This is a genomic window from Streptomyces sp. NPDC127092 (assembly GCF_042722475.1).
Classification (GTDB): Bacteria; Actinomycetota; Actinomycetes; order Streptomycetales; family Streptomycetaceae; genus Streptomyces.
The window spans coordinates 1-55,116 of record NZ_JBHXFE010000023.1; the positions used below are offsets into that span (position 1 = coordinate 1).

Annotated in this window: 52 protein-coding genes and 2 pseudogenes (1 of these 54 only partly in view); 31 read left to right on the forward strand and 23 right to left on the reverse strand. The window is 74.1% G+C overall.

The features are described 5' to 3' along the window. The 3 genes and pseudogenes from ACFWJO_RS20040 to ACFWJO_RS20050 all read left to right on the forward strand — a co-directional run. A pseudogene (locus ACFWJO_RS20040) lies at positions 1 to 497 on the forward strand (hypothetical protein); the annotation flags it as partial. Then, entirely contained in the window at positions 494 to 1,579 is a 1,086-nt protein-coding gene (locus tag ACFWJO_RS20045) for a serine/threonine-protein kinase (protein ID WP_386866869.1), read from the forward strand. The pseudogene ACFWJO_RS20040 and the gene ACFWJO_RS20045, both read left to right, overlap by 4 nt. A 91-nt stretch (positions 1,580 to 1,670) precedes the next feature. Continuing rightward, on the forward strand, positions 1,671 to 2,369 hold the full coding sequence (locus ACFWJO_RS20050; protein WP_386866870.1) for a hypothetical protein: 699 nt from the start codon (positions 1,671 to 1,673) through the stop codon (positions 2,367 to 2,369). On the opposite strand, the gene ACFWJO_RS20055 is transcribed toward ACFWJO_RS20050, so the two are convergent. Next, positions 2,366 to 3,706: a streptophobe family protein gene (locus ACFWJO_RS20055; protein ID WP_386866872.1), complete on the reverse strand. Its 1,341-nt coding sequence runs from the start codon at positions 3,704 to 3,706 to the stop codon at positions 2,366 to 2,368. The two genes, ACFWJO_RS20050 and ACFWJO_RS20055, sit on opposite strands and share 4 nt — an antisense overlap. A gap of 124 nt (positions 3,707 to 3,830) precedes the next feature. Here ACFWJO_RS20055 and ACFWJO_RS20060 point away from each other — a divergent pair, with 124 nt between their 5' ends. Beyond that, positions 3,831 to 5,198, forward strand: a complete 1,368-nt coding sequence (locus ACFWJO_RS20060; protein WP_386866873.1) for a DUF6777 domain-containing protein — start codon at positions 3,831 to 3,833, stop codon at positions 5,196 to 5,198. Here the strand turns inward: ACFWJO_RS20060 and ACFWJO_RS20065 are convergent. Continuing rightward, entirely contained in the window at positions 5,183 to 5,362 is a 180-nt protein-coding gene (locus ACFWJO_RS20065) for a hypothetical protein (protein WP_386866875.1), read from the reverse strand. The two genes, ACFWJO_RS20060 and ACFWJO_RS20065, sit on opposite strands and share 16 nt — an antisense overlap. Positions 5,363 to 5,454: 92 nt before the next feature. On the opposite strand from ACFWJO_RS20065, the gene ACFWJO_RS20070 reads away from it, so the two are divergent. After that, positions 5,455 to 6,936 (forward strand): PLP-dependent aminotransferase family protein, encoded by a 1,482-nt coding sequence (locus ACFWJO_RS20070; RefSeq protein ID WP_386866877.1) that lies wholly within the window; start codon positions 5,455 to 5,457, stop codon positions 6,934 to 6,936. 62 nt (positions 6,937 to 6,998) lie between these two features. Then, on the forward strand, positions 6,999 to 7,502 hold the full coding sequence (locus tag ACFWJO_RS20075) for an FBP domain-containing protein (RefSeq protein ID WP_386866879.1): 504 nt from the start codon (positions 6,999 to 7,001) through the stop codon (positions 7,500 to 7,502). A 64-nt stretch (positions 7,503 to 7,566) separates the two neighbouring features. Here the strand turns inward: ACFWJO_RS20075 and ACFWJO_RS20080 are convergent, their stop codons facing one another. Further along, positions 7,567 to 8,760 (reverse strand): acyl-CoA dehydrogenase family protein, encoded by a 1,194-nt coding sequence (locus ACFWJO_RS20080; protein ID WP_386866881.1) that lies wholly within the window; start codon positions 8,758 to 8,760, stop codon positions 7,567 to 7,569. A gap of 257 nt (positions 8,761 to 9,017) precedes the next feature. On the opposite strand from ACFWJO_RS20080, the gene ACFWJO_RS20085 reads away from it, so the two are divergent. The 3 genes from ACFWJO_RS20085 to ACFWJO_RS20095 all read left to right on the forward strand — a co-directional run bounded on the left by ACFWJO_RS20085 (position 9,018) and on the right by ACFWJO_RS20095 (position 11,758). Continuing rightward, positions 9,018 to 10,388 (forward strand): CaiB/BaiF CoA transferase family protein, encoded by a 1,371-nt coding sequence (locus ACFWJO_RS20085; RefSeq protein WP_386866883.1) that lies wholly within the window; start codon positions 9,018 to 9,020, stop codon positions 10,386 to 10,388. Next, positions 10,385 to 11,050 carry a GntR family transcriptional regulator gene (locus ACFWJO_RS20090; protein ID WP_386866885.1) on the forward strand — a complete coding sequence of 222 codons (666 nt, stop codon included), beginning with the start codon at positions 10,385 to 10,387 and terminating at the stop codon, positions 11,048 to 11,050. Before ACFWJO_RS20085 ends, ACFWJO_RS20090 begins: the two co-directional genes overlap by 4 nt. Before the next feature lie 99 nt (positions 11,051 to 11,149). Continuing rightward, on the forward strand, positions 11,150 to 11,758 hold the full coding sequence (locus ACFWJO_RS20095; protein WP_386866886.1) for a CBS domain-containing protein: 609 nt from the start codon (positions 11,150 to 11,152) through the stop codon (positions 11,756 to 11,758). A 132-nt stretch (positions 11,759 to 11,890) separates the two neighbouring features. Here the strand turns inward: ACFWJO_RS20095 and ACFWJO_RS20100 are convergent, their stop codons facing one another. Continuing rightward, complete coding sequence (locus ACFWJO_RS20100; RefSeq protein ID WP_384423622.1) at positions 11,891 to 12,190, reverse strand: DUF1876 domain-containing protein; 300 nt, start codon at positions 12,188 to 12,190, stop codon at positions 11,891 to 11,893. A 191-nt stretch (positions 12,191 to 12,381) separates the two neighbouring features. Then, positions 12,382 to 13,164 (reverse strand): SAM-dependent methyltransferase, encoded by a 783-nt coding sequence (locus tag ACFWJO_RS20105; RefSeq protein WP_386866888.1) that lies wholly within the window; start codon positions 13,162 to 13,164, stop codon positions 12,382 to 12,384. A gap of 252 nt (positions 13,165 to 13,416) precedes the next feature. On the opposite strand from ACFWJO_RS20105, the gene ACFWJO_RS20110 reads away from it, so the two are divergent. Continuing rightward, the gene (locus ACFWJO_RS20110) at positions 13,417 to 13,764 is read left to right on the forward strand and encodes a hypothetical protein (protein WP_386866890.1); all 348 of its coding nucleotides are present in this window, start codon (positions 13,417 to 13,419) and stop codon (positions 13,762 to 13,764) included. Positions 13,765 to 13,828: 64 nt separating this feature from the next. Here ACFWJO_RS20110 and ACFWJO_RS20115 read toward each other — a convergent pair whose 3' ends face one another. The 4 genes from ACFWJO_RS20115 to ACFWJO_RS20130 all read right to left on the reverse strand — a co-directional run bounded on the left by ACFWJO_RS20115 (position 13,829) and on the right by ACFWJO_RS20130 (position 17,198). Beyond that, complete coding sequence (locus ACFWJO_RS20115; RefSeq protein ID WP_386866892.1) at positions 13,829 to 14,620, reverse strand: ABC transporter permease; 792 nt, start codon at positions 14,618 to 14,620, stop codon at positions 13,829 to 13,831. Further along, positions 14,617 to 15,609 (reverse strand): ATP-binding cassette domain-containing protein, encoded by a 993-nt coding sequence (locus ACFWJO_RS20120; RefSeq protein WP_386867066.1) that lies wholly within the window; start codon positions 15,607 to 15,609, stop codon positions 14,617 to 14,619. Before ACFWJO_RS20120 ends, ACFWJO_RS20115 begins: the two co-directional genes overlap by 4 nt. 129 nt (positions 15,610 to 15,738) lie before the next feature. Next, a complete protein-coding gene (locus ACFWJO_RS20125; protein ID WP_386866894.1) occupies positions 15,739 to 16,584 on the reverse strand; it encodes a DUF4097 domain-containing protein in 846 nt (281 codons plus the stop codon). 95 nt (positions 16,585 to 16,679) lie between these two features. Next, a complete protein-coding gene (locus tag ACFWJO_RS20130) occupies positions 16,680 to 17,198 on the reverse strand; it encodes a toxin-antitoxin system HicB family antitoxin (RefSeq protein ID WP_386866896.1) in 519 nt (172 codons plus the stop codon). Positions 17,199 to 17,622: 424 nt separating this feature from the next. On the opposite strand from ACFWJO_RS20130, the pseudogene ACFWJO_RS20135 reads away from it, so the two are divergent. From ACFWJO_RS20135 to ACFWJO_RS20145, 3 genes and pseudogenes are all read left to right on the forward strand, one after another. Continuing rightward, a pseudogene (locus ACFWJO_RS20135) lies at positions 17,623 to 18,105 on the forward strand (hypothetical protein); the annotation flags it as partial. 140 nt (positions 18,106 to 18,245) lie between these two features. Then, positions 18,246 to 19,511 carry a cytochrome P450 gene (locus ACFWJO_RS20140; RefSeq protein ID WP_386866898.1) on the forward strand — a complete coding sequence of 422 codons (1,266 nt, stop codon included), beginning with the start codon at positions 18,246 to 18,248 and terminating at the stop codon, positions 19,509 to 19,511. Positions 19,512 to 19,638: 127 nt separating this feature from the next. Beyond that, on the forward strand, positions 19,639 to 21,879 hold the full coding sequence (locus tag ACFWJO_RS20145) for an MMPL family transporter (RefSeq protein ID WP_386866900.1): 2,241 nt from the start codon (positions 19,639 to 19,641) through the stop codon (positions 21,877 to 21,879). 47 nt (positions 21,880 to 21,926) lie between these two features. Here ACFWJO_RS20145 and ACFWJO_RS20150 read toward each other — a convergent pair whose 3' ends face one another. Together ACFWJO_RS20150 and ACFWJO_RS20155 are read right to left on the reverse strand one after the other, a co-directional pair. Next, the gene (locus ACFWJO_RS20150) at positions 21,927 to 24,011 is read right to left on the reverse strand and encodes a SpoIIE family protein phosphatase (protein ID WP_386866902.1); all 2,085 of its coding nucleotides are present in this window, start codon (positions 24,009 to 24,011) and stop codon (positions 21,927 to 21,929) included. 158 nt (positions 24,012 to 24,169) lie between these two features. After that, on the reverse strand, positions 24,170 to 25,015 hold the full coding sequence (locus tag ACFWJO_RS20155; protein ID WP_386866904.1) for a class I SAM-dependent methyltransferase: 846 nt from the start codon (positions 25,013 to 25,015) through the stop codon (positions 24,170 to 24,172). A 137-nt stretch (positions 25,016 to 25,152) separates the two neighbouring features. Here ACFWJO_RS20155 and ACFWJO_RS20160 point away from each other — a divergent pair, with 137 nt between their 5' ends. Beyond that, complete coding sequence (locus ACFWJO_RS20160; protein WP_386866906.1) at positions 25,153 to 25,737, forward strand: TetR/AcrR family transcriptional regulator; 585 nt, start codon at positions 25,153 to 25,155, stop codon at positions 25,735 to 25,737. Between the two features lie 133 nt (positions 25,738 to 25,870). Here ACFWJO_RS20160 and ACFWJO_RS20165 read toward each other — a convergent pair whose 3' ends face one another. Beyond that, a complete protein-coding gene (locus ACFWJO_RS20165) occupies positions 25,871 to 26,350 on the reverse strand; it encodes a hypothetical protein (protein ID WP_386866908.1) in 480 nt (159 codons plus the stop codon). A gap of 265 nt (positions 26,351 to 26,615) precedes the next feature. Here ACFWJO_RS20165 and ACFWJO_RS20170 point away from each other — a divergent pair, with 265 nt between their 5' ends. After that, on the forward strand, positions 26,616 to 26,885 hold the full coding sequence (locus ACFWJO_RS20170) for a hypothetical protein (protein ID WP_386866910.1): 270 nt from the start codon (positions 26,616 to 26,618) through the stop codon (positions 26,883 to 26,885). Here ACFWJO_RS20170 and ACFWJO_RS20175 read toward each other — a convergent pair. Further along, entirely contained in the window at positions 26,875 to 27,903 is a 1,029-nt protein-coding gene (locus ACFWJO_RS20175; RefSeq protein ID WP_386866912.1) for a hypothetical protein, read from the reverse strand. The genes ACFWJO_RS20170 and ACFWJO_RS20175 overlap by 11 nt on opposite strands. Before the next feature lie 266 nt (positions 27,904 to 28,169). On the opposite strand from ACFWJO_RS20175, the gene dhaK reads away from it, so the two are divergent. From dhaK to ACFWJO_RS20205, 6 genes are all read left to right on the forward strand, one after another. Further along, positions 28,170 to 29,162, forward strand: coding sequence for a dihydroxyacetone kinase subunit DhaK (gene dhaK / locus ACFWJO_RS20180; protein WP_386866914.1), 993 nt, complete (start codon positions 28,170 to 28,172; stop codon positions 29,160 to 29,162). Positions 29,163 to 29,169: 7 nt separating this feature from the next. Then, positions 29,170 to 29,859, forward strand: a complete 690-nt coding sequence (gene dhaL / locus ACFWJO_RS20185; protein WP_386866916.1) for a dihydroxyacetone kinase subunit DhaL — start codon at positions 29,170 to 29,172, stop codon at positions 29,857 to 29,859. After that, entirely contained in the window at positions 29,856 to 30,281 is a 426-nt protein-coding gene (locus tag ACFWJO_RS20190) for a PTS-dependent dihydroxyacetone kinase phosphotransferase subunit DhaM (RefSeq protein ID WP_386866918.1), read from the forward strand. The genes dhaL and ACFWJO_RS20190 overlap by 4 nt, the downstream gene beginning before the upstream one ends. A 274-nt stretch (positions 30,282 to 30,555) precedes the next feature. Beyond that, a complete protein-coding gene (locus tag ACFWJO_RS20195) occupies positions 30,556 to 32,580 on the forward strand; it encodes an FAD-dependent oxidoreductase (protein ID WP_386866919.1) in 2,025 nt (674 codons plus the stop codon). Positions 32,581 to 32,641: 61 nt separating this feature from the next. Next, on the forward strand, positions 32,642 to 33,307 hold the full coding sequence (locus ACFWJO_RS20200) for a PadR family transcriptional regulator (protein ID WP_386866921.1): 666 nt from the start codon (positions 32,642 to 32,644) through the stop codon (positions 33,305 to 33,307). After that, on the forward strand, positions 33,304 to 33,429 hold the full coding sequence (locus ACFWJO_RS20205) for a hypothetical protein (protein ID WP_386866922.1): 126 nt from the start codon (positions 33,304 to 33,306) through the stop codon (positions 33,427 to 33,429). Before ACFWJO_RS20200 ends, ACFWJO_RS20205 begins: the two co-directional genes overlap by 4 nt. A gap of 23 nt (positions 33,430 to 33,452) precedes the next feature. Here the strand turns inward: ACFWJO_RS20205 and ACFWJO_RS20210 are convergent, their stop codons facing one another. After that, positions 33,453 to 35,360 carry a heavy metal translocating P-type ATPase gene (locus ACFWJO_RS20210; RefSeq protein ID WP_386866924.1) on the reverse strand — a complete coding sequence of 636 codons (1,908 nt, stop codon included), beginning with the start codon at positions 35,358 to 35,360 and terminating at the stop codon, positions 33,453 to 33,455. A 128-nt stretch (positions 35,361 to 35,488) separates the two neighbouring features. Between ACFWJO_RS20210 and ACFWJO_RS20215 the strand changes: the two genes are divergently transcribed. Continuing rightward, the gene (locus ACFWJO_RS20215; RefSeq protein WP_386866926.1) at positions 35,489 to 35,866 is read left to right on the forward strand and encodes an ArsR/SmtB family transcription factor; all 378 of its coding nucleotides are present in this window, start codon (positions 35,489 to 35,491) and stop codon (positions 35,864 to 35,866) included. 58 nt (positions 35,867 to 35,924) lie between these two features. After that, a complete protein-coding gene (locus tag ACFWJO_RS20220; RefSeq protein ID WP_386866928.1) occupies positions 35,925 to 37,319 on the forward strand; it encodes an NAD(P)/FAD-dependent oxidoreductase in 1,395 nt (464 codons plus the stop codon). Between the two features lie 43 nt (positions 37,320 to 37,362). Here the strand turns inward: ACFWJO_RS20220 and ACFWJO_RS20225 are convergent, their stop codons facing one another. After that, on the reverse strand, positions 37,363 to 38,703 hold the full coding sequence (locus ACFWJO_RS20225; RefSeq protein ID WP_386866929.1) for a DUF2252 domain-containing protein: 1,341 nt from the start codon (positions 38,701 to 38,703) through the stop codon (positions 37,363 to 37,365). Between the two features lie 237 nt (positions 38,704 to 38,940). On the opposite strand from ACFWJO_RS20225, the gene ACFWJO_RS20230 reads away from it, so the two are divergent. Beyond that, complete coding sequence (locus ACFWJO_RS20230; protein ID WP_386866931.1) at positions 38,941 to 39,735, forward strand: GntR family transcriptional regulator; 795 nt, start codon at positions 38,941 to 38,943, stop codon at positions 39,733 to 39,735. Positions 39,736 to 39,805: 70 nt separating this feature from the next. On the opposite strand, the gene ACFWJO_RS20235 is transcribed toward ACFWJO_RS20230, so the two are convergent. Continuing rightward, positions 39,806 to 41,338, reverse strand: coding sequence for an amino acid permease (locus ACFWJO_RS20235; RefSeq protein WP_386866932.1), 1,533 nt, complete (start codon positions 41,336 to 41,338; stop codon positions 39,806 to 39,808). Between the two features lie 139 nt (positions 41,339 to 41,477). Next, the gene (locus ACFWJO_RS20240) at positions 41,478 to 42,473 is read right to left on the reverse strand and encodes a hypothetical protein (RefSeq protein WP_386866934.1); all 996 of its coding nucleotides are present in this window, start codon (positions 42,471 to 42,473) and stop codon (positions 41,478 to 41,480) included. 327 nt (positions 42,474 to 42,800) lie between these two features. Here ACFWJO_RS20240 and ACFWJO_RS20245 point away from each other — a divergent pair, with 327 nt between their 5' ends. The 3 genes from ACFWJO_RS20245 (at position 42,801) to ACFWJO_RS20255 (ending at position 47,088) form a co-directional block, all read left to right on the forward strand. Next, entirely contained in the window at positions 42,801 to 44,246 is a 1,446-nt protein-coding gene (locus tag ACFWJO_RS20245; protein WP_386866936.1) for an FGGY family carbohydrate kinase, read from the forward strand. Further along, on the forward strand, positions 44,243 to 45,664 hold the full coding sequence (locus ACFWJO_RS20250; RefSeq protein WP_386866938.1) for an FAD-dependent oxidoreductase: 1,422 nt from the start codon (positions 44,243 to 44,245) through the stop codon (positions 45,662 to 45,664). The genes ACFWJO_RS20245 and ACFWJO_RS20250 overlap by 4 nt, the downstream gene beginning before the upstream one ends. Positions 45,665 to 45,894: 230 nt before the next feature. Further along, the gene (locus ACFWJO_RS20255; protein ID WP_386866940.1) at positions 45,895 to 47,088 is read left to right on the forward strand and encodes an NAD(P)/FAD-dependent oxidoreductase; all 1,194 of its coding nucleotides are present in this window, start codon (positions 45,895 to 45,897) and stop codon (positions 47,086 to 47,088) included. 118 nt (positions 47,089 to 47,206) lie between these two features. Here ACFWJO_RS20255 and ACFWJO_RS20260 read toward each other — a convergent pair whose 3' ends face one another. Further along, positions 47,207 to 47,635, reverse strand: coding sequence for an SRPBCC domain-containing protein (locus tag ACFWJO_RS20260; RefSeq protein ID WP_386866942.1), 429 nt, complete (start codon positions 47,633 to 47,635; stop codon positions 47,207 to 47,209). Beyond that, positions 47,632 to 47,946 carry an ArsR/SmtB family transcription factor gene (locus tag ACFWJO_RS20265; RefSeq protein ID WP_386866943.1) on the reverse strand — a complete coding sequence of 105 codons (315 nt, stop codon included), beginning with the start codon at positions 47,944 to 47,946 and terminating at the stop codon, positions 47,632 to 47,634. The genes ACFWJO_RS20260 and ACFWJO_RS20265 overlap by 4 nt, the downstream gene beginning before the upstream one ends. A 119-nt stretch (positions 47,947 to 48,065) precedes the next feature. Between ACFWJO_RS20265 and ACFWJO_RS20270 the strand changes: the two genes are divergently transcribed. Continuing rightward, complete coding sequence (locus tag ACFWJO_RS20270) at positions 48,066 to 48,542, forward strand: NUDIX domain-containing protein (protein WP_386866945.1); 477 nt, start codon at positions 48,066 to 48,068, stop codon at positions 48,540 to 48,542. Between the two features lie 165 nt (positions 48,543 to 48,707). Continuing rightward, positions 48,708 to 48,953: a hypothetical protein gene (locus tag ACFWJO_RS20275; RefSeq protein ID WP_386866947.1), complete on the forward strand. Its 246-nt coding sequence runs from the start codon at positions 48,708 to 48,710 to the stop codon at positions 48,951 to 48,953. An 18-nt stretch (positions 48,954 to 48,971) separates the two neighbouring features. Here ACFWJO_RS20275 and ACFWJO_RS20280 read toward each other — a convergent pair whose 3' ends face one another. Further along, positions 48,972 to 50,219, reverse strand: a complete 1,248-nt coding sequence (locus ACFWJO_RS20280; protein WP_386866949.1) for a cytochrome P450 — start codon at positions 50,217 to 50,219, stop codon at positions 48,972 to 48,974. Between the two features lie 129 nt (positions 50,220 to 50,348). Further along, positions 50,349 to 52,343 carry an NAD-binding protein gene (locus ACFWJO_RS20285; protein WP_386867068.1) on the reverse strand — a complete coding sequence of 665 codons (1,995 nt, stop codon included), beginning with the start codon at positions 52,341 to 52,343 and terminating at the stop codon, positions 50,349 to 50,351. Between the two features lie 231 nt (positions 52,344 to 52,574). On the opposite strand from ACFWJO_RS20285, the gene ACFWJO_RS20290 reads away from it, so the two are divergent. After that, on the forward strand, positions 52,575 to 53,930 hold the full coding sequence (locus tag ACFWJO_RS20290; RefSeq protein ID WP_386866951.1) for a D-alanyl-D-alanine carboxypeptidase family protein: 1,356 nt from the start codon (positions 52,575 to 52,577) through the stop codon (positions 53,928 to 53,930). Between the two features lie 47 nt (positions 53,931 to 53,977). Here ACFWJO_RS20290 and ACFWJO_RS20295 read toward each other — a convergent pair whose 3' ends face one another. Both ACFWJO_RS20295 and ACFWJO_RS20300 read right to left on the reverse strand, forming a co-directional pair. After that, positions 53,978 to 54,337, reverse strand: coding sequence for a DUF3040 domain-containing protein (locus ACFWJO_RS20295; protein ID WP_386866953.1), 360 nt, complete (start codon positions 54,335 to 54,337; stop codon positions 53,978 to 53,980). An 88-nt stretch (positions 54,338 to 54,425) separates the two neighbouring features. Further along, on the reverse strand, positions 54,426 to 54,647 hold the full coding sequence (locus tag ACFWJO_RS20300) for a DUF5133 domain-containing protein (protein WP_384408104.1): 222 nt from the start codon (positions 54,645 to 54,647) through the stop codon (positions 54,426 to 54,428). Positions 54,648 to 54,829: 182 nt separating this feature from the next. Between ACFWJO_RS20300 and ACFWJO_RS20305 the strand changes: the two genes are divergently transcribed. Then, positions 54,830 to 55,116: the beginning of an NAD-dependent epimerase/dehydratase family protein gene (locus ACFWJO_RS20305; protein ID WP_386866955.1), read on the forward strand. Its footprint extends 751 nt past the window's final position; the window shows 287 of its 1,038 coding nt (coding positions 1-287); the start codon lies at positions 54,830 to 54,832; its stop codon lies off the right edge, out of view.

Below are 55,116 nucleotides of genomic sequence, written 5' to 3' on the forward strand. Positions count from 1 at the left end.
GATCCGCGCCCACGTCGGTGGCGACGCCCACGCCGGCGCCCACGCCGGCGCCCGGGTACTCGCCCACGTCTGTGGCGACGCCACCACCGGCGTCCGCGCCCACTCCCGCTGCCTCTGCCGGGCGGCCCGCTGCCGCGTCCGCTCCGGAACCGGCCTCGGAGCTCCTGCCCGAGGCCGAGCCCCGGTTCAGGACCGAGGCGCAGGCGCAGGCCCTGCCCGAGGCCCCGGCCCAGGCGGAGCCCGAGTTCGTTCCCGCCGTGAACGTCGGGCACGAGCCGACCCAGGTGGTGCCCCGGCTCGTCCAGGACGCTCTCCGGGGACCGGAAGAGGGCCCCTGGGCGGGCCCCGCAGAGGGGCCGGACGCCACCAGGGTCGTGACGGAGCCGCCGGCACAGGAGCGGGCCGGCACGCGGGCAGAGGCAGGTGCCGAGGCGGAGGCGGAAGCGCGGGCGGAGGCGGAAGCGCCGGAGCCGGACGGGCCGGGTGAGGGCCGATGACGCCGGTGACGCCCGCGACCGGGGCGGACGGGGCCGGCAGGGCGGACGGGCGCGGCGATCCGGGTACGGACCCGGCGCCGCACCCGACGACGCGTCCCGGGCTCCCCGCCGCCGGCCGTGACTCGGGGCTGCTCGGCAAGCGGATCGCGGGCTACCTGGTGGAGGAGGAGATCGGGCGCGGCGGCATGGCGGTGGTCTACCGGGCCTTCGACGTCAAGCTGGAGCGGACGGTGGCGCTGAAGCTCCTCGCTCCGGAACTGGCCCGCAACGACACCTTCCGCAAGCGCTTCGCGCATGAGTCGCGGGTGGCCGCCGCCATCGACCATCCGCACATCGTGCCGGTCTTCGAGGCGGGCGAGACGGAGGGCGTGCTGTATATCGCGATGCGTTACGTGCCGGGGCAGGACCTGCGGGCGCTCCTCGACCGGGAGGGGCCGCTGGCCCCGGTGCCGGCGGGCCGGATCGCGGCGCAGGTGGCCTCCGCCCTGGACGCGGCGCACGCGCACGACCTGGTGCACCGGGACGTGAAGCCGGGCAACATCCTGGTGGCCGAGGGCACGGACCGGGACCACCCCGAGCACGTCTATCTGACCGACTTCGGGCTGACGAAGAAGTCGCTGTCGCTGACCGGGTTCACCACGGTCGGGCAGTTCGTGGGCACCCTGGACTACGTGGCGCCCGAGCAGATCTCCGGCAAGCCGGTGGACGGGCGTTGTGACGTGTACAGCCTGGCCTGCGTGGTCTTCGAGACGCTGACGGGCGTGCCGCCGTTCCGCAGGGACGACGACATGGCGCTGCTGTGGGCCCACCAGTACGATCCGCCGCCGCCCCTGTCGGAGGAGAGGCCGGGCCTGCCGGAGGCGGCGGACGAGGTGTTCGCCGTCGCGCTGGCGAAGTCTCCCGACGAGCGCTACGGCACGTGTCTGGAGTTCGTGACGGAGCTCCGCGCGGCCCTGGCGCGGGAGGCGGGCAGCGGCGGCACCGGCCGGACGGGCCGTGCGCGGAGCGACGAGTGGCGGCCCACGCCCCCGCCGGAGCCCCCGGCATGGGCACGTCCGGTGTTCCGGTCCCTTGGGCCGTGACGGCGGGCGTACGGATCATGATTGCGCGCCGGCCGGACCGCTGCGATCATCCGGTGACGCCGAGGGGATGATCGGCGACCAGGGGGGAATCATGCGTGAGGGATCTCGTGGCGCCGTACTGCACGGTGCCGCTGCTCGTGTGGCCGTCGGCGGCGCGGTTCTGGCCATGGCCCTGACGGGCTGTTCCGGCGGGTCCGGGAAGGACGGGTCGGCCGGCACCGGGACGCCCGCGGCCTCGTCGTCCGCGCCCGCGCCCACGCCGTCGCGGCCGTCCCGCGCGGAGGTCGCCCAGCGGACCGGCGCGCTGCTGACCACGACGCTCGGGTCCGGGGAAGCGGAGGACGCCGCGGGCCCGGGCGGGCTGATGCTGGTCGACGCGTGGTCGAGCGGCCAGGCCGAGTACGTGTGGGAGACGGCGGACGGGCGGCTGTGCCACGCCACGGTCGGCCCCGAGGTCGTCGGCGTGCGGGCGTGCCTGACGGAGCCGCACCAGCCGCCCCTCGGGAAGTCGGGCGGGACCAGCGGCCTCTTCACCTCGTTCGCCGAGGGCTGGGGGCGGATCTTCGCCGTCGACCACGCGAAGGTGACGGCCGCGAGCTGTGGCGGCGAGCCCGTCAAGGTCATCCCGATCGGCACGATCGCGGACGACGCCCGCACGCTGTACGCGGTGTGGTTCCCCGACTACACGAAGGGCGAGATCCTGCTGACGCTGCGGCACGGCGACAGGACGTCCCAGGCGCCCTTCACGCTCGGCGACGTCGGCGACGGCTCCTGCGCGGCGGCTCCCTAGGGGGTGTCCGCCGGGACCTCGCCGTGCCGCTGGACGCGGCTCGCGAGTAGCGCGCCCAGGAAGCCGGTCACCAGGCCCCAGAGCAGAGCCAGGCCGACGATCTTCCAGATGTGCGGCCGGAGCACGACGTCGGCGCCGAGCGCCCCGAGGTCGCCGATCCCGAGGATCGAGAGGCCGAAGCTCGCCTCGACGTTCGTGAGCGGGGCGACCACGAGCATGGTGACGGCGAAGGCGGCGCCGACGTGGACGGCGTGGCGCCACAGCGGGACGCCGGCGGGCGAGCGGACGGCGGCGAGGAAGGCGGCGGCGAGGACGAGGACCGCCGCGATCGGCAGCAGCCACCAGGCGCGCCCGTCGTAGGCGGCGAGAGCGGACAGGTCGACGGTCGACAGGTCCTTGCCGCCGTCGCCGCCGCGTAGCACCGAATCGAGGATCTGGGGCATCGGCAGGCCGAACGGGCCCTCGGCCCGGCCCTCCCAGGAGCCGCCGATGCCGATGCCGAGCGCGAGCCACGCCACGTTGGGCAGGCCGAGCAGCAGCACGGCGAAGGTCTCGGCGGCGTGCCCCTTCGTTGCGGCGACCACCAGTCCGATGACCAGGGCGACGAACACGTACGCGAGGAGCAGGAGCAGCATCGCGGAGGCCGCGGGCCGTACGGCCTGGTGGTGGCGGACGAGCCGGGGCGGCAGCGGCGTGCGGCGGGAGACGAGCAGGGCGACGACGAGGACGCCGAGGATCCACAGCAGGCCGTAGAAGAGCGTGGGTCCGACGTCCGTGGTGAAGCCGACTGAGGGATCGGTCGCGTCCAGGAGGTCCTTGAAGAGGTCGCCGAGGTCCCCGCTGTCCTCGGCGGTGCCGCCGCCGAGGCTGATCGGGAAGTCGTGCCGGGCCAGCGCGGACAGCCCGCCGAGCCCGGCGAGCCAGAGCAGGACGGTGGGCACGGCGAGGGCGAGGAGTGCGCGGGCGGGCGCGACGGCGTGGTGGCGCAGCGGGCGCAGGAAGACGCTTCCGGTGACGAGTGCGCCCACCAGGGTGACGGTGAGCGGCATGGCGTTGAGTTCGGCCTGGGTACCGGCGAGGGAGCCGGCCTCGCCGGAGAGCGAGACCTGGCCGCCCGTGGCCATGACGACGACCGCGGCGAGGACGGCGACGAACGCGCCGCTGCCGCCGGGCAGGTCGGCCGCGCCGGCGGCCCAGAGTCCCAGGCCGGCGGTGAGGCACATCGCCGCGTAGCCGGCGACGACGGCGGCGAAGGCCCAGGCGACGGCGTGCGTCGCCTGGGCGGTGGCGGCGCCGGACGCGGCCGTGCCGGGTGGGGTGGGGAGCCGGGTGCTCACCCTGCCCACGCTAATACCGGCGGCTTCCGACCGCTTGCGGACCGTCCTTCCGGCGGCCCGTCCGCCGGCGAGCCGTCGCTGGTCGGGCCGTCCGCTTGCGGGTGACCCCGGATCGGCGCACACAATGGGCGCGGAACGGAAGAAAGGGAAAAACGTGACTTCCCACCCGCCGTCCGGTCGGCCCTCAGTCCCTCCCAGCGGCCCGCCCTCGGGGCCCCTCTCGGGCCCCGGCACGCGCCCGGGCCAGACCCCTCCGCCACCGCCTCCCGGCCCTCCGCACGACGGCTCGGGCGGCGGCGGAGGCGGCCGTGGCGGTGGTCCGGGCGGCCCCGGCGGCGGTACGGGAGGAGGCGCGGCGCCCGGCGGTGGCGGCGGAGGCCCGTGGTGGCGCTCCGTGCCCAAGGTCGCCTCCCTGACGGCGATCGTGGTGGCCGCGGTCGCCCTGGTCGTCGTGCTGACCACGCGGAACGGCGGTGACGGCGGCAACCAGGCCGGTTCGGGCGGCGGCGAGGTGTTCCTGCAGAACACCTCCGCGAGCGGCCCGGATCCCTTCACCCGCTCGACGGCCCGTACGGACGACTCCACCCTCTCGCCGCCGCCGCTGCCGAGCGGGACCGGCACGGCGGTCAACGTGGCGCGCAGCGTCACGGGGTCGACGCCTGGCCTGTACGGCGGCACGCACCGCACGGCGAGCTGCGACGTCGAGAAGCAGGTCCGCTTCCTGACCGAGGAGCCCGCCAAGAACGCGGCCTTCGCCTCGGTCCTCGGCATCTCGGCCGGCGAAGTGCCGGGCTATCTGCGCTCCCTGACCTCGCTTCAGCTGCGGGTGGACACCCGGGTGACCAACCACGGCTTCAGCGGCGGGAAGGCCACCTCGTACCAGTCGGTGCTGCAGGCGGGCACCGCGGTCCTGGTCGACGACCACGGGGTGCCGCGGGTGCGGTGCGCCTGCGGCAATCCGCTGGCGCCGCCGGTCGCCCAGCAGTCGCCGAAGCAGGTCGGGGCCGCGTGGCCGGGCTACCGGACGGGCAACGTGGTCGTCGTCCAGCCGTCCGTGACGGTGATCAACGTCTTCGTGGTCTACGACCCGCACACGGACAGCTGGATCGCCAGGAAGACCGGCGGCACGGGGCACCGCCAGGACAAGCACACCACTCCCCCGCCGCCACCCACCCCCTCGAAGTCGACGTCGACGTCTCCCTCGACGTCCCCGTCGACCTCTCCGTCCTCTCCGGTGCCGTGCGTGACGATCACGGGTACGGAGACCCCGACGCCCGTCAACGGCGTGACTCCCTCGCCGTGCCCGTCGACGCTCACCCCGACCACTCCGACCCCGTCCACGTCGACCCCGACCCCGTCGGACTCGACGCCTTCGGACACAGCGCCGCCGACGCAGTCCTCGGGTCCCGAGTCGCAGCCCGCCACGGACCTGACCTCGTCGTCGTCCTCGCCACCCGCGCCGGGCGGGCCCGGCGGTCAGCCGCTGATCTGAGCGACCGGGTTCACGGCCTCGGGGCCCCACTCCCCGCGCCGCCCCGTCCTCCGGCGGGTGCGCAGGGAGCGGAGGAAGGCCCCGAGGCCCCACGGTTCGGCGATCCGCTCCTCGGTGCGCCGCTGCCAGGTCCTCTCGTCGCGATCGGTGAAGTGTCCGGACATCTCGCCTGCTCCTCTCCTGGGCCACCAGGCCAATGACAGGGAGTCTGTAGCCTTATTGGCCTGGACAGCAGAGCCAATGAGGAGTGATTGGCATGGCAGAGGGTCGAGTGGTCCGTTCCGTGGTCACCGCGTCCGACCGCACCCTGAGCGGCCGTCAGCTGGCGGCCCTGCTCACGCCGCCCGCCGAGGGCCGCTTCGGCTACCGCGAACTGGCCCGGGCGGTACGGCAGGCCCTGCTCGACGGACGGGTCGCGCTGCGGATGCGGCTGCCCGCCGAGCGCGAGCTCGCGGTGGCGCTCGGGGTGAGCAGGACGACCGTCACCGCCGCGTACGACCTGCTGCGCGAGAGCGGTTACGCGCACAGCCGGCAGGGCGCGGGCACCTGGACGGCGCTGCCCGACGGCCAGTCGCCGATCGGTCCGGCCGCACTGCACGGCGACACCGGCTCCGTGATCGACCTCGCTCTCGCCGCACCCGAGGCGCCTGCCGGCCTGGTGGCGCAGGCCCTGTCCGAGGCCGCCGCCGAGCTGCCGCGCTACACGGCGACCCAGGGCTACCACCCGTACGGGATCCCCGAGTTGCGTGCCGCGATCGCCGAGCGGTACACGGCACGCGGCCTGCCCACCCGCCCCGAGCAGATCCTCGTGACCACGGGCGCCCAGCAGGCACTCACCCTGGCCCTCGCGCTGCTCGGCGGCCCGGGCGACCGGGTCCTGGCGGAGAACCCCTCGTACACCAACGCCCTGGACGCGATGCGCGGCCACCGGATGCGGATCACCCCGGTACCGGTCACCGAGGCGGGCTGGGACAGCGGGCTCGTCGACGCGGCGCTGCGGCAGACGGCGCCGCGGCTCGCCTATCTCATCCCTGACTTCCACAACCCGACGGGCCGTCTGATGCCGGAGGAGCAGCGGCGCGAGGTGGCACAGGCGGCCCGGGCCACCGGCACGTGGCTGGTGGTGGACGAGACGCTGTCCGACATCGCCCTGGACGTGCCGGCGCCCCGGCCGTTCGCGGCCTCGGCCGGTCCCGGCACCGGGGAGCAGATCATCAGCGTGGGGTCCCTCAGCAAGAGCTGCTGGGGCGGGCTGCGGGTCGGCTGGGCGCGGGCTTCCTCGCGGGTGGTCACCGAGCTGGCGCGGGTACGGATCACCCACGACCTCGCCGGCTCGGTGCTCGACCAGCTGGTCGCCGTGGCCCTGATGGACCGGATCGACCCGCTGCTGCCCGGACGGGCGGCGGAGCTGCGGCGGCGCCGGGAGGCGCTGGTGTCCGCGCTCGCCCGGCACGTGCCGGAGTGGCGGTGGACGCTTCCGCCGGGCGGGCTGTGCCTGTGGATCGACCTCGGCCGGCCCTTCGCCTCGCAGCTCGCGGCGCGGGCCCTGCGGCACGGGGTGCGGGTCGAGGGCGGTGCCCGCTTCGGGGTGGATCCCGGGACCCACGAGCACCGGCTGCGGATCCCGTACGCGCTGCCGGCCGAGGTCTACGAGACGGCGGCGGAGCGGCTCGCGGCGGCCCTGGACGGCGCTCCGGCCCGGCTCTCGGACCCGCACCTGCCGGACTGGGTGGCCTGAGGCGGGGCCCGGGTGCCCGATAATCGGATGCCCCGGGCAAGCATTCCGGTTACGGTCGCCTGGTGGAACCACTGACCGACAAAGAGATCCGGTCGTCCTTCGTGAACTGCACGAAGGGCGACGCGGCCCGCATGAAGCTGCCGCTCGACTTCGCCGAACTCCCCTGGGAGGACCTGGACTTCCTGGGCTGGGTCGACCCGGGAGCGCCGCTGCGCGCCCACCTGGTCGTCCCGCGCCCCGAGGGCGTCGTCGGCATCACGCTGCGGGTGCCGGCGGTGGGCCGCACCAGCGCGACGAAGTCCAGCATGTGCCAGATCTGCCTGACCTCGCACGCCTCCTCCGGCGTGACCCTGCTCGCCGCGCCGCTGGCGGGCACGCGGGGCCGCGAGGGCAACACGGTGGGCACCTACATCTGCGCCGACCTCGCCTGCCCGCTGTACGTGCGGGGCAGGCGGCAGCCGAAGCTGCGCGGCCGGCGCCACGAGGAGTCCCTGACCCTGGAGGAGCAGGTCGACCGGATGAAGGGCAACCTCGACGCCTTCGTGGACCGGGTGACGGCCGGCTAGGGCCTGTCCGGCGGACCAGGGCCGGATGGGGCCCGGGGCGACGGCCCAGGGTGGGGGCGACAGGTCAGCGGAAGGCCTGCTCGCCGGTGAGCGCCTTGCCGATGACCAGGGAGTGCACCTCGCTGGTGCCCTCGTAGGTGAGGACCGACTCCAGGTTGTTGGCGTGGCGCAGCACCGGGTACTCCAGGGTGATGCCGTTGGCGCCGAGGATGGTGCGGCACTCGCGGGCGACGGCGATGGCCTCGCGGACGTTGTTCAGCTTTCCGAGGCTGATCTGCTCGGGGGCGAGCGTGCCGGCGTCCTTGAGCCGGCCGAGGTGGACGGCGAGCAGCATGCCCTTGCCGAGCTCCAGCGACATGTCGGCGAGCTTCTGCTGCGTCAGCTGGTACGAGGACAGCGGCCGCGCGAACACCGTGCGGTCGCCCGCGTACGAGATCGCCGCCTCCAGGCAGTCCCGGGCGGCGCCGAGGGCGCCGAAGACGATGCCGAAGCGCGCCTCGTTGAGGCAGCCGAGCGGGCCGGAGAGACCGCGGGCCCCGGGCAGCATCGCGTCGGCGGGCAGCCGCACGTCCTCCATGACCAGTTCGCTGGTGACGCTGGCACGCAGGGAGAGCTTCCGCTTGATCTCGGGCGCGCTGAAGCCGGGGGTGTCCGTGGGCACGACGAAGCCGCGGACACCGTCCTCGGTGCGGGCCCAGACGACGGCGACGTCGGCGACCGAACCGTTGGTGATCCACATCTTGGTGCCGTTGAGCACCCAGTCGGCGCCGTCGCGCTTGGCGTTGGTGCGCATGGCGCCCGGGTCGGAGCCGGCGTCCGGCTCGGTCAGGCCGAAGCAGCCGATGTACTCGCCGGCCGCCATCCCGGGCAGCCAGCGCTGCTTCTGCTCCTCGGAGCCGAACTTCCAGATCGCGTACATGGCGAGCGAGCCCTGCACGGAGACCAGCGAGCGCAGGCCGGAGTCGACGGCCTCCAGCTCCATGCACGCCAGGCCGTACGCCACCGCGTTGGTGCCCGCGCAGCCGTAGCCCTCCAGGTGCATGCCGAGGACGCCGAGACCACCCAGGGTGCGGGCCAGCTCGCGGGCGGGGATGGCGCCCGCCTCGAACCACTCGGCGACGTGCGGGCGCAGCTCGCGGTCGGCGAGCGCCCGTACGGTGCGGCGGATCTCCAGCTCCTCGTCCGTCAGGAGCCCGTCGATCGCGAACAGGTCGAGCGGGTGGACAGGCGACGGATTCGGGGACTTCGGCGACTTCACGGACGGCCTCCTGGCGACAGTGACAACTCGGCGGGCCGCAGCCTAGCGGGAGATCGGATATTGGATCCAGTATTGAATATGCGATCACCGGGGCGTACGGTCCGGCGTGGACCGGCGGGATCCGACGGCCCCGGAAGCGGGCCACGAAGGAGAGCGGTATGCGGGCGGAACGGCCGGAAGGCCCTGCGGACGACGCCCTGTCGGGGAGGCCGGCAGGGACTGCGGACGGCGTCCTGTCCGGGAGAGCGGAAGGGGCCATGGACGGCGGCGCCCTGGCCGGTGGGCCGGAGGGGGCTGTGCGGGCCGCCCTGGCCGGTGAGCCGGAAGGGGCCGCCGAGGGCGGCGCCCTGGGCGGGATCGTCGTGGCCGACTTCGGCCGGGTGCTCGCCGGCCCGTACATGACGATGCTCCTCGCGGACCTCGGCGCCGAGGTGATCAAGATCGAGCGTCCCGGTTCGGGCGACGACACGCGCGCCTGGGGCCCGCCCTTCGCCGACGGCCAGACCACGTACTTCCTCGGCGTGAACCGCAACAAGCGCTCCGTCGCGCTCGACCTGGCCGACCCGGCGGACCTGGAGACCGCCCGGGCGATCGTCGACCGGGCCGACGTCCTCGTGGAGAACTTCCGCCCCGGCACCATGGACCGCCTCGGCCTCGGCTACGAGCGGGTCCGGACCACCAACCCCGGCCTCGTCTACTGCTCCGTGACCGGATTCGGCTCCGCCGAGGGCGCCGCGCTGCCCGGCTACGACCTGCTCGTGCAGGCCATGGGCGGGCTGATGAGCGTCACCGGCGAGCCCGGCGGCCCCGGCACCAAGGCGGGTGTCGCGCTCGTGGACGTCATCACCGGCCTCCACGCGGGACTCGGCGTCCTGGCCGCGCTACGCCACCGCGAGCGGACGGGCGAGGGGCAGCGGATCGAGGTCTCCCTGCTGACCTCCCTGCTCTCCGCGCTCACCAACCAGGCCTCGGCCCACCTCGCCGCCGGCGTCGTACCGCGCGCCCTGGGCAACCGGCACCCCAGCATCACTCCGTACGAGGTGTTCGAGGCGAGCGACCGCCCGCTCGTGCTCGCCGTCGGCAACGACCGCCAGTTCCGTGCCCTGTGCGAACGGATCGGCAGCCCCGGCCTCGCCGACGACCCCCGCTTCGCCACCAACTCCGCCCGCGTCGCCCACCGGGAGGAGCTGGCCGCCGCGCTGTCCGGGCGGCTCGCGGCGCGCACCGCCGACGACTGGTTCGAGGAGCTGACCGCGGTCGGCGTGCCCTGCGGCCCGATCAACGACCTGTCCGGCGCCTTCGCGCTGGCCGACCGCCTCGGGCTCGGCCCGCGCGTCCCTGAGGAGGCAGCCGGGCCGGGGCAGGTCGCCCACCCCGTCACCTTCGGCGCCACGCCCGCCGCGTACCGCTCCGCTCCCCCGCGCCTCGGCGAGCACACCGCCGAGGTCCTGGCGGAGCTGGGGCTGAAGGAGCGTGGAGCGGTGGAGCCGGGACGGGAGGAGCCCGGCGAAGGAGCGCTCGGAGGGGCAGGGATCGCAGACGCAGGGATCGGGGAGCCAGGGATCGGGGAGCCAGGGCACGGGCAGGCGAGGCTCGGGCAGGCAGAGTTCGAAGGGACACAGCGATGAGCAGCGCGGTGGAGAGGCGGCGGCCGCCGACCGCCCAGCAGTTCGTCCTGGAAGAACTGCGACGCGCCATCACGACCGGGGAGTTGCGGCCCGGCGACCCGATCCGGCAGGACTCCCTCGCCGCGCGGCTCGACGTGAGCCGGGTCCCGCTGCGGGAGACGCTGAAGACCCTGGAGGCCGAGGGCCTGGTGGTGCACCACGTCCACCGGGGTTATTTCGTCGCCGAGTTGTCCATGGCGGATCTGGAGGAGATCTACCGGATCCGGCAGCTCCTGGAGACGGAGGCCGTCCGCGCCGCGCTCACCCGGATGCCGGACGGGCTGACCGACGCCCTGGATCAGATCCAGGAGGAGGTCGAACGGGCGGCCGGCACGGGCGACGTCACGGCCATGGCCGAGGCCAACCGGCGTTTCCACTTCGCCCTGATCGAGGCCTCCGGCATGCCGCGCCTGGTGCGGCTGATCGCCACCCTGTGGGACGCCACCGACGCGTACCGCGCGCTCTACTACGCCGAGGACCCGCACCGTGAGCAGGCGGTCCACGAGCACCGGGCGGTCATCTCGGCGGTGGCCGAGGGCGACGAGGCGGCGGCGGTGCGATGGCTCGACGAGCACCGCGACCACGCGGTGGCGGCGCTGCGCGCGGTACTCGACCTGGACTGAGCCCCTTTCCGCTCGGCCAGCGCGGCGCGGGCGAGGGGCCCGCGACCGACATCCGTGAGGGATCATGGACAAAGGAGCCGAGAAGGGACGGGACGAACGATGAGGCACCGCAGTGTCGCCGACCTCATGACGCCGACCGCGATCGCGGTGCAGCCGGGCACTCCGTTCAAGGAGATCGCCCGGCTGCTCGACGAGTACGGCATCACGGCCGTGCCGGTCGTGGACGAGGCGAACCGGCCGGTGGGGGTGGTCTCCGAGGCGGACCTGCTCAGGCGCCACACCGCGAAGGACGGCCCCAGCACCGCCGAGGCCATGATGTCGAGCCCGGTGGTCACCGCCCGCCCCTCATGGACGGCGGTGGAAGCAGCCCGGCACATGGAGCGGCACCGGGTGAAGCGGCTGCCGGTGGTGGACCCGGAGGGCCGGCTGATCGGCGTGCTCAGCCGCAGCGATCTGCTCCAGCTGTTCCTGCGGCGCGACCGGGCCATCCAGGAGGAGATCCTGGAGGACGTCGTGACCCGCATCCTGCGCCTGTCCCCCGCCTCCCTCCACATCGACGTGGCGGAGGGCCGGGTGACGCTGACCGGCAGCCTGCCGCGCAAGAGCCTCGCGCCGATCTTCGTACGCCTCTGCGAGGACGTGGACGGGGTCGTCGAGGTCGTGGACCGGCTCGCCTACGAAGACGACGAGGGGAACGGGCCGGGCTGAGCGGCCGCCGCCCCGTGATCCCGCGGGCGTGCCGTCCGGGAATCGGGCCGGGTCGTAGGTGCCACGGCAGCGCCCGGCCCGCCGGTGCGCTCGGCACCGGCGGGCCGGGACGGACTGCTGCGCGGCGGTCCGTCACTCGACCGCCTCCGGCCAGCCGTATCCGGGGCCGGTGCGCCGCGGCACGGTGTCGGCGCCCACGGCCTCCATCTCCCGGTCGGCCTCCCTCATCAGCTTTCCGGCCAGATCCTTCATGGCCCGGCCCGCGGCGAGCTCGTCGCCGATGACCGGTACGTCCACGTCGGACGGGTTGCAGCGGGCGCTGCCGTGTCCGGTGAGGGTCGACGTGCCGGTGTCCAGGCGCGCCTCCGCCTTGGTCCTGCCGCCTTCCTCGACCAGATCCACGCCGACCTTCCACTCCAGGTGCCGTGTCATGGTCCGCCTCCTCGTACCCGCGACCACGCGGAAGCGCCGCGCGGCCCTTCTCCTCTCAGCATCCCGCCGCGGACGGCTTCGCGCCACGGAGCGCACCTGGCTCCCGGGCCTGCTCCTCAGAGGGCACCTGGCTCCCGGGTCTGCTCCTCAGGCAGAAGCCTGCGGCCACGCCGTCCCCTGCGGCCGGGCCGTCACTTGCGGCCGACGCCCCCGTACATCGCGACGTCGGCCGCCGGCGTCTCCGGCCGCCACGCCGAGCACGAGACGACGCCGGGCTCGAGCAGTTCCAGGCCGTCGAAGTAGCGGGCGACGGCGGCGGGGGTGCGCTGGGTGAGTCGGGGGGTGCCGTGCTCGTTCCAGAACGCGACCGCCGCGTCGACGTCCGGCATGTCGGGATGCGTCACCGTGTGCGACAGGACGAGGTGGCTGCCGGGTGCGAGCGCGTCCATGAGGCGGCGGACGATGGCGTACGACTCCTCGTCGTCCTCGATGAAGATGACGACGCCGAGCAGCATCAGCGCGACCGGCTGCGAGAGGTCGAGCGTCTTCGAGGCGGCGGCGAGGATCGTGTCGACGTCCCTCAGGTCCGCGTCCAGGTAGTCCGTCCGGCCCTCGGGGGTCCCGACGAGCAGCGCGCGGGCGTGCGCGAGGACCAGCGGGTCGTTGTCGACGTACACGACCCGCGCGTCGGGGGCGACGCGCTGGGCGACCTCGTGGGTGTTGTCGGCGCTCGGCAGGCCGGTGCCGATGTCCAGGAACTGCCGTATCCCCGCTTCGGAGGCCAGGTGGCGAACGGCTCGCCCCAGGAACAGCCGGTCCGCCTTCGCGTACTCCCCGATCCCGGGATGCAACTGCCGGATCTGGTCACCGGCCTCCCGGTCGACGGGGTAGTTGTCCTTTCCGCCCGTCCAGTAGTTCCAGATCCGGGCGGTGTGGGGCCGGGACGTGTCGATGCGCGATTCGATGTCGGTCACCCCATCAACGTAACTCAGCACACCGGCAACTCCCTTTTCTGGCCGCCTCTTTGCCCGCTGCTGTTCATGTTGCCCCGACTCGTGCCCACCCCCGCGACGCGTCGTCGGCGTTGCGGAATGCCAGGCGTGGCGGGCCAGTTGGGACGGCCACCGGTGATCTATCGTCGGGTGGCGATCAACCACGGGAGGGGATGACAAGTGTTCGCGGTGATCTATCGGTGGCGTGCGCATCCGGGTAAGGAAGAGCTGCTCGTGGAAGGCTGGCACCGGGTGACGCTGGCCATTCACCGGGAGTGCGGGAGCTACGGCTCACGGCTGCACCAGGCGGATGACGGCACATGGGTGGCGTACGCGCGGTGGCCGGACGCGGAGACGCGGGAGCGGTGCGCCGTGCCGGACTCCGAGGGGGAGGCGATGATGCGGGAGGCGATCGCGGAGTACTTCCCGGAGACCCGGCTGCGCATCGCCGACGACCTGCTGGCGGAACCGGCGTCCGAGGCTCCGGCCACGGGTGGTCCGGCCGGCGGTGGTCCGGCCGGCGGTGACCGTGACGGCGTAGGCGCCGACGCTGACGTCGACGCCGACGTCGACGCCGTGTGAACGGCGTGGACGACGGTACGGACAGGTCCCGGCGGCCCTCGATGTGACCGTCGGGGCCGCCCCGCTACTTCGGGTCCTCGTCGAACTTCGACGTCGACCAGAAGTAGCCGAGTACCGCGAGGCCCAGGCACCAGGCGGCGGCGAGCCAGCCGTTGTGGCCGATTTCGGTGCCGAGGAGCAGTCCGCGCAGGGTTTCGATGGCGGGGGTGAAGGGCTGGTACTGGGCGATGGGCTGGAACCAGCCCGGCATGGCGTCGACCGGGACGAACGCGCTGGAGATCAGCGGCAGGAAGATCAGCGGCATCGCGTTGTTGCTGGCGGCCTCGGCGTTGGGGCTGACGAGGCCCATGCCGACGGCGATCCAGGTGAGGGCGAGGGCGAAGAGCACGAGGAGTCCGAAGGCGGCGAGCCATTCGACGGCGGTGGCGTCGGTGGAGCGGAAGCCGATGGCGAAGCCGACGGCGCCGACGAGGACGACGCTGGCCACGGACTGCAGGACGCTGCCGACGACGTGTCCGACGAGGACGGAGCCGCGGTGGATGGCCATGGTGCGGAAGCGGGCGATGATGCCCTCGGTCATGTCGTTGGCGACGGATACCGCGGTGCCGATGGTGGTGCTGCCGATGGTCATCAGCAGCAGGCCGGGGACGAGGTAGGCGATGTAGTCGGCGCGGTCGGCGCCGCTGCCGCCGATGCCGGCGCTCATGGTGTCGCCGAAGACGTAGACGAACAGCAGCAACAGCATGATCGGTGTGAGCAGCAGGTTCAGCGTGAGCGACGGGTAGCGCCGGGCGTGCAGCAGGTTGCGGCGGAGCATCGTGGACGAGTCGCGCACGGCGAGGGACAGGGAACTCATCGGGAGGTCTCCTGGGACTGGTCGGGCCGGCCCGGCACGGTGTCGGCGGTCAGGGCGAAGAACACGTCGTCGAGATCGGGCGTGTGGACGGTCAGTCCGTCCGCCTCGACGCCTGCGGCGTCCAGCCAGTCGAGGATGGAGCGCAGTTCGCGCTGGCTGCCGTCGCTCGGGAGCTGGAGGGTGAGGGCCTCGTCGTCGCGGGCGGCGTCGGTCAGGGCCGCGACGGCCCTCGTGTACGCGGCCGGGTCGGTGAAGCGGAGGCGGACGTGCCCGCCCGGCACGAGCCGCTTCAGCTCCTCCGCCGTGCCCTCGGCGGCGATCCTCCCGTCGTGGAGGACCGCGATGCGGTCGGCGAGCTCGTCGGCCTCCTCCAGGTACTGCGTGGTGAGGAAGACGGTCACGCCGTCCGCGACGAGCTCCCTGATGATCCGCCACATGTTGTGCCGGGAACGCGGGTCGAGACCGGTGGTCGGCTCGTCGAGGAAGATGATCCGCGGATCGCCGACCAGCGTCATCGCGATGTCGAGGCGCCGCTTCATGCCCCCCGAGTACGTCGACGCCGGCTTCTTCGCCGCCTCGGTCAGGTCGAAGCGCTCCAGCAGCTCCGCGGTCACCCGCCGCCCCTCCCGCTTCGGCAGGTGGTGCAGGTCCGCCATGAGCCACATGTTCTCCTCGCCGGTGATCAGACCGTCGACCGCGGAGAACTGACCCGTGACACCGATCGCCGCACGCACCGCCTGCGGATCGGCGGCCAGGTCGTGGCCCGCGACCTGCGCCTGCCCGCCGTCGGCCGTGACGAGGGTGGAGAGGATCTTGACGGCGGTGGTCTTGCCGGCGCCGTTCGGGCCGAGCAGCGCGAACACGGACCCCGCCGGGATGCGCAGATCGATGCCGTCGAGGACGGTCTTGTCGCCGTAGGACTTGCGCAGCCCGACGGTGGAGATCGCGACGGGCGACGGTGAACCACTCCCCCGCATGGGCATGGGCATGGGCATGACAGACGTGGGCATGGGCCCTCCCCTTCGGGGGCTGAAGTTGCTGGGGAATTGCTTGAAGTCGCTGGAGTCACGTCACCGGGAGGAGGCCCGAGCCGAGGAGGCCGGGCCCCTCGACGGCGGTCAGACCCTGGCGCGGAGGACGTCGATGTTGCCGAACTTGGTGCGGGCGCGGATCTTGACGGTGTCCTCGGCCTCTTCCGGGGCCTCGGAGGCGGTGAGGGTGTTGCGCACCTGGCCCGCGCCCGAGCTGACGTCGAGCCAGGCGGCGGTGCCCTCGCGGACACCGACCTCGATGGCGCCGTAGGAGGTCTCCAGCTGGACGGTGCCGCGGGCCACTTCGGCCACACGCAGGGTGCCGTGGGCGGTGGTGGCGGTGACCGAGCTCTCGGCACGCCGGATGTCGATGTCGCCGTTGGCGCCGCTCACCCGCAGGTCGCCGGTCGCGGCGCCGACGGCCGTGCTGCCGTGCGAGTTCTTCAGGACGGCGGGGCCGTCGACGAGGCCGACGCGCACGCTGCCGGAGCTGGTGGTGATCTCGGCCGCACCCTCGACCCGGTCCACGGTGATCGAGCCGTGCGAGGCCGTCAGGTGCAGCGGGCCGGTCGTGTCGAGGCGGGCGTCACCGGCCGAGGTCTTCACCCGGACCTCGCCGAGCCGGCCCTCACCGAGCACCTGCGCCCAGGCGCCGGTCAGGTCGACGTCCGAGCCCGCGGGCAGCTCGACCGTCACGTCGACGGAGCCGGGACGGCGCAGCGAGTTGCGCAGCTTCGGCGTCCTGATGGTCAGCGCGCCGTTCGCGTACTGGACCTCCGTCTGCTCGACGGTCCGCACGTCCCGGTCCTTCTTCGGGTCGCGGGGCCGTACCTCGACGACGGTGTCGACGCGGTCGCTCGCGGTGAAACGGATGGAACCGGCCTCGACGTGGGCGGTGACCGAGATCGGTGCGGGAGTGTCGAAAGAAGGCATGGCTGTCCCGTCCTCTTGGGTCTTCAGGGCGTCCCCGCTGGTGGGACGTGGTGTGGGTGAGGCGTGAAGGGTGACGTGGGGCGGGCGGAGTGCGGCTAGCGCACCCAGCCGGTGATGCTCTGCCCGATGGTCTGGGTGGTCTCGGCGGGTCGCGGCCTCGCGCCGCCGTGGACGGCGGCCGACACGGCCCGCACGAGCCACGCGTTGACCGAGAGGCCCTCTGCCGCGGCGGCCTCCTCGGCGCGGGCCTTCAGGTGCGCCGGCAGACGCAGGTTGACGCGGGCGGTGCCGCCCTCGTCGCCTTCGGCCGAGGCCGGGGCCCTGAACGGCTCGACGGGCGCGGTGTGTTCCACGGGGGCGCCGCGGTCGACGGGCGGCAGCGACACCACGAAGTCGGGGTCGAGCCCGCGCAGCCGCACGTCGACGGAGCCGGGCGCGATCTCGCGGGTGATCTCGTCCATGGCGGCGGAGAGCACGTTGAGCATGGTCAGCCGGGTCGCCGACTCCAAAGGAGCGGTGAGCCTCTCGGCCAGCTCGCGGGCGTCTTCCCCGCCGGCTTCGGCGGCCACCGCGAGTTCACGGCGGAGGGTGTCGACATACGGCGTGAGGTCCATGACGCAATAGTGGCACCACTGTGGCGCCACTTGCAAGCCCACGTGGCACCTCAGCCGACATTGCCAGGAGCTCACCCTCTCCGAGGCTGCAAGGATCTGCGGCAACCGAGCCGAGCCGACACGGCGCCACGAGCAGTGCGGGCCCAAGACGGGCGCCAGATGGCACTTCCTGGCGCCACCACCCGCCAACCAGCGTCGACCAGCGCCGATCAGCGCCGATCAGCGCCGAGAAGCGCCATTCGGCGGGGGACGGCGACCGAAAACGCCACCACGACGCCAGAGACATGGACAGCATGGCGCCAATCCGCTCCCGCATGGCGCCACGTGTGTGCCATGATGGCGCCACGGACGACGCACCCCTCGGTCTTCCGCGTCCTGGGGTGCGCGCTGCGCTGGTTGGCCATGGCACCAAGGGGGTCGGATCATGGACACGGCACGAAGCCGGGGGCGGGCGACACCCGGCGCCCTCGCTTCCTTCGCCCGCTTCACGCTCTGCGGCGGCGGCATCGGAGTCGCCTCCAGCTTCGCCGTGGCAGCGCTGGGCTCCTGGATCCCCTGGATCCTGGCGAACGCCCTGGTCACCGTGGTCTCGACGCTCCTCGCGACGGAGCTGCACGCCCGCTTCAGCTTCGGCGCCGGCGGGCGGGCGACCTGGCGGCAGCACGCGCAGTCGGCCGGGTCCGCGGCCGCCGCGTACGCGGTGACCTGCGCGGCGATGCTCGCCCTGCGGCAGCTGGTGGAGGCGCCCGGTGCGGCGCTCGAACAGGGCGTCTACCTGTCGGCCTCCGCGCTCGCCGGTGTCGCGCGGTTCGCCGTGCTGCGCCTGGTCGTCTTCGCACGGAACCGCTCGGGGGCCAGGGCGCCCGGCGCCCCTGCCGAGTCCGCCGATCCGTTCCGCCCCGCGCTGCCCGCCGCCCGCACCTGCGGGCACCACGGAAAGCCGCACCACGGAAAACCGGCCCTGTCCGCCTCCAGCCACCTCACCCAGCGGTACGTCCGGCTTGCCCTCGCGAGCCCACCGCACATCGCTCTCCACCGGAGGACACCATGCAGCACGAACCGACACCCCGACCCGACACGACCGAGCCCGTCACGCTCCCGGCACCTCGACCCGACACCACCGAGCCCGTCACGCTCCCGACGCGGCGCGCCGCCGGCTGCCCCTTCGACCCGCCCGCCGGCCTGGCGGAGCTGCGCGACGCGAGTCCGCTGGTCCGGATGACGTACCCGGACGGGCACGTCGGATGGCTCGCCACCGGTCACTCCACCGTCCGCTCCGTCTTGGGCGACCCCCGCTTCAGCTCCCGGTACGAGCTGATGCATTACCCCTTCCCCGGCGGCCCCGAAGGCCCGCTGCCGCCCGCGCCCGTCGGCGACATGACCGGGATGGACGCTCCCGGGCACACCCGCTTCCGACGGCTGCTCGCGGGGAAGTTCACTGTACGCCGCATGCGTCAACTCACCGAACGGGTACGGGAGATCACCGCCGAGCACCTGGACGCGCTGGAGCGGCGAGGCCCCGGGGCCGACCTCGTCGAGGCGTTCGCCCGGCCGATCCCCGCGTTGGTGATCTGCGAACTGCTGGGCGTGCCCTACGCCGACCGCGACCGCTTCCAGGACCACGCCCACACGCTGATGTCCCAGGACGTGGAGCCCGAGGAGCGGTACGCCGCGATGGTCGGGCTCCAGGAGTACATGGCCGGACTGGTCGCCGCCAAGCGCGCCGTGCCCTCCGACGACCTGCTCGGCGACCTCGCCCAGGAATCCGACCTCACGGAGGAGGAGCTGGTCGGCCTCGGGGGCTTCCTGCTCGCCGCGGGGCTCGACACCACCGCCAACATGATCGCCCATGGAACGTTCGCCCTGCTCGTCAACCCCGGCCAGACCGAGGCCCTGCGCGCGGACCCGGCGCTCGCCCCGCAGGCCGTCGAGGAGCTGATGCGCTATCTGACGATCGCGCACACCACCGTGAAGACCGCGCTGGAGGACGTCGAACTGGACGGGCGGACGATCAGGGCCGGCGAGACCGTCACCCTCTCCCTCGAGGCCGCCAACCGCGACCCGGAGCGCTTCCCCGGACCCGACGTCCTCGACCTGCACCGCAAGGCCACCGGACACCTCGGCTTCGGCCACGGCATCCACCAGTGCCTCGGCCAGCAACTGGCCCGCGTCGAACTGACCGTGGCTCTCCCGGCGTTGCTCGACCGGTTCCCCACCTTGCGCCTCGCCGTGCCGGCCGAAGAGGTGCCGCTGCGGACGGACATGAACATCTACGGGGTCCACCGCCTGCCGGTCGCCTGGGACGAGGACTGAGCCCGCCCATACCCGCCGCACACCGTCCGTCGCCGACGCGACACCTCCGCGTGCCGTCGGCGGCGCGACCGCTGCCGCCCGCAACCCACCCCACCACGACACTCACACCCGACAGGACACCACCACCGTGGCCACCTTGCTCTCCCGACTCGGCCGCTTCGCCTTCCGACGGCGGGGCCTCGTCCTCCTCCTCTGGCTCCTGGCGCTCGTCGGCGCGGGTTTCGCGGCCTCCACGGCCGCCGCCCCGCCCGCCGACACCTTCTCGATGCCCGGGACGGAGTCGCAGCGGGCGTTCGACCTCCTCCAGCGCAAGTTCCCGGACGCCCGCGCCGACGGCGCCGCCGCCCGGGTCGTCATCCGCGCTCCCGGCGGCGAGCAGGTCACCTCCGCCACCCGTAAGGCGCAGGTGGAGCGGCTCGTCGCCGACCTGGCCGAGGCACCTCAAGTCGCCGCCGTGGCCGACCCGTTCGCGGCGAACGCCGTGAGCGGCGACCGTACGACGGCGTACGCCTACGTCACGTACGAAACCAAGGCCACCGCGCTGACCGACGCCGCGCACGACGGTCTGACGGACGCGATGCGGCAGGCCCGTAAGGCGGGCCTGGTCGTCGAGGCCGGCGGGGACGCCGTCAAAACCGAGGCGACGATGAGCGGTACGGGCGAGAAGCTCGGCATCCTCGTCTCGGCCGTCGTCCTCCTGCTGACCTTCGGCTCCCTGGTCGCCGCCGGAATGCCGCTGCTGACGGCCCTGATCGGCGTCGGCATCGGGATCAGCGGCATCACCGCGCTCGGCAGCACGCTCGGCCTGTCGTCCACCACGACGACGCTCGCGATGATGATCGGCCTCGCCGTCGGCATCGACTACGCCCTGTTCATCGTGTCCCGCTACCGCTTCGAGATCGCCGACGGCCGTGAGCGCGCGGAGGCCGCCGCGCGTGCGGTGGGCACGGCGGGTTCGGCCGTCGTCTTCGCCGGACTCACCGTGATCATCGCCCTGGCGGGGCTCGCCGTGGTGAACGTCCCGATGCTCACCAAGATGGGTCTCACCGCGGCCGGCACGGTCGCCGTCGCCGTCCTCGTGGCCGTCACGTTCGTGCCCGCCCTCCTCGGCTTCGCACCCGTCAGGGTGCTCGCACGCCGCGAGCGCAGGCAGTACCTCGGCAAGCCGCTGTCGAGGCGTCAGCAGCGCAGGGCCGACAAGCGGGCCGCCCGCCGCAGGCCCGCCCTCGGCGCCCGCTGGGCCGCGCTCGTCCTGCGCCACCCCGTCGCCGTCCTGCTGCTCGGCGTCGTCGGCCTGGGCGCGGTCGCCGTGCCCGCCGCGAGCCTCGAACTGGGCCTGCCCGGCGAGGGCTCCATGGCCGCGCACACCACCCAGCGCAAGGCGTACGACCTGCTGGCGGACTCCTTCGGCCCCGGCTTCAACGGGCCCCTGACGATCACCGTCCGCGCCGAGGACGCGCGGGGCGCGGCCACCGCGGTCGGCAAGGAGCTCGCCACGCGCCCGGGCGTCGCCGCCGTCTCCCCCGCCACCCCCAACAAGGCGGGCGACACCGCGATCCTCACCGTGACACCCACGACCGGTCCGACCGACGAGCGCACCGAGGAACTGGTCCGCTCGCTGCGCGCCCTCGCGCCCCGCCTGGAGTCCGGCACGGGTGCGACGGAGATCCTGGTCGCCGGGCAGACCGCGATGTTCATCGACTTCTCGCAGACCCTCGACGACGCCCTCGTGCCCTACCTGGCGCTGGTGGTCGGCCTGGCGTTCCTGCTGCTCATGGTCGTCTTCCGGTCCCTGCTCGTCCCGCTGAAGGCGGCCCTCGGCTTCCTGTTGTCGGTGACCGCCGCGCTGGGCGCCGTCGTCGCCGTCTTCCAGTGGGGCTGGCTCGCCGACGTTCTCGGCGTCGAGCAGCCCGGCCCGGTGATGAGCATGATGCCGATCTTCATGATCGGCGTGGTCTTCGGTCTGGCGATGGACTACGAGGTCTTCCTGGTGTCCCGGATGCGCGAGGCGTACGTCCACGGCGCCCGGCCCGCCGAGGCGGTCGTCACCGGCTTCCGGTACGGCGGGCGGGTCGTGACCGCCGCGGCGATCATCATGACCAGCGTCTTCGGCGGCTTCGTCATGGAGTCCGACGACTTCGTCAAGATGATCGGCTTCGGCCTCGCCACGGCCGTCCTCTTCGACGCCTTCGTCGTCCGCATGGCCGTCGTCCCCGCCCTCTTCGCCCTCCTCGGCAGGTCCGCCTGGTGGCTGCCGAAGTGGCTCGACCGGCTCCTGCCGGACATCGACGTCGAGGGCGAGAAGCTCGCGCGTCCGGACGGCGGGTCCGGCCGGCACCCGGTGCGGCAGGACCAGCTCGTGGGCTGACCGGCCGGGACCCGCGGGACGCGACGGCCGTGTCGCGTCCCGCGGGATCAGTCCGTCTGCTCCGCCCGTATGCGGGCGATGAGCAGGGCCACGTCGTCGCGGTCGCCGGGCTGCCGCAGCTCGCGCAGCAGGAGGTCGCAGGTGTCCTCCAGATCGCGGTCGGGGCCGGCGAGCAGGGAGAGGAGGAGGGCGAAGCGCTCGTCGAGGGGTTGGTCGCGGGTCTCCACCAGGCCGTCCGTGTAGAGGACCAGCTGGTCCCCCGGGCTCAGGCCGAGACGGGTGGTGTGGAAGGGGACGCCGCCCACCCCGAGGGGGGCGCCGGTCGGCAGGTCGAGGAGCTCCGGAGCCCGCCCCGGTCGCATGAGGACCGGTGGCAGGTGTCCCGCCACCGAGATGCTGCACTGCCGGCCGTGCGGGTCGTGGACGGCGTAGACGCAGGTGGTGAAGGTGTGGTCCATGCCGGCGGTCGCCTGGTCGAGGTGGTGCAGGACCTGGGACGGATCCAGGTCGAGCTGGGCCAGGGTGCGGGTGGCGGTGCGGAGCTGGCCCATGGTCGCCGCCGCGTCGATGCCGCTGCCCATGACGTCACCGATGATCAGGGCAGTCTTGTCGGCGGGGAGGGCGATGACGTCGAACCAGTCGCCGCCGATCTCACTGGTCGCGCCCGCCGGCTCGTAGCGGTGGGCGATGCCGAGCCCGGGCCGCCGTGAGGGCCGGTTCGGCAGCAGGTTGCGCTGGAGCGTGAGGGCGGCATGGCGCTGGCTCTGGTACCAGCGGGCGTTGTCGATGCACACGGCGGCGCGGGCGGCGAGCTCCCCGGCCAGGGTGACGTCGTCCTCGTCGAACGGCGCCGGGTTCCGGGCCCGCATCAGGCCGAGGGCGCCGATCACCTCGCCGCGGGCGATCAGCGGCAGCGCGAGGTACGAGTGGATGCCGGCCGCGGCGAGGACGGCGGCGGATGCGTCGTCCCGGGCGATGCGGCGCAGGTCCTCGCCGGTCACCGTCGCCCTCAGGACGGGGCGGCCGGTGTTCACGCAGCGGGTGACCAGCCGGTCCGCGGCGTACTCGGCGAGGTCACCGACGCGGTCCGGGGCCTCGACGGCCTCGCTCGGGTACGCCGAGACCACCGCGAGCGCCCGGAAGCGCGCCGGGCCGGCCGGCATCCCCGACGTACGCAGGCCCTGGAGGACGCTGTCGAGGACGTCCACCGTGACCAGGTCGGCCGTCTCCGGCACGCACACGTCGGCCAGTTCCCGCGCCGTCTGCTTCAGGTCGAGGGTGGTGCCGATCCGTACGGACGCGTCGGCGACCAGCGCGAGCCGGCGCCGTGACCGGGCGGCGTCGGCGGCCGCCCGGTGCTGTCCGGTGACGTCCACCACCGAGGTGGCCAGGCCCAGGACCCGTCCGGACGGGTCCTCCAGCCGGTAGAAGGAGACGGACCAGGCGTGCTCCTGGCCCGGATCGACGGGGGTTTCCCCGACCACGAACCGGTCGAGGGCGGGGACTCCCGTGGCCAGGACCTCGCGCATCACCGCCGTGACGGCCTGGCCGGCCAGGAACGGCGGCGTCTCGCCCTCCGCCGGGCCGGCGGTGTCCTGGCCGGGGCGGCGGTTCATGCCTTCCAGCGCCGGGTTGACCAGCACGAACCGCAGGGCGGTGTCCATGACGCCCAGGCCGATCGGCGACTGGGAGATCAGCCGCAGGGACAGTGCCAGGTCGCGCTCCACGCGCCGCAGCGTGCCCTGGTCGGTGGCGATCCCCAGCGCGTAGCGGCCGCCCTTGTCGTCGTCCAGCCGCATGTTGCGGAACTCCACCATCCGCGTGGTGCCGTCCTTGTGCCTGACGGGGAAGCCGCCCGCCCAGCGCCGCCCGCTCTCCATCACGCGGGTGAACAGCTCGATGACGAGATCGAGGTGCTGCTCGTCGACCAGCAGACGGCCCGCGAACCGTCCCAGCGCCTCGTCGGCGGAGTAGCCGAACAGCTCCTGGGCCTGCGGGCTCCACAGCGCGATCCGTCCGCTGTCGTCCAGCACCACCGCGGCCAGGCTGAGCACGTCCAGCAGCCCGCCAGGGGCCGCCGGCTGCTCACCCGTCCCGCCGACCTCGTCCCGGAACGCATCGGACGTACTCACCCGGGAACCCCTTCCGCCCACCGGTTCGAGCGCGGCCCCCTCACTGGCGGACCGCGGGCTCGGACCTCCGCTCGCCTCCCGCTTCCCCCATCGTCTCTCCGAACCGGCCGCCGAGCGCCCCGCGGGCAACCGGCGGCGCGCCGGCGGCAGGAAGCGGGCTACGGGCGTTCCGCCGTGACCAGCCAGGACGCGCTGCGCAGCAGGACCGTGCCGTCCGCCGCCTCGTGGTCGCGCAGGTGGTCCGTGAGCGCGCGGCGGGCTCGCTCCCGCGCGGCCGTGCCGACCTGGTCCATCGCATGGCGGCCGGGACCGGTGCCCAGCAGGAAGTCCGCCGCGTCGTCTGCTCCGGCGCCCCATGCCCCGTACGCCTCGACGGAGTCGACGGCCAGGCCGGTGAATCCGGCGGATGTGAGGACGGCACGGATCCGGTCGGGGAACGACAGGGAGAACATGCCGGGCAGCCCGGGCGTCCCGAAGTCGCCGACCGGCAGGATGCCGCGCAGTGCCGTCATGGCGACGACCCAGCCGTTGTGCGCGGGCTCGGCGGGGCAGACGAACGCCAGACGTCCGCCGGGGCGCAGCGCCCGGCCGATGTTGCCGAAGGCCGCTTCGGGGTCGGCGAAGAACATCACCCCGTAGCGGCTGATCGCCGCGTCGAACCCGGCCGCCTCGAAGGGGTACGCCTGCGCGTCCCCCTGCTCGAACGTCACGTTGGCGATGCCCTCGGCCGCCGCCCGGTTCCGCGCCTCGCCCAGCATGGGCCCCGACAGGTCCAGTCCCAGGGCGCTTCCTCTCGGTGCGCGGCGGGCGGCGAGGCGGGTGGTCTGCCCGGCACCGCAGCCGATGTCGAGCGTCCGGTGCCCGTCGGTGATGCCGGCGGCGTCGAGCAGCGGCTCGTTGAAGCCCTCGTTCACGGCGTTCCACCGGTCCTGGGTGCGGGCCCAGTGGGCGCCTTCACTGCCGTTCCACGCGAGTGCCTGCTCGGCGTTGACGATGTCCGGCACGGGTGCCTCCTTGGTACGTGACAACTGAGAATGGGCGTGCGCCCAAACTGTATGGGCGTGCGCCCAAACTGGCAATGCGCTTACGATCCGAGGGTCCGCGCCGATGACGGCGCCCGCGCCGGGAGGAAGAAGGGCCGATGTCACCCCGTGGAGTGGCGACTCCGGACGTGCGCGAGCGGCTGTTCGCCGCCGCCGAACGGATCGTGGAGAGGGACGGACCGGGCGCGCTCACGAGCCGGTCGATCACCACGGAGGCGGGCTGCGCCAAGGGCTTGCTGCACGCCCACTTCGCGGGACTCGACGAGTTCGTCGCCGAACTCTGCATCGACCGTTTCGCGCTGACGGCCGCGAAGGCGCGGTCACTCGCGGGGCTGGCCGGGCAGGGCACGGTGGCGGGGAACCTCGACGCCGTCGTCCTCGCGCTCTTCGACCGCGGCGGCCCGGCCCTCTCGGGCCTCGCCATGGCACGCCCCGCCGCGGCACTGCGCGTACGCGGCGCCATGGAGAACGGCGCCGCCGGCTTCGCCGCGATCCAGGAGGCCGTCGCCGACTACCTCAAGGCCGAGCGCGAGCTCGGCCGGGTGGCGGACGGCGTCGACCCGGACACCGTGGCCCTCGCCGTCGTCGGAACCGCCCACCACCTGCTGATGACCTCCTGGCCGGGCAGTCCGGACCCGCGGCCGGCGATGAACCGCCTGGTGACGACGCTGGTGGGAGCCTGAGGGTTGGCCGGTGGCACCGCCAGGGGCGCGGCCCCGTGAAGCGCGCCGTGAAGCCGCGCCATGACGCCGCGCCGTGACGCCGCGGGGTGACGTCGCGGGGTGACGTCACCCCGTCACCGGCATCCGACCGGGCTCAGGCGTGGCTGGCCGCCGTGGTCGACCGGCGGTGGCGATGGTGTGGCGCGGAGGTCTCGTAGGGCGGCCGGTGAACGATCCGGAACCCGTGGCTCTCCCGCGCCAGCTCCCGGCCCTCGGCGTCCGTGAACCGTCCGGTCACCTCGTACGTTCCGCAGTGCGCCCGCCCGACGGGCATCCGCACGGCCGGCAGCCGGAGCTCGTACGGCCCGCCCGCGCGGAACCCGCCGAGCACGTGCCGGGTGGCGGCGACGACCTCGCCACCCCGCCGCCGCTCCTCGTCGAAGATCAGCCCGTGAAGCTCCTCGCCCACGCGGAAGGAGAGGGAGACGCTGACGACCGCGCCCTCCGGCACGTCGACCGGTCCCCGGTCCGGATCCGGGTCGAGCGGCAGCGCGAGCCGGTCGAACTCGTCGGAGACGAGGGTGACGTCCAACAACTCGAAGACCGCCATGTCGGACTCACGACCTCTCGCCACCCGCCGGTTCCTCCACCGTACGCCCCTGCACGGCCCGTCCCGCACTCGCTCCGAGAAGCTGCGTATGCCAGATCTGCACGACCTTCGTCTCTCCGCCGCCCCCTGCGGGACCGTTGCACTGTATGGCGGCATGACGAATCGGTTCACTTGACCGGGCTGGGTGAAGCCCTGCGGGTGGGGCTGGGCGCGGCAGGGCTGATCACGGCAGCCTTGGCGACGCGAGGGCGCGCGAACGACCCGCCCCGCCACGAAGGAGATCCCCACCATGCAGACGTTCACGCGTCTTGTCGCCGTCGCCGCCTGTACGGCCGCGGCGGCTCTCGCAGTCGTCCCCACTGCGCAGGCCGCGCCCGCCGCGAAGGCTGCCGCCGGCTGCCGCTACTACTACACCAGCTACTTCACCGGCCCCAACGGCGAGAAGACCGGCAGCGGCGAGTACGCCGAGGGCGACCACGACCCCGAGGGCCGCGTCTGCCGCAACGGCTGGTGGGTGTCCCCCTACGAGCTGGACGACCGGGGGGTCGTTATCCGCTGACCTGGCGGTGACGAGGGGGCCGCGTCCGGAGCCAGTACGAGCGGGCCGCGACGGTCAGGGCGACACCGTAGACGGCGAAGGCAACCATCCCGATCCAGCCGACCAGCAGCGCGTCGTCCGGGGAATGGAAGTCGCCGGGCCGCATCGTCACTGCTCCGGACGTGGCCAGGAGCAGGTATCCGATGCCCACGATGCCGTACGGGGCGAGCGTGGCAGCCCCGAGCAGAGCCGGAACGAGCGGGAGCAGACGCGGCACCCGTCGACCGCGGAGGAACGGCGTCCAGCGCGGGAAGACCCGCCCCCACGGGCGGACCAGGCCCCAGAGCAGGAAGACGCCGAGCGCGGCCAGCAGCGCGGTGGGGTCCAGGCCCCAGGACTCCAGTGTGAGGAAGAGCCCCGAGGCGCCGTTCCGCTCCGAGACCGCGAGCATCTCCTCGCCGGTGATCCCCGCGAACGTACCGCCGAACGCCCAGACCAGCTTCATCGCCGCGTACGGCACGAAAGCCAGCGTCCCGGCCCAGGCGGCGAGTTGGTCGGTCCGCGGGGCGACCGACGGCACCCGTGCGGCAGTACCGGCGGGCCGTCGGTCGGACCGGGCCGTGGCCGCGAGCAGGACCGCCCCGACCGCCGCGAGAGCCTTGTTCACGGCGGAGGCCGGACTGTCCACAGCCTGACCCACCATCAGCGTGAGCACGTCCATCAGCAGGCTGAACGCGGTGATGCCGGCCAGGACGCAGACCGCCAGGAGCAGCACCCGCAGCGCCGGCCGCATCCCGTACACCACGACCGCCGCACTGACCGCCGCCGCTGATGCAGCCACCGTCATGACCACCCAGCCCAGCCAGGGGGCCCCTGAGCCGCCACCGGGGTAGCGCAAGGAGGTCCCGGTCAGCACACACGTCAGGCCGAACCCCGCGTACAGCACCGCCCACAGCACTGTCGCCCGGGCCACCCAGCGCGGCCACCGCTGCCACCAGGCGCTCCAGGGCGCCTTCACCGTCCGTTCAGCCTTGGTCATGTTCTGAACGTCGCATCGACTGCGGCGGACAGCGTCGGTCGCCGGAACGATCTCCCTCCCCCGAACGGGTGAGGGCGGCCACAGCAGACACCAGGAATCGCTCGCAGCACCTTCCTCCTCTCCTCGCTTCCCTACGCGTCACCACACCCGAGCGCCCATATGTCAGATCTGCGTGAACTTCCCTGCCGCAAGGCCGATACTGCCGAAGGGATCTCCCGCCGGCTCCCCCGCACAGGTCTGTCCGCGAGCTTCACGAGGAGACACCCTTGAGGATGTTGATCAATGTTCCGGAGACGGTGGTCGCCGACGCGCTGCGCGGGCTCGCCGCCGCGCACCCCGAACTGACCGTGGACGTGGAGAACCGGATCGTGCTGCGGCGTGACGCGCCGGTGGGCGGGCAGGTGGCCCTGGTGTCCGGCGGCGGGTCGGGGCACGAGCCGCTGCACGCCGGTTTCGTGGGGCCGGGGATGCTCGCGGCCGCGTGCGCCGGCGAGATCTTCACGAGCCCCGTTCCCGACCAGATGGTGCGGGCGGCGGCGGCCGTGGACAGCGGCGCCGGCGTCCTGTTCGTGGTGAAGAACTACACCGGCGACGTGCTCAACTTCGAGATGGCCGCCGAGCTCGCCGAGGACGAGGGCATCCAGGTCGCCAAGGTGCTCGTCGACGACGACGTCGCCGTCACCGACAGCCTCTACACGGCCGGGCGGCGCGGGACCGGGGCCACGCTGTTCGTGGAGAAGATCGCGGGCGCGGCGGCCGAGGCGGGCGCGCCGCTGGAGCGGGTCGAGTCGATCGCCCGCCAGGTGAACGCGCGGTCCCGCAGCTTCGGCGTGGCACTGAGCGCCTGCACGACGCCGGCGAAGGGCTCGCCGACCTTCGACCTGCCGGAGGGCGAGCTGGAGCTGGGCATCGGCATCCACGGGGAACCGGGCCGTGAACGGCGCCCGATGATGACCTCGCGCGAGATCGCGGACTTCGCCGTCGACGTCGTCCTCGACGACCTGCGGCCCAAGGGGCCGGTGCTCGTCCTCGTGAACGGGATGGGGGCCACGCCGCTGCTCGAACTGTACGGGTTCAACGCGGAGGTACAGCGGGTGCTCGGCGAGCGCGGGGTGCCGGTCGCGCGGACGCTGGTCGGCAACTACGTGACCTCGCTCGACATGGCGGGCTGCTCGGTGACGCTGTGCGAGGCGGACGAGGAGCTGCTGCGGCTGTGGGACGCGCCGGTGAGCACGCCCGCGCTGCGCTGGGGGCGGTGAGACCACGATGAGCGCGGAGACGTACGACGCCGGCTTCTTCCGGGACTGGATGGCCGCGGCCGCCGCGGCCGTGGACCGGGAGGCGGACCGGCTGACCGAGCTCGACTCGGCGATCGGCGACGCCGATCACGGGGCCAACCTGAAGCGCGGCTTCGCCGCCGTGACGGCGGCCCTGGAGAAGGAGCCGCCGGCCACGCCGGGCGCGGTGCTCACGGGCGCCGGGCGGCAGTTGATCTCCACGGTGGGCGGGGCGTCCGGACCGCTGTACGGGACGCTGCTGCGGCGTACGGGCAAGGCGCTGGGCGACGCGGAACGGGTCTCCCGGCCCGAGCTGGCCGAGGCGCTGGCGGCCGGGATCACCGCCGTGGCCCAGCTGGGCGGGGCGCAGCCGGGCGACAAGACGATGCTGGACGCGCTGGGACCGGCCGCGGAGGCGCTCGGCGACTCGTTCGCGGCGGCCCGCGAGGCGGCGGAGGCGGGCGCGCTGGCGACCGTGCCGATGCTCGCGCGCAAGGGCAGGGCGAGCTACCTCGGCGAGCGGTCCGTAGGGCACCAGGACCCGGGGGCGACCTCGTCGGCGTTGTTGTTCGGGGCGCTCGCGGACGTGGCCGGCACGGAGGGCGCGGACGGCACGGCAGGCGCGGACGGCACTGCGGGCGCGGACGGTGCCGAGGGCACGGCGGAGGTGGCCGGGTGAGCGGGGTGAGCGCGGAGACGGCGGGCCGGGTCGGCATCGTCCTGGTCTCGCACAGCGCGGCCGTGGCCGCCTCCGTCGCCGAGCTGGCCCGGGGCCTGGCGGGCGGCGGCGACACCGCCCGGATCCTGCCCGCGGGCGGCACGCCGGACGGCGGACTCGGCACCAGCGCCGAGCTGATCACCGAGGCGGCGAAGGCCGCCGACACCGGCGCCGGCGTGGCCCTGCTGGTGGACCTGGGCAGCGCGGTGCTGACGGTGAAGGCCCTGCTCGCGGAGGGCGACGAGCTGCCCGAGGGCGCCCGCCTGGTGGACGCCCCGTTCGTGGAGGGCGCGGTGGCGGCCCTGGTGACGGCGACGGCCGGCGGCGACCTCGCCGCGGTGACGGCGGCCGCTGCGGAGGCGTACGCGTACCGCAAGGAGTGACCCGGCCCGACGCGCGGGGCCCGCCACGGACGTCGGCGACCCGCCGTCCCGGCCCGGAAGGGCCGCGCCGCTCCCCGCGGCGCGGCCCTTCCGCTGTGGTGGCCCGGGCCGGGCCCTGTGGCTCCCTCCCCTGAGGTGGCGCGGGCGCCGCGGCGGCTCCCCCTCCCCTGTGGTGTCCGGCACATCACGCCCTCACCGTTATGCAACTTGTTGCACAAGCCTCGGCGGGTCGTCTACAACAGTGCGTGACGACCCCGCGCGAGGAGGCGCCCCGATGGCCCCGAACACCCCGTACCCGCACCTGCTGAGCCCGCTGGACCTCGGGTTCACGACCCTGCCCAACCGGGTGCTCATGGGATCCATGCACGTCGGCCTCGAGGAGGCCGAGCACGGTTTCGAGCGGATGGCCGCCTTCTACGCCGAGCGCGCCCGCGGCGGCGTCGGCCTCATCGTCACCGGCGGCATCTCCCCCAACGAGGCGGGCCGGCCCTGGGACGGCGGCGCCAAGCTGACCACCGCCGAGGAGGTCGCCGAGCACCGCGTGATCACCGACGCCGTGCACGCCGAGGGCGGCCGGATCGCGATGCAGATCCTGCACTTCGGCCGGTACGCCTACCACCCCGCCCTGGTCGCGCCCAGCGCGATCAAGGCCCCGATCAGCCCCTTCGTACCGAACGAGCTCTCCGACGCCGAGGTCGAGCAGACCGTCGAGGACTACGCCCGCTGTGCCGAGCTCGCCAAGGAGGCCGGCTACGACGGCGTCGAGGTCATGGGCTCCGAGGGCTACCTCATCAACGAGTTCATCGCCTCCGCGACCAACCGGCGCACCGACCGCTGGGGCGGCTCCTACGAGAACCGGGTCCGCTTCCCCCTGGAGATCGTGCGCCGGATCCGCGAGCGCGTCGGCGAGGACTTCATCGTCGTCTACCGGCTCTCCATGCTCGACCTGGTCCCGGGCGGCTCCACCCTCGACGAGGTGGTCTCCCTCGCCAAGGAGATCGAGGCGGCCGGCGCCACCATCATCAACACCGGCATCGGCTGGCACGAGGCCCGCATCCCCACCATCGCCACCTCCGTCCCGCGCGGCGCCTACACCTGGGTGACCAAGCGGCTGATGGGCGCGGTGTCCGTCCCCCTGGTGACCTCCAACCGGATCAACACGCCCGAGGTCGCGGAGCAGATCCTCGCCGAGGGCCGTGCCGACATGGTGTCGATGGCCCGCCCCTTCCTCGCCGACCCGGACTTCGTCGCCAAGGCCGCCGCGGACCGCGCCGAGACCATCAACACCTGCATCGGCTGCAACCAGGCCTGCCTCGACCACACCTTCAGCCTGAAGATCACCTCCTGCCTGGTGAACCCGCGGGCCTGCCACGAGACCGAGCTGGTCCTCTCCCCCACCCGCCTCGCCAAGCGGATCGCCGTCGTCGGCGCGGGACCGGCCGGCCTCGCCTGCGCGGTCTCGGCGGCCGAACGCGGCCACACCGTCACGCTGTTCGACGCCGGCAGCGAGATCGGCGGCCAGCTGAACGTCGCCAAGCAGGTCCCGGGCAAGGAGGAGTTCGACGAGACCCTGCGCTACTTCCGCGTCCAGCTCGCCGAGCGCGGCGTCGACGTCCGCCTGGACACGCTCGTCACCGCGGCCGACCTCGACGGCTACGACGAGGTCGTCGTCGCCACCGGCGTGACCCCCCGCGTCCCCGAGATCGAGGGCGTCGACCACCCGAGCGTGGTCGGATACCTGGACGTGCTGCGCGACCGCGTGCCGGTCGGCGAGCGGGTCGCGATCCTCGGCGCCGGCGGCATCGGCTTCGACGTCGCGGAGTTCCTCACGGACGGCGGCGAGGGCGCGAGCCAGGACCCCGAGACGTACTTCCGCCAGTGGGGCGTGGACACCTCGTACGAGTCCCGGGGCGGCCTGCGGGCCCCGGAGCGGCCCCGGCCGCCGCGCCAGGTCCACCTGCTCCAGCGCAAGACCACCAAGGTCGGCGCGGGCCTCGGCAAGACCACCGGCTGGATCCACCGCACCGAACTGAAGCACCGGGGCGTCACCATGGTCGCCGGCGCGTCGTACGAGCGGATCGACGACGAGGGCCTGCACATCACCGTCGACGGCGAGCCGCAGCTCGTCCCGGTCGACACGGTGGTCCTGTGCACCGGCCAGGAGCCGCGCCGCGGGCTGTACGAGGAGCTGGTCGCCGCGGGCCGGGCCGCGCACCTGATCGGCGGGGCCGACGTCGCCGCCGAGCTGGACGCCAAGCGCGCCATCGACCAGGGCACGCGGCTCGCCGCCGCCCTGTGACGCCGTGGACGGCGCGCGCCCACCGGCCCGCGCCGTCCACGCCCTTGCTTAGGATGCGCCCATGTCCCTCCCGCACGCGATCCTGACGGCGCTGGTCGAGAAACCGTCCTCCGGCCTCGGGCTGACCCGCCGCTTCGACCGGTCGATCGGCTACTTCTGGTCGGCCACGCACCAGCAGATCTACCGGGAGCTCGGCAAACTGGAGCAGGCGGGCTACATCCGGGCCCTGCCCGCCGCCATGCCCGCCCGCGGGCAGAAGAAGGAGTACGAGGTGCTGCCGGCGGGCCGCGCCGAACTCGCGGCCTGGGTGGACACCGCGGAGGACCCCAAGCCGATGCGCTCGGCCCTGCTGCTGCGGATGCGGGCCGCCGCCGTGGTCGGCGGCACCGGCCTGCGGGCCGAGCTGGAACGGCACCTCGGGCTGCACCGGCGCCAGTTGGACGAGTACCTGGAGATCGAGGTCCGCGACTTCCCGCCGGACCGCCGCTCCGCCGAGCCGGACCGGCTGCGGCACCTGGTGCTGCGCGGCGGGATCGAGCTGGAGCGGTTCTGGGTGCAGTGGCTGACCCAGGCGATCGACGAACTCGGGGCGACCGGCGAGCTCGACGCACCCGGGAAGGCCGGGGCGGCCGACGAGCCCGACGGTCCCGGCAAGGCCGGCGAGGCCGGCGAGCTCGACGCTCCCGGGAAGGCCGGCGAGGCCGAGGAAGCTGGCAGCTCGGCGTGACCCTGGATGTCGGGGAGGCGGGCGAGCTCGGCGTGACCCCGGAGGTCGGGGCGGCCGGGGCGGCCCGGGAACTCGGGGACGACCAGGGCCCGTCCGGCCCCGATCCGCCGGACAGGCCCTAAAGGCAGGCGGCGGCCGGGCCCCTTCACCCGGCGGCCTCGGCGGCCGCCCGCCGCCATGCCGCGTCCCGCAGCAGCCGCAGGCCGTTGAGGCCGACCAGGACGGTGGAGCCCTCGTGGCCCGCGACGCCCAGCGGGAGCGGGAGGTGACCGGCCAGGTCCCAGACGACCAGGCCGCCGACGCACACCGCGGCGATCACCAGGTTCTGCACGACCAGTCGGCGGGCCCTGCGGGAAAGGGCCACCACGGCGGGGAGCGCGGCGAGTTCGTCGCGTACGACGACCACGTCGGCGGTCTCCAGGGCGAGGTCGGAGCCGGCCCGCCCCATGGCGACGCCGGTGTGCGCGGCGGCGAGCGCCGGGGCGTCGTTGACGCCGTCGCCGACCATGAGGACTCGGCTGCCGGCCGCCTCCCACTCCCGTACGGCGGCGGCCTTGTCCTGCGGCAGCAGTCCTGACCGTACGTCGACGAGGCCGGCCTCGCGCGCGGTCCGTTCGGCCGCGCCCGCGTTGTCGCCGGTCAGCAGGGTGGGCGCGGTGCCGGTGAGCCGGGTGAGGGCGCCGACCGCTTCGGCGGCGCCGCCGCGGAGCCGGTCCGCGAACTCCAGGACCGCGGCGCGTTCGCCGTCGACCAGGACCTCGACGGCGGTGTCGGCGTGCTCGCCGGGTGCCCGGCGGACGGCCACCTCGCGGCCGTCGACACGGGCCCGTACGCCGCGGCCCGGCTCCGCGGCGAAGGCGCTCGCCTCGGGGATCGCGAGGCCGCGGGCGCGGGCCTCGGCCACGACGGCGCGGCCGAGGGGGTGTTCGCTGGGGAGTTCGGCCGCGGCGGCGAGCGCGAGGGCGGCCGGTTCGCCGTGCACGGCGGTGACGCGCGGGGAGCCTTCGGTGAGGGTGCCGGTCTTGTCGAGGGCCACCCGGTCGACGGTGCCGAGGCGTTCCATGACGACGGCGGACTTCACGAGCACGCCGTGCCGTCCCGCGGTGGCGATGGCGGAGAGCAGCGGCGGCATGGTGGAGAGCACGACGGCGCAGGGCGATGCCACGATCATGAAGGTCATGGCCCGCAGCAGGGTCTCGGTGAAGTCGGCGCCGAGCGCGAGGGGGACGGCGAGGAGCCCGAGGGTGGCGGCCACCACGCCGACGGAATAGCGCTGTTCGATCTTCTCGATGAAGAGCTGGGTGGGGGCCTTGGTGGCGCTCGCCTCCTCGACGAGGGCGACGATCCGGGCGACGACGGTGTCGCCGGCCTCCTTGCCGACGCGTACCCGCAGTGCTCCGGTGCCGTTGAGGGTGCCCGCGTAGACCTCGTCGCCGGGCGCCTTGGCCGCGGGCAGCGGTTCGCCGGTGATGCCGGCCTGGTCGACGTCGCTGCGGCCGGAGAGGACGGTGCCGTCGGCGGGCAGCCGCTCCCCGGGGCGTACGAGGACGGTGTCGCCGACGGCGAGGGCGTCGGCGGCGACCGTCTCCTCCTGGCCCGTGGGGAGGAGCCGTACGGCGGTCGCGGGGGCGAGGTCGAGCAGTCCGCGGACGGAGTCGGCGGTGCGGCGGGTGGCGAGGGCTTCGAGGGCGCCGGAGACGGCGAAGATCACGATCAGCAGTCCGCCGTCGAGGAACTGGCCGATGGCGGCGGCGCCGAGCGCGGCGACGACCATCAGGAGGTCCACGTCGAGGGTCCTCCCGCGCAGGGCGCGCAGTCCCGCGAGCGCGGGTTCCCAGCCTCCGGCGGCGTAGCAGACCGCGTAGAGCGGCCCCCAGGCCCAGGCGGGCGCGCCGGTCAGGTCGAGGGGCAGCGCGCAGAGGAAGGCGAGGGCGGACAGCGCGGCCCAGCGGACCTCGGGCAGGTCGGTGACGCGGGCGCGGCGCCGGCCGGGTGGTGACGGGGCCGGACGGACCGGTGCGGTGGGGGGTGAGTCGAGGCCTGGGGATGCCATGGGGCACCGCCTTTCGGGAACCGGGGAGGGGGGCGACGGCGTGCGGGACCGCGTCTACGGCACCACCATACCGGAACACATGAAGAGCTCTTCATCTATTGACTGATAACCACCGCTACGATGAGCCCATGGGACACGGAGCGACAGGACGGACCACGGCGGCGGCGAGCCTCGACGCGGAGTCCGCGGCCACCATCGCCGAGACCCTCCAGGCCCTCGCCACCCCGTCCCGGCTGATGATCCTCACCCGCCTCCGCCAGGGCCCCTGCGGCGTCACCGAACTGGCCACGGCCGTCGAGATGGAGCAGTCGGCCGTCTCCCACCAGCTCCGTCTGCTGCGCGCGCTCGGCCTGGTCACCGGAGTCCGCCAGGGCCGCCGGATCGAGTACAGCCTGTACGACAACCACGTCGCCCAACTCCTCGACGAGGCCGTCTACCACATCGAGCACCTGCGCCTCGGCGCCCGCGACGCGGCCCGCGCCACCGTGGATACTGGTCAGTCCTAGACCACGTGGGCCGGTACGGCCCACGGCAGTTCCACAACCCCTACGCGAAAGGGCGAGGATGGCCGACGAGTTGGGACCCCGCAGGACACGTCACGCGGTGGTCGTCGGGGGGAGTCTCGCGGGTCTGCTGGCCGCACGGGTGCTGAGCGAACACGCCGAGCGGGTCACCGTCGTCGAGCGTGACCGCTATCCGCAGGAGCCGGAGGCCCGCCCCGGCGTGCCGCAGAGCCGGCACCTCCATGTGCTGATCGGGGGCGGGCAGCGGGCGTTCGACGAGCTGCTGCCCGGGTTCACCACCGAGCTGCACGCGCTCGGCGCGCCGAAGCTGGGTGTGCCCGAGGACATGGTGCAGTGGCAGAACGGGCAGTGGTACGCCCGCACCGAGCCCACCGTGCACTTCTACGCCGGCCCTCGCGAACAGCTCGAATGGCTGGTACGCAAGCGGGTGTTCGCCGATCCGCGGATCGAGCGGATCGAGGGCACCGAGGCGGTGGGGCTGCTCGGCGACTCCGCCCGGGTGCGGGGCGTGCTGCTGCGCGAGCGCGGCGCGGGCTCGTCGAAGGAGCCGTACCCGCTGGAGGCCGATCTGGTCGTGGACGCCTCGGGCCGCTCGACCCGCGCGGCGGACTGGCTGGCCGGGATCGGCGCCGAGGCCCCGCACGAGGAGACCATCGACACCGGTCTCGCGTACGGCACCCGGATCTTCCGCTCCCCCGCCCCCGACCCGTCCACCGACGCCGTCGGCTACTACATCGTGCCCAATCCCGCCCAGGTGTACAGCGGCGTGATCCTGCCGCTGGGCGACGGCCGCCACGTCGTGACGCTCGCCGGGCTACGCGGCGACGAACCGCCCACGGACGAGAAGCTGTTCGAGGAGTTCGCACGTCGGCTGCCGCACCCGGTCGTCGCCGACTGGATCGCGAAGGCCGAGCCGCTGACGCCGGTGTACGGCTTCCGCAAGACCGCCAACATCCGGCGTCGCTACGACCGTCCGGGCCGCCGCCCCGCAGGCTTCCTCGCGACCGGCGACGCGCTGTGCGCGTTCAACCCGATCTACGGGCAGGGCATGGCCGTCGCCGCGCTGACCGCGCTCGCGCTGCGCGCGGCGCTCGCGGACACCCGGCGCGTGCCGACCACCCGGCGCGTGCAGAAGGCCCTGCTCGACGCGTCGAAGCAGGCCTGGGACATCTCGGCGGGCGCCGACAAGAAGATGCCGGGCGCGACCGGTGACGCGGTGCGCACGGGGGCCCTCGACAAGGTGACCGGCTGGTACCTCGGCCGGGTCGCGCTGCGGGCCTCGGCCCACCCGGTGGTCGGCCCCGCCTTCCGTTCGGCACTGCACCTGACCGCGCCGCTGACGGCGGTGTTCGCCCCGGCGGTGGTGCGGGCGGCGCTGTTCGACCCGGTGCCGACGACGCCGGCCGAGCCGCCGATGTGGCGCCACAAGGCCTGACCGGCGCACGGGGGAAGCGCACCGCCGGAGCGGCCCCGGGCGGTCAGACGCCCGGGGCCGCCGTCACGACTCCGGCCGCTATCGCGGCGCTGAGCGCCGCGTAGTCGTCGGCGTTCTGGCTCGCGTAACGGACCGCGAAGTCGGCCGTCGCGCGGTCGAAGACGTCGGAGGTGCCGAGGTACGCGGCGATCGCGATCCGGTCGCCGGAGCGGGCGTGGGCCCGGGCGAGGGCCCGCCCGCACAGCCGCGCGTAGTCGCGGAGCAGGGCCGGGGACATCGTCTCGACCTCGGCGGAGCCCTTCATGTCGCGCAACTGGCGCCAGTAGAAGTGCCGTTCCTCGGGACCGGTCATCCAGCCGAGGAAGATGTCGCTGGCGGCCTGGATGAGCCGCTGTCCGCTGACGACACGGTGGCCGTGGTGGGTGTGGGGGCTGGGCGTCAGGTACTGCTCCAGGACCGACTCGCCCGCCTCCTTGATCTGGAGGAAGAGCGGGTCGCCGTCGTCGCGGCCCTCCAGGAGCAGGATGAAGCAGCGGCTGCCGACGCTGCCCACGCCGACGACCTTGCGGGCGGCGTCGACGAAGCGGAAGCGGTCGAGCAGCAGCCGGCGTTCCTCGGCGAGCGAGCTGCGGTAGTCGCTGAAGATCTTGCCGAGCGTGACCCGGTCGATGTCCGTGACGCGCTCGAGGAGCGGCGGGTCGTCGACGATCCGGCGGCCCGATCCGTCCTTCACGGTGAGCCTGTCGAGGACCTGGAGGCTGGTGCGGCGGCGGGCGCGGGCGAGCCGGTCCTCCAGCCGGCTCCGGTTCGCGGCGCCGCGGACCAGCGCCGCGAGGTCGTCGGCGGCGATCCGCTCGTACCAGACGTCGAGTTCGCCGAGTCCGGCCAGCCGACGCATGTCGAGCCGGTACGACTCGGCGGCGACCTGCGCGGCGCGGTGGGCCTTGGCCTTGGTGGTGCCGTTCTGCAGCGCGGCCACGGCGACGGAGGCGGCGAGCCGCTTCACGTCCCACTCGAAGGGTCCGGGGAGGGTCTCGTCGAAGTCGTTGACGTCGAAGAGAAGCGTCCGTTCGGGTGAAGCGTAGACGCCGAAGTTGAGGAGGTGGGCGTCGCCGCAGAGCTGCACGGTGAGTCCGGTGTGCCGCTGGGCGGCGAGGTCGGCGGCCATGACGGCGGCGGCGCCGCGCAGGAAGGCGAAGGGCGAGACCATCATCCGGCCGTAGCGGATGGGGACGAGGTCGGGCAGCCGGTCGACGCACTCGCGTTCCAGGACGGTGACCGGGTCGGGGCGCTGGGAGGAGGGTATCCAGCGGCCGTGCGAGGAGCGGGGGACGCGCTTGCGGGCGGCCTTGCCCCGCTCCGCCCGTTCGGACGGTGTCGCCATTCGGCCTCACCAGCCTCTCCCCACGCCGCCGCCGGCGGCCGTCGGTACTGCTCCGGTGCGATCCATTACACGGCGCGGCGCTCGTTTCGGCCACTCTCCCCGGCGGGACTTCCAGAATGGTTTAGACCAATGATAGGAATTGATCACCCACGCGACTCGGGTGGTCACACCGAGCAATGGTCGACCCGTGCGCGCCGACGCACGGCGGAACCACGCATGACAGAGAGGGTCCGAGACATGGCCGAGCCCGTTCCCGAACACAGGTCGACGGCGACGCTTCCGCTCTATCTCCGGGTGGCCCGCGCACTGCGGGACGACCTCGTCCAGCGCCGCATCTCCCCCGGCAGCCGGCTTCCTTCCGAGCGTCTGCTCGCCCACCGCTACCACGTCAACCGGCAGACCGTCCGCAGCGCGCTCCAACTGCTGCGCGAGGAAGGCCTGGTGGTGACGGACCGGCGCGGCACGTTCGCCGCCGAAACCGCCCACGAACGGCATTCCGCGGCACCCGCGCCGTGCCCCCGCACCTTCCCGGGCGGGCCCAGGGCCACGGACGCGCTGGTCCGCGCCGCGCTCTCCTGGGAGGCGCCGCCGGTGGCCCTCGCCGGCCGGCTGTCCCTGGCGCCCGGCGAACCGACGCTGGTCCACCGCCATGTGGTGCTGACCCCGGCGGGAGAGTCCCTGCAGCGCTCGGTCACCTGGTTCTCCCGGGTCGCGCTGACCGAGATCCCGCAGCTCGGCCGTTACCGGCGGCGGGCCGAGCGCTGCGGGCAGCCCGACCTGCGGCTGCTCTACCACTGGATGCACCAGGCCGGGCTGCGCACCACCCACCGGGAGTCGATCGGCGTCCCGCCCGGCCCGCCGCGGGCGGCCGCGGCGGACGGGACGCCGGAGACGAGCGGGCCGGGCGCGGCCGACGCCGCCCGGCTCCACGTCCACCGGGTGGTGAGCGACCAGCACGGACACGCGCTGGAGGTCACGGACATCGACTTCGCGGCCCGTACGGGGGCGTGGACCTACGAGTTCGGCGGCTGAGCGCGACTCGTGCCCCGGACGGCGCGGGCCTCCGCCAGGGCCCCCGCCGGCCGCGCGCTTCCGAGCGGCGTCAGACGATGCCCTCGGCGATCTCCGCCTCCTCGCGGGCACTGCCGTACGACTGCGGCGTGCCGTACGAGCGGCGGGCGACGTACCACCAGACGCTGGCGAGCACGAGCACGACGGCCAGCGCGATCACCGCGTAGTTCATGGTGTCGACGGTGACCGGGGAGCGCTGCGGCAGGCAGAACAGCACGGTGACGAGCGCGACCCAGACGACCGCGATCCATCCGATCGGCCTGCTCCAGCGGCCCAGGTTCCAGGGGCCGGGCACGAACTTGCGGCCCGCGCGCAGCCGCAGCAGGATCGGGATGGCGTAGGCCGGGGTGATCCCGATGACGTTGATCGCGGTGACGGCGCCGTAGGCGGTGGCCGAGTACAGCGACGGCACCGCGAGCAGCGCGGCGACCACGACCGAGAGCCACACGGCGGGCACCGGCGTGTGGGTGCGGCTGCTGACCCGGCGCCAGAGGGAGGAGCCCGGCAGGGCGTTGTCGCGGCTGAACGCGAAGACCATCCGGCTGGCCGCGGCGACCTCGGCGTTGCCGCAGAACAGCTGGGCCACGATCACCACGAGCAGCAGGGCCTTGGCACCGCCCTCGCCGAGCGCGTCCAGGAGGATCTGGGCGGGCGGCACGCCGGTGGCGGTGTTCTGGGTGCCCGCGTAGTCCTGGATGGCGAAGGTGAGTCCGGCGAGCAGCGCGAAGCCGGCGATCCAGGACGCCCAGATGGAGCGGACGATGCCCTTCGCGGCGGCCACGGACGCGTTGGCGGTCTCCTCCGAGAGGTGGGCGGAGGCGTCGTACCCGGAGAAGGTGTACTGGGCGAGCAGCAGGCCGATGGCGGCCACGTAGAGCGGGTTGGCCCAGCCGGTGTCGTTGACGAACTCGGTGAAGACGAAGGTCGCGGACTGGTGGTGGTCGGGGACGATCGCGAGAGCGCCGACGATGAGCGCGACGCCGCCCAGGTGCCACCAGACGCTGACCGAGTTGAGCAGGCTGACCAGGCGGACGCCGTTGAGGTTGAGCACGGCGTGCACCAGCAGGATCGCCAGGAAGATCAGGAAGGTCGACTCCGGGGTGGGCGTGAAGCCCCACTGGAGGTTGAGGAAGGCGCCGGTGAACAGGGCGGCGCCGTAGTCGATTCCGGCGATGGCGCCGAGCAGGCCGAGCAGGTTCAGCCAGCCGGTGTACCAGCCCCAGCGGCGGCCGCCGAGCCGGTCGGCCATGTAGTAGAGCGCTCCGGAGGTCGGGTAGGCGCTGGTGACCTCGGCGAGGGCGAGGCCGACGCACAGCACGAACAGGCCGACGCCCGCCCAGCCCCAGAGCATGACGGCGGGGCCGCCGGTGCCGAGCCCGAAGCCGTACAGGGTCATGCAGCCGGACAGGATGGAGATGACGGAGAAGCTGATCGCGAAGTTGCCGAAGCCGCCCATCCGGCGGGCCAGGACGGGCTGGTAGCCGAGCTCCCTGAGTCTGGCCTCCTCGTCTCTGGCGGCCGGTGGCGGCTTGCGTATCGCGTCGGTGGGAGCGGTGCGGGACATGCGTTCCTCCGGGGGAAGGGGACGGACGGTCGCCGTACGGGGGATACGGCGGACAGCGGGGGTGTGGCGTGCGGGCGCGACGCGGCGTGCGGCGCGCTTCACCGCGGGTGGGGGAGCCCGCGGGGAAGGCCGTCGGGTGTCAGGGACCGCCGCGGGCCGCGGAGCCGCCGAGGCAGCGGGCCCGCGCCCGCTCGAAGACCTCCTCGGCGGGGTCGCGCTCGTCGGGGCGGTCGGTGCGGTACGACCAGGGCTGCGGGGTCCAGTACGGCCCCAGGGCCTCGAACACCCGGGCCGCGTCGTGGAACTTGAGGGCCCCGTAGAGGGCGTGCGCCAGGTGGTTGAGGTCGAGCAGGCTGGCCTCGTCGGTGGCGCAGAACAGGAACCAGGCGTCCATGGCCCGGTCCGCGTCGCGCACGGCGTCCTCGGCGACCCAGTGCAGGTCGAGGGCGCGTTCGTGGCCGCGCTCGCGCCGGTAGCGCTCGACCCGTACGTACAGCGGCAGGGCGTGCAGGGAGGAGCCGACGGGGGCCGAGGAGGCGGCCCACTGGGCGTAGTTGACGGCCTCGGAGAGCGGTCCCGGGCGGCGGGCGTACACGAACTGGAGCATCCGGTGGTGCGCCTCGCGGTTGTACGGGTCGCGCTTGTCGGCCTCGGCGAGCAGCCCCCAGGGGCCGGGCGGCAGCATGGGCGCGGGCGGCGCGAGCCGGTGCTCCTCCATCCGCTGCTGGGTGTCGAGCACGGAGAGGGCGAGCCGGCACACCCAGGGGACGGGGTCGGCCGGGGCGCGGTCGGCGGCTTCGAGGCAGGCGGTCCAGGCCTCCTGCCAGAGCTCGCGGGTGCGGGCGTGGGCGGTGCGGTGGGCGCGTACGGCCCGCTCGACGGCCACGCGCGCGTGCATCACGCCGGCCGCGACGGAGTGGGGTTCCTCGGTGCGCCAGGTCTCGACGACGTCGGTTCCGGCGGCGACGGCGGCGAGGACCTGGGTGCGGCGGGTCCAGCCGGGCCAGCCGGCCGTCTCGTCGAGTAATCGGGCCATCGCCACCCAGCGGCCGGTGCGCAGCTCCTGTACGGCGCCGCGCAGGGCGTGGTCGTGGCCGGCCGGGTGGTAGACGGGCCGGAAGCCGTGCCCGGCCATCAGGTGGCGGGGCGGGAGGTGGGCGACATGATTCCTCGGTGCGGTGGGCGGAGGGGGTGGTCAGTCCCCAGGGTTGTCCCGGCTGTCCCGGCCGTTGATCGGCGATCACTATAGAGGTTGCCGGATGTGATCGATCCACTTTCCTCCGTGACCGTAACTATCCGGCCAGCGACCGGATTTGACGTCACGTCCATGTCAGGTCCGGACCTGACGGCTTCCGCCGCGGAGCCTTGACGCGGCGTCCCGGCTGCATCAGGCTGACCGGTTCCACGCCAGGAACGCGATCAAGGACGACCAGGAACCCATGAACGGCAGGGAGTCGCACACATGACGGGCCCGGTACTCGCCGTCGACCAGGGCACGTCGGGCACCAAGGCCCTCGTCGTCTGCCCCGAACGCGGGGTGCTCGGCACCGGCTTCGCCCCGGTCCACCCGCGCGCCCTGCCCGGCGGTCTGGTCGAGGTCGACCCCCGTGAGCTGTACGACTCCGTCGTCACCGCCGGCCGTGCCGCACTCGCCGAGGCCGGGGAGCCGGCCGTCGCCGTCGGCCTGGCCAACCAGGGCGAGACCGTGCTCGCCTGGGATCCCGCGACCGGCGAGCCGCTCACCGACGCCCTCGTCTGGCAGGACCGCAGGGCCGCCTCCGTCTGCGACGAACTCGCCTCGCACGCCGCCGAGTTGACAAGGATCACCGGTCTGCCGCTCGATCCCTACTTCGCCGCCCCGAAGATGGCTTGGATCCGCCGCCACCTCACCGGCGCGGGCGTGGTCACCACCAGCGACTCCTGGCTCGTGCACCGGCTCACCGGCGCCTTCGTCACCGACGCCGCCACCGCGGGCCGCACGGGGCTGCTCGACCTGGAAACCGTCGCCTGGTCCGGCACCGCGCTCGACGTCTACGGCCTCGGCGGCGAGCCGCTGCCACGGGTGGTGGACTGCGACACGCCGGTCGGCACCACCACCGCCTTCGGCCCGCCGCTGCCGCTCACCGGGCTCCTCGTCGACCAGCAGGCCGCGCTGCTCGCCCAGGACGTCACCGAGCCCGGCGCCGCCAAGTGCACCTACGGCACCGGGGCCTTCCTGCTCGCCCAGACCGGGTCCGCACCGCGCCGGGGCGACTCCGGGCTCGTCACCTGCGTCGCGTGGCGGCTCGCCGGGCGCACCAGCTACTGCCTCGACGGGCAGGTGTACACGGCCGCGTCCGCCGTGCGCTGGCTCACCGACCTCGGCGTGATCGCCGGCCCCGAAGAACTCGACCCGGTCGGCGGCGCCGTCCCCGACACCGGCGGCGTCACCTTCGTACCGGCTCTCGCCGGTCTCGCGGCGCCGTGGTGGCGCGGCGACGTACGCGGCGCGGTCACCGGGCTCGGCCTCGACACCGGGCCCGGCCAGCTGGTCCGCGCCCTGTGCGAGGGCATCGCCGCCCAGGTGGCCGAGCTCGCCGGAGCGGCCGCGGCCGACCTCGGGACACCGCTGACCACGCTGCGCGTCGACGGCGGACTGACCCGCTCGACGCTGCTCATGCAGACCCAGGCCGACCTCCTCCAGCGCCCGGTCGAGGTCTCCGCACTGCCCGACGCCACCGCGCTGGGCGTCGCGGCCGTCGCCCGGCTCGGACACGCGCCGGGACTGGCCGTCCACGAGGCCGTACCGGAGTGGAAGCCGTCGGCCGTGTACGAACCGCGCATCACGGCCGACGAGGCGGCGCAGCGGCTCGGCCGCTTCCGTACGGCCGTGGCCGCCCTCCTCGCCGACGGAAGCGGCGCGGCGTGAGCGTGACCCGGCGCGGGATCCTGCCGGACACGTCCGCGCCCGGCGGCGCGTACGACGTCACCGTGGTCGGCGCGGGCGTGGTGGGCTGCGCCGTCGCCCGCGAGCTGGCCCGCTTCCCCCTGCGGGTCGCGCTCGTCGAGGCGTCCGGCGACATCGGCGAGGGCAGTTCCAAGGCCAACACGGCGATCCTGCACACCGGTTTCGACGCCGTCCCCGGCTCCCTCGAAGCCCGGATGGTCCGCGAGGGCGGGCGGCTGCTCGCCGCGTACGCCGCGGAGACCGGCATCCCCGTCGAACCCGTCGGCGCCCTGCTCGTCGCCTGGGACGAGGAGCAGCTGGCCACCCTGCCGCGGCTCGCCGACAAGGCCGGGCGCAACGGGCACCACGGCACCCGTCCGGTCTCCGCCGCCGAGCTGTACGCCCGCGAACCGCGCCTCGGGCCCGGTGCGCTCGGCGCCCTGGAGGTGCCCGGCGAGTCGATCGTCTGCCCGTGGAGCACGCCGCTCGCGTACGCCACCCAGGCCGTACGCTCCGGCGTCGACCTCCACCTGGACTGCCGGGTGGAGAAGGTGCGGCCCGGCGGCGCCGGCGAGCCGCACCGGCTCGTCACCCGGCGCGGAGTGCTGCGCACCCGCTTCCTGGTCAACGCCTGCGGGCTGTACGCGGACGCCTTCGACGCACTGCTCGGGCGGGAGGACTTCACGGTCACCCCGCGGCGCGGCCAGCTCGTCGTCTTCGACAAGTTCGCCCGCGAGCTCGTCCGGCACATCCTGCTGCCCGTGCCCGGCGCCCTCGGCAAGGGCGTGCTGATCGCGCCGACCGTGTACGGCAACGTGATGCTCGGGCCGACCGCCGAGGACCTGGCCGACAAGACCGCGACCGGCTCGACCGCCGAAGGGCTCGCGGCCCTGCGGGCCCAGGGCCGCCGGATCCTGCCGGACCTCCTCGACGAGGAGGTCACCGCCGTCTACGCGGGGCTGCGGGCCGCCACCGGGGCCGAGGACTACCGCGTCGCCGCCCACCCCGAGCTGCGGTACGTCACGGTCGGCGGCATCCGCTCCACCGGCCTCACCGCCTCCCTGGCCCTCGGCCGGCACACGGTCGGACTGCTCGCCGACGCGGGCCTCGAACTGGGGCCGGAGCGTCCCCTGGCCCCGGTGCGGATGCCGAACCTCGGCGAGGCCTTCCCCCGCCCGTACCGCGACGCCGGTCTCATCGCCCGCGACCCGGCGTACGGCACGATCGTCTGCCACTGCGAGCGGGTGACCCTCGGCGAGATCCGCGACGCGCTCGCCTCCACGGTGCCGCCCGCGTCCCTGGACGGCCTGCGCCGCAGGACCAGGGCCAGGGCGGGGCGCTGCCAGGGCTTCTCCTGCGGGGCGACGGTCCGCTCGCTGTTCGAGGAGGGCGTGCGATGAGCCCGGGGCCGAGGAACGCGGAGGACGACCGCGACGGGCGCGACGGCCTCGCCGGTCGGGACGGACGGGGCGGTCGGGGCGGTCGGGACGGACGGGACGGACGGGACGGACCGGACGGACCTGGCGGACCGGGCGGGTCCGACGGGTACGCCGGATCCGAGGGGTACGCCGGGTACGCCGGGCTTGACGGGTACGCCGGGTCCGACGGGTTCGGGCAGCGGACGGTCGACGTGCTGGTGGTCGGTGGCGGGCCGGCGGGGCTCGCCGCGGCCGCGCGGCTCGCGGCGGCCGGCGCGGGCCGGGTCGAGGTGATCGAACGGGAGCGGGCGGCGGGCGGGGTGCCGCGGCACTGCGGGCGCGGCGGCTTCGCCGGGTCCACGGGGCCGGTCTTCGCCCGTCGCGCGGTGCGCGCGGCGGTCCGGGCCGGGGCGGCGCTGCGGACCGGAGTCGGCGCGACCGGCTGGGCGGGGCCGCTCACCCTGGAGGTGACGGCGCCGACCGGACCCGAGCGGATCACCGCCCGTGCGGTGGTGCTGGCGACCGGTGCGCGTGAACGGCCGCGCAGTGCCCGCCTGGTGCCGGGCGCGCGACCCGCCGGGGTGCTGACCACCGGCGAACTCCAGCAGTCCGTCGAGCTGTTCGGGCTCCGTGGCGAGCGGATCGGTCGCCGCGCGGTCGTCGTCGGGTCCGACCCGGTCGCCCGGAACGCCGCCCGTACGCTGCGCGGGGCCGGGGTCACGGTGGTGGCGACGGTCGCCGACCGGCCGGACGGGCCGTACTTGGGCGGCGGACCCGTGCTGCGCGGGGCGACGGTGGTCGAACTCGTGGGCCGGGGGCGGCTCTCGGGTGTGGTGGTACGCGGCGCGGACGGCCGTACGGATCTGCTGCGCTGCGACACGGTGGTGTTCACCGGTGACTGGCTGCCGGATCACGAACTGGCCCGCTCCGGCGGCGTGCCGCTGGACCCGGGCACGCGCGGTCCGTCGGTCGACCCCGGCCTGCGCACCTTGGTGCCGGGCGTGTTCGCGGCGGGCAACCTGCTGCGGGGCGTGGAGCCCGCGGTGGTCGCGGCGGCCGAGGGCCGCCAGGTGGCGGACGCCGTCCTCGGTCACCTGGCGGGTGTGCCCTGGCCCGGCCCCGGCCTCCCCCTGCGCGCCGAGGGCGCACTGCGCCACCTGTCCCCCGGCCGCCTCCCCGCCGCCCCGTCCGCCGAGCCGGCACCCACTCTGCTGCTCCGCCCCGCAGAACGCCTCCTGTCCCCCGTCCTGACCGTCCGCCAGGACGACCGCGTGCTCTACGAGCACCGCGTCCCGGCCCTGCTCGAACCCCACCGCTCCCTGCGCCACCCGGCCCACTGGTCGACGACGGCGGACCCGACGGGCGGCCCGGTGCGGATACGCCTCTCCGGCGAGGCCGGGGCGTAGCCGGGACCCGGCCCGGCCTTATCGTCGGGCCGGCCTCTGGCGGGGGTTCAGGCGGACTCGCGGGTTCAGGCGGACTCCGCGGACTCGGCGGACTCTCGGGTTCAGGGGACTCGGTGGTTCAGGGTGACTCGGTCAGGGCGGTTTCCATGCGGTCCAGGAGGTGGGGCCAGCCCTCGCCCATGCCCTCCAGGGCCTGGCGGCCCATGGGCGAGTCGAGGTCGAAGCCCGCGTGGGTGAGGAAGAGCCGGGTGCCCGTGCCCTCGGGGACGAGGCGCCAGGTGATGGTGGTGTCGAGGGAGCCCTCGGCGAAGCGGTAGGCGAGGAGGCGTTCGGGCTCGACCTCGGTCACCTCGCAGGGCTGGTGGCCCCAGTTGCCCATGTCGAGGGTGAAGCGGTGGCCGACCACCGGCTTGACGTCGCCCGCCGCCCACCAGCGGGCGTGCAGCTCGGGGTCGGTGAGGGCGGCCCAGACGGCCGCGGGCGGGTGCGGGAGGAACTTCGCGCACTCGATGGTGCCGTCGGTGTCGTTCCCGGGCTTGTCGCTCATGTGTCGTTCTCCTCGTCCAGCAGCCCGGCCAGGGCGTCCAGGCGCTGCTTCCAGTAGTGCTCGAAGGGGTGCAGCCACGCACCGACCTCGGCCAGCCGGGCCGGCTGGAGGTGGTAGTAGCGGTGGCGGCCGCGCGGCTCCTCGCGGACCAGTCCCGCGGTCTTGAGGACGGCCAGGTGCTCGGACACGGCCGGGCGGCCGAGCTCGAACATCCCGGCCAGCTCGCCGGTGGAGCGAGGCCCCTCCCGCAGGGTTTCCAGCAGTCTGCGGCGTACCGGACTGGCCAGCACGCCGAACACGTCGGTGGGCATGCCGCCACGATACGTCGGGATTCTCCGACGCGTCAAAGTTTCCCGACGCATCGGCTCGCATGCGCGTACGGGGCCACGCGGGGGTGTGCACGGCCGCCGGGTCCGCCACACTGAGCCGTATGCCCGGGAAGCGCAGCGCAGGTCTCCTTCTCTTCCGCCGGACGCCGGACGGCACCGCACAGGTGCTCATCGGCCATATGGGCGGCCCCTTCTGGTCCGCGCGCGACGCCGCCGCCTGGTCCATCCCCAAGGGCGAGTACGAGCCCGACGAGGAGCCGCGGGCCGCGGCTCTCCGGGAGTTCGAGGAGGAACTGGGGCTGCCCGCCCCGGACGGCGAGTGGGTCGCGCTCGGCGAGTCCCTGCAGCGCAACGGAAAACTCGTCACCGTGTGGGCGCTGGAGGGCGATCTCGACCCGGAGCAGGTCGTGCCGGGGACCTTCACCATGGAATGGCCGCGGGGTTCGGGCGTGCTGCGGGAGTTCCCGGAGATCGACCGCGTCGGCTGGTTCGGCCTGGGACAGGCCGAACCGCTCCTGGTCGCGGGACAACGGGTGTTCCTGGAACGGCTCGACGCGTACCTGGACGGCGGGGGTTAGTCGGCCGGAGCAAGCGGCGGGGCGGCGGGAGGCGAGGGCGGGGCCGTCGAGTCCGTGGGCGGGCGCGTCCAGCGGGCCTCGCCGGAGGCCGGGTTCGGGCCCGTTGTCAGACCCGTGCGAGAGGGTGGGGTGAGACAGCCTCAGACCGTCGAGAGGGAGCCCGACATGACGACCGTCACCGGCCGCGAGCGCGCCGCAGCCCAGGCCTATCTCCGGCTGCTCGAATCCACCCAGGCCGTACTCTCCGACCCGCGGCTGGAGCCGTACGCCGCGGCGATGCTGACGCATCCGATGGCGGAGGCGGACGCGGCCCTGCGGGCGGCGGGGCTTTCCGGCAACGAGGCGCATCTGTTGCGCCTGGTCGCGGCGCTGCGGGCCTCCCCCGCCGCCGAGCGGGGAAGGTCCCGGTGAAGCGGCGGCCCCGTCCGGTCAGCCGAGGCGGACCGGGAGGGTGCGCACGCTGTTGCCGACGAAACCGGCGTGGCTGGCCAGGCCGGCCTCGGGGACCGCGAGGTCGAGGTCCGGGAAACGGGTGAAGAGGGCCTCCAGGGCGAGGGTCGCCTCCAGTCGGGCGAGCGGTGCGCCCAGGCAGTAGTGGGGCCCGTGGCCGAGCGAGAGGTGCTTGACGGCCGGGCTCCGGGTGACGTCGAAGCGGTCGGCGTCCGGGCCGTACGCCTTGGGGTCGCGGCCCGCCGCCGAGTAGCCGGCGAGCACCGGTGTGCCCTGAGGGATCAGGGTGCCGTCGACGGTGAGGTCGTGGACGGGGTAGCGGAACGGGAAGTAGCTCACCGGGCTGTCCCAGCGCAGCGTCTCCTCCACCACGTCCGCCCAGCCGGCCCGGCCCTCCAGGACGTGGGCGAGCTGGTCGCGGTGGGCGCACAGGGCGCGCACGGCGTTGGTGACGAGGTTCAGGGTGGTCTCGTGGCCCGCGATGACCAGCAGGACCATCGTGCCGATCAGCTCGGGCCCGCTGAGCCGGTCGCCGTCCTCGTCGCGGACGGCGATGAGGGCGCTGATGAGGTCGTCGGCCGGCTCCCGGGCCTTGTCGGCGGCGATGGCGGCGAGCAGTTCGACCAGCTCACGGTTGGCGGCGACGGCCTGCTCGGGGCCGATGTCGGTGGCGACGACCTGGCTGGAGAGGTGGTGGAGCCGGTCCTGGTGCTCCTCGGCGACGCCGAGGAGTTCGCAGATGACGCCGAGCGGCAGCGGCAGGGCGTAGTGGCGGCGCAGGTCGGCGACACCGTCACCGGCGCGGGCCGCCTCGGCGAGGCCGTCCAGCAGGCTCGCGGTGACGGCCTCGACGCGGGGGCGCAGTTCCTCGATGCGGCGCGGGGTGAAGGCCTTGCTCACGAGGGAGCGCAGCCGTCGGTGGTCGGCGTCGTCCGCGGTGGTCATGCCCTGGACGGTGGCGAAGGTGCGCAGCGGCCAGCCCTCGGGTATCCGGCCCTCGGCGAGGGCGGTGAAGTGCCGGGCTCCCTTGGCCACTCCGGGATGGGTGAGGAAGTCACGCAGGGCGTCGTGGCCGAGCACCACCATGCCCTCGACGTCGCCGGGCAGCAGCACCGGGGCCACGGCTCCCCGGGCGAGCAGCCTGGCGTTGTCGGCGTGCGGGCAGCCGCCGGCCGGGTCCAGGCGATGCGGCGCTCGGCCCTCGGGGGCGGTGTGCGGGGTGTTCACGGAAGGCACTCCTGACTGCGGACGCAGGCCGGACGGAACGGGAGCGGACCGGCATCGGGGACGGTGCCACGACCGGTCAGGGACCGGCACCGTATCGACGCGGGTCCGACACCGGTCGGACACGAACGGTCAGATCCTAGGGTCAACCAGGTTGGTGCCGGGCGGAGTTGTGCCGCCCGCGGCGCCGCCGTCCCGCCGTCGCGGGCGGCGGCCGTGGAGCTCCGCGAGGCCGCGGCGGGTGGCGGCCACCACGACCCGGTCGCCCGGCCCGAGGACGCGCCCGGCGGGCAGCTCCGTCACCGGGCCGTAGCGGGAGCGGCTCGGCGGCACCCCGGCGTCGCCGCGGGCGATCACCCGCCAGGCGCCGGGCTCGAAGGCCTCGGCCGCCGGCCGTCCGTCCAGGAGCGGGTGGTCGGCGACGTCGAGCGCCGCGAACAGCAGCACCCGCCGCTCGACCGGGATGGCGCCCAGGACCTGGCGGCCCATCATCGCCCCCGCGAACGAGGGTGCCGCGAGGTGCGAGACGCTGCGGCTGCGGGTGAGGGCACCCGGGTGGACGGTGCGCAGGGTGCGGTAGACGGCGGTGGCGAAGTCGTCGTCGTACAGCCGCAGCGCGACCCGGAGATCCGGGCTGATGGAGCGGGCGTGCAGCGCGGCCTCCAGGTTGGTGATGTCGACGCTGGTGAGGGCGAGCAGGGCGCGGGCCCGGTGGATCCGGGCCGCTTCCAGGACACCCTCCTCGGTGACGTCGCCGATGACCGTGGGCACCCGCAGCCGGCGGGCGAGGGCGAGTCCGCGTGCCTCGGGGTCGGCCTCCACGCAGACCACCGGGATGTTCATCCTCCGCAGCCGGGCCAGCACCCGGGTGCCCACCTTGCCGAGGCCGAGCAGCACCACGTGGCCGGAGAGGCCGCGGGGCGGCCGGCGCAGCGTGGTCGCGCTGCGGAAGGTGCCGAAGGCCTCCAGGAGCGCGGCGATCACCACCGGCAGCAGGAGCAGTCCGACGAATCCCGCGAGGATCTGGAGGAGTTGGCGGCCGGTCGGCTCGCCGACGGCGGGATCGCCGATGGCGAAGACGTCGAGCAGGACCAGATAGGCCGCGTGCAGCGGGTGGTCGCCGGTGGTGAGGGTGGAGGCCAGGGCGAGGCCGACGACCGCGGCGAGGACTCCGGCGAGCGACCAGCGCAGCCGCCGGGAGAACAGCGAGCCGACCGGAAGTCCGGAGCCGCCGAGCCAGCCGGAGGCCTGCGCGGGCCCCTCGTAACGCACCGTCTCGAGTGCGACGATCCCCCGACCGGTGGCCGCGGCGACCTCGGCGTCCCCGGGCAGCAGCCGCGGCCCGAGCTCGCCGCTGCGCTCGGATCCCTCGCAGCCGGCCGGGTCGCTGGTGGTGGACGAGAGCAGCGCGAGGGTGCACAGGCCCGGGTCGGCGACCTCGCCTCGGGCGGGCGGGGTGCGGTCGACGGCCTGCAGCAGCAGTCCGCCGGCCTGGATCACCTTCTTGCTGCCGGCGACGGCGGTCGCGGCGAGCGCGGGTGCGGCGGTGTCGGCGTCGGACAGCACGGTGGTGGCCGCGTCGAGCTTCTCCGGGTCGAGTCCCGGTTCGGTGACGGCCGCGGCCTGGTCGAGCAGGGTGGCCAGGTGCTGGCCGAGCTTGCGGTTGTAGAGCCGGATGACCAGGCGCAGGCGCGGGTTGAGGCGGCGCGCGGTGAGCGCCGCGCGGATGTTGCGCTCGTCGTCCTCGAAGACCAGGGCGAGCGCGGCGGCGCGTCCGATGCCGGCGTCCAGCAGCACGTCGTCGTCGACCTCGCTCGTTTCCACGACCCGGACCGCCCGGCCCGGGCCCGCGCCGGACGCACCCGTCCCTCCCGGACCGCCCGGCCCGGCGGACGGTCCGGCGGCACCGGAGGAGCCCGAGGCACCGCTTCCGCCCGCGCCCGTCGCCGTCCGGGTCATCGCCGCGGTGACCCGCCCGAAGAAGGCCATCGCGCGCCCCGTACGGGCGACGGGTCGGTCGGGCGTGCCGCCGGGCGCCGGGACGAGCAGGGTGACGCGCTCGCCGTACATCTCGTGGAGTTCGGCCGCGAGACGGTGGGCGAGGACGTCGTCGCCACAGACGATCATGTGTTCGGACGACGCGGGTGCGAGGTCGGCGGAGGCAACCGGCCCGCTCTGGTGGGGGAATGAGGACACGTCACCAGGATGCCCTGCCGCACCGACAGCCCGGCCGGCCCCCTGCCCCGGTGCGAGCGGACACGCCGAGGGCCGCGCGACGCGCCGCCGTTCGGCACACCCGCTACGCCGGTCGGCGCACTTCGATCTGCGGCCCGGTGGACGCGTTCCTACGGTGGCTGAATGATCGTCACGTCAGCCGTCCGTCATACCGCCGCCGGTGCCGCGGCGCTGCTGCTCGCCCTGCCGGTCCCGTTCGCCCCGGCAGTCTCCGCCGCCCTGGCCGCTCGCCCCGCCTCGCCCGCCTCATCTGCCGCGGTCGTGGGCACGGCCGCCGCGGAGCCCACCCCGCCCGCGCGCCGTTACGTGGACCCGGCACGGCTCGACCGCGCTGGCACCCAGGTGCAGCCGCTGCGGGGCGCGCCGGCGCTGCCCTCGGTCTCCGCCCTCTCCTGGCTGGTGGCCGACGCCTCGACGGGCGAGGTCCTGGCGGCGCGCAACGCCCACAAGCCGCTGCCGCCCGCGAGCACCCTCAAGGCGCTGTTCGCGCTCACGGCGATGCCGCACCACGACCCTGACGAGCGCCATACGGTCGACGACGCCGAGCTGACCGGCATCGGCGAGGGCAGCAGCCTGGTGGGCGTGAAGGAGGGCTACACGTACAAGGTGTCCGACCTGTGGAACGGGGTCTTCCTCAGTTCCGGGAACGACGCCGTGCACGTGCTCGCCGCCATGAACGGCGGCTGGAAGTCGACGGCCCGGCAGATGCAGGAGAAGGCCCGCGCTCTCGGCGCCCGCGACACGCGGGTGGTGTCCCCGGACGGCTACGACGCGCCGGGCCAGGTCTCCTCCGCGTACGACCTGGCGGTGTTCGGCCGGGCGGGCCTCCAGGACCCGCAGTTCGTGCGCTACTGCTCGACGCCGTACGCCGACTTCCCGGCGGGCTCGTGGTCGTACGGCATCGCCAACACCAACCGGCTCCTCACCGGCGCGGACGGCGTGGCCCGCTACCCGGGACTCATCGGCGTGAAGAACGGCTACACCAGCAAGGCGGGCAACACCCTGATCTCGGCGGCCAGGCGCGGCGGCCGGACCCTGGTGGTGTCGGTGATGAACCCGCAGTGGGGCGGCGGGCTCGCGGTCTACGAGGAGGCCAGGTCCCTGCTCGACTGGGGCTTCGCCGCCGCCGGCCGCGTCCAGCCGGTCGGCTCACTACGGCCGGCCAGGGAGCCGGGCAAGACGCGCGACACGGAGCGGGTGCGTACCCGGGAACAGTCCGATAACAGCAAGCGGGAACGGGAGCGGAAGCAGCCGGAGGCGCGGGCGCAGGCCGGTCCCGAGGCAGGCGACGAACTGCGGCTCATGGCGTCCACCGGCGGCACGAGGACGGCCGAGCAGACGGCCGGCGCACGGACCACACCCGAGAAGGCCGCCCCGTCCGGCACCGCGGCCGGCCTCCCACTCGCCCTCGTGGGCGCGGCCCTCGGCGCGGCCCTCTCACTGTGGCTGTGGCGACGCTTCGGAGCACGCGGCAACTGACGCCGCCTCCCGGGTGAAGGAGGCGGGGCCGGACAAGCTCCGGACACTTACGTCGTTGGCGGACTTCCGTCGTCCTCGTCCCGGCGAGGTCGTTCGTCGCCCGTCAGGTGGCGGCGCGACCAGCGGAGGAGCAGGCGCATGAGACACACCAGGGTCAGCACCCAGACGACGGCGAAGCTCCAGATGAGGGCCGGGGCTTCGGTGGCGACGGCCGTGACGAGCAGGACGACCGCGAGGGGCGCGAGCAGGGCCGCGCCCCATCCGGTGGGGGTGCCGGACCCGAGCCGGAACCGTCGTCGGGGCCGGCCGGAGCCGAGGGCCCGGGCGAGTCCGGTGTCCGTGCAAAGGTCCTCTTCGATCTCGGCGAGGATCCGCCGCTCGCGCGGCGACAGCTTTGCCCCGTCCATCCCCGGCACCTCCCGCCCGTACGTCCGGGCCGTCCTCCGCCCGGCCACTGGGCGGCTACCCCGCACGGGCCCGCCGAACCGCACGCCTTCAGCGCGGCGCCGCCGCGGGTGGCCGCTCCGCGGTGTAGCGCTCGGCCGCGCGGACCGCCTCACGTGCGGTCCGCTCTCCCATGAGGACGCACAGCGTGTAAGCGGTGTCCTCGAACCGCCTGCGGGCCGGCACGTCGTACGGCCGTGCCAGGACCAGCCGTTCCTGCGAGCGGTAGCTCCGCAGCAGCCGGTCGATCGTGTTGCGGTCGGGGAGCAGCATCCGTTCCTCCTGTAGGGGCCTCGCCCCCCTCGTACGATCCCTCCATCGTGGGTGCACATGCTCACAAGCGCGAGCCATACCGTCACCTTCGGTGACCGTGCGGTGATTTTCCGCGTCCGGTCCCTTCCGCGTCCGGGTCCCTTCCGCGTGCGCGGGCGCCCGGGATGCCGGAAGGTCGAGACATGAACCCGAGCGAGCGGCTGCGTGTCGTCATCACCGGTGCCACGGGCAATGCGGGGACGAGTCTGGTGCGCGCGCTGGAGCGCGAGGCCCGTGTGGCGTCGGTGCTCGGCCTGTCCCGCCGCCGGCCCCGGCTGAGCCTGGCGAAGACCGAGTGGGCCGAGGTGGACCTGTCCCTGGAGGGCGACGAGCCGAGGCTCGCCCAGTACGTGGCGGACGCCGACGCGGTGATCCATCTGGCCTGGGCCTTCCAGCCCACGCACGATCCCGCGACCACCTGGCGGACCAA

Excerpts from the sequence above, each read along its gene's own strand:
- ACFWJO_RS20045 (WP_386866869.1), top strand. The coding sequence starts at position 494 with ATGACGCCGGTGACGCCCGCGACCGGGGCGGACGGGGCCGGCAGGGCG.
- ACFWJO_RS20050 (WP_386866870.1), top strand. The coding sequence starts at position 1,671 with ATGCGTGAGGGATCTCGTGGCGCCGTACTGCACGGTGCCGCTGCTCGT.
- ACFWJO_RS20060 (WP_386866873.1), top strand. The coding sequence starts at position 3,831 with ATGGGCGCGGAACGGAAGAAAGGGAAAAACGTGACTTCCCACCCGCCG.
- ACFWJO_RS20065 (WP_386866875.1), bottom strand. The coding sequence starts at position 5,362 with ATGTCCGGACACTTCACCGATCGCGACGAGAGGACCTGGCAGCGGCGC.
- ACFWJO_RS20070 (WP_386866877.1), top strand. The coding sequence starts at position 5,455 with ATGGCAGAGGGTCGAGTGGTCCGTTCCGTGGTCACCGCGTCCGACCGC.
- ACFWJO_RS20085 (WP_386866883.1), top strand. The coding sequence starts at position 9,018 with ATGGACGGCGGCGCCCTGGCCGGTGGGCCGGAGGGGGCTGTGCGGGCC.
- ACFWJO_RS20090 (WP_386866885.1), top strand. The coding sequence starts at position 10,385 with ATGAGCAGCGCGGTGGAGAGGCGGCGGCCGCCGACCGCCCAGCAGTTC.
- ACFWJO_RS20095 (WP_386866886.1), top strand. The coding sequence starts at position 11,150 with ATGAGGCACCGCAGTGTCGCCGACCTCATGACGCCGACCGCGATCGCG.
- ACFWJO_RS20100 (WP_384423622.1), bottom strand. The coding sequence starts at position 12,190 with ATGACACGGCACCTGGAGTGGAAGGTCGGCGTGGATCTGGTCGAGGAA.
- ACFWJO_RS20115 (WP_386866892.1), bottom strand. The coding sequence starts at position 14,620 with ATGAGTTCCCTGTCCCTCGCCGTGCGCGACTCGTCCACGATGCTCCGC.
- ACFWJO_RS20120 (WP_386867066.1), bottom strand. The coding sequence starts at position 15,609 with ATGCCCATGCCCATGCGGGGGAGTGGTTCACCGTCGCCCGTCGCGATC.
- ACFWJO_RS20125 (WP_386866894.1), bottom strand. The coding sequence starts at position 16,584 with ATGCCTTCTTTCGACACTCCCGCACCGATCTCGGTCACCGCCCACGTC.
- ACFWJO_RS20130 (WP_386866896.1), bottom strand. The coding sequence starts at position 17,198 with ATGGACCTCACGCCGTATGTCGACACCCTCCGCCGTGAACTCGCGGTG.
- ACFWJO_RS20140 (WP_386866898.1), top strand. The coding sequence starts at position 18,246 with ATGCAGCACGAACCGACACCCCGACCCGACACGACCGAGCCCGTCACG.
- ACFWJO_RS20160 (WP_386866906.1), top strand. The coding sequence starts at position 25,153 with ATGTCACCCCGTGGAGTGGCGACTCCGGACGTGCGCGAGCGGCTGTTC.
- ACFWJO_RS20170 (WP_386866910.1), top strand. The coding sequence starts at position 26,616 with ATGCAGACGTTCACGCGTCTTGTCGCCGTCGCCGCCTGTACGGCCGCG.
- ACFWJO_RS20175 (WP_386866912.1), bottom strand. The coding sequence starts at position 27,903 with ATGACCAAGGCTGAACGGACGGTGAAGGCGCCCTGGAGCGCCTGGTGG.
- dhaL (WP_386866916.1), top strand. The coding sequence starts at position 29,170 with ATGAGCGCGGAGACGTACGACGCCGGCTTCTTCCGGGACTGGATGGCC.
- ACFWJO_RS20195 (WP_386866919.1), top strand. The coding sequence starts at position 30,556 with ATGGCCCCGAACACCCCGTACCCGCACCTGCTGAGCCCGCTGGACCTC.
- ACFWJO_RS20200 (WP_386866921.1), top strand. The coding sequence starts at position 32,642 with ATGTCCCTCCCGCACGCGATCCTGACGGCGCTGGTCGAGAAACCGTCC.
- ACFWJO_RS20210 (WP_386866924.1), bottom strand. The coding sequence starts at position 35,360 with ATGGCATCCCCAGGCCTCGACTCACCCCCCACCGCACCGGTCCGTCCG.
- ACFWJO_RS20215 (WP_386866926.1), top strand. The coding sequence starts at position 35,489 with ATGGGACACGGAGCGACAGGACGGACCACGGCGGCGGCGAGCCTCGAC.
- ACFWJO_RS20220 (WP_386866928.1), top strand. The coding sequence starts at position 35,925 with ATGGCCGACGAGTTGGGACCCCGCAGGACACGTCACGCGGTGGTCGTC.
- ACFWJO_RS20225 (WP_386866929.1), bottom strand. The coding sequence starts at position 38,703 with ATGGCGACACCGTCCGAACGGGCGGAGCGGGGCAAGGCCGCCCGCAAG.
- ACFWJO_RS20230 (WP_386866931.1), top strand. The coding sequence starts at position 38,941 with ATGGCCGAGCCCGTTCCCGAACACAGGTCGACGGCGACGCTTCCGCTC.
- ACFWJO_RS20235 (WP_386866932.1), bottom strand. The coding sequence starts at position 41,338 with ATGTCCCGCACCGCTCCCACCGACGCGATACGCAAGCCGCCACCGGCC.
- ACFWJO_RS20240 (WP_386866934.1), bottom strand. The coding sequence starts at position 42,473 with ATGGCCGGGCACGGCTTCCGGCCCGTCTACCACCCGGCCGGCCACGAC.
- ACFWJO_RS20245 (WP_386866936.1), top strand. The coding sequence starts at position 42,801 with ATGACGGGCCCGGTACTCGCCGTCGACCAGGGCACGTCGGGCACCAAG.
- ACFWJO_RS20260 (WP_386866942.1), bottom strand. The coding sequence starts at position 47,635 with ATGAGCGACAAGCCCGGGAACGACACCGACGGCACCATCGAGTGCGCG.
- ACFWJO_RS20265 (WP_386866943.1), bottom strand. The coding sequence starts at position 47,946 with ATGCCCACCGACGTGTTCGGCGTGCTGGCCAGTCCGGTACGCCGCAGA.
- ACFWJO_RS20270 (WP_386866945.1), top strand. The coding sequence starts at position 48,066 with ATGCCCGGGAAGCGCAGCGCAGGTCTCCTTCTCTTCCGCCGGACGCCG.
- ACFWJO_RS20275 (WP_386866947.1), top strand. The coding sequence starts at position 48,708 with ATGACGACCGTCACCGGCCGCGAGCGCGCCGCAGCCCAGGCCTATCTC.
- ACFWJO_RS20285 (WP_386867068.1), bottom strand. The coding sequence starts at position 52,343 with ATGATCGTCTGTGGCGACGACGTCCTCGCCCACCGTCTCGCGGCCGAA.
- ACFWJO_RS20290 (WP_386866951.1), top strand. The coding sequence starts at position 52,575 with ATGATCGTCACGTCAGCCGTCCGTCATACCGCCGCCGGTGCCGCGGCG.
- ACFWJO_RS20295 (WP_386866953.1), bottom strand. The coding sequence starts at position 54,337 with ATGGACGGGGCAAAGCTGTCGCCGCGCGAGCGGCGGATCCTCGCCGAG.
- ACFWJO_RS20300 (WP_384408104.1), bottom strand. The coding sequence starts at position 54,647 with ATGCTGCTCCCCGACCGCAACACGATCGACCGGCTGCTGCGGAGCTAC.